Below are 52,908 nucleotides of genomic sequence, written 5' to 3'. Positions count from 1 at the left end.
TGGCATCAGCCAGCCATTGATATTAACTGCGAGCAGAGTAACATCAATCTTCTCCGTACCATCGGACGGAATAACTGTTGTCATTTTCACACCAAGCGGCTCGGCATTCTCTTTTCCTACGATTAAGCCAGCCTTTTCAAGCTGATTCTGATCGACCTGAGACCTAGTGAAGCGGTGATTAGAATCCTGTTCCAAGACAAAATGAGTTGCAGCCATATTCTTAACGGAAGCCGCGTTATCATAGGCAAGCCCCTGTGCAAGACCAGTGACAAACAGAACAAGAAATGAAACAAGCACCATAATTGTAGCGATTAACGTATACCGGGCCTTAGCAAACCTCATTTCTCGAATTGCTAAATACATTTTGCTTCCCTCCTTCGTAATATCTTAAGTATAGGAAGTTAAAATGAACGGCAAATGAACAGCATGTTACAAGTGCCATGGTTAGAATCCACAGAAGTCTGGGCATGTTATTGAGAGTGCGACTTTTGCGGCTCGCTGTATCGAGAACGAGATCTTGATTGTACAACCGCAAGTAAAGGTAGAAAAGGCGCAATATAGCTAATTGTTTATTAAGTTAAAATTCAATAAAATTTATTATGTGATGTAGCAATATGGCGGTTAGTCATCCAAGCAGAGGAAGGGGAAATCAATAGATTCGTTTGAGAGCGCTTAATTGCAAACTGACCTTATATTGACCTCACGTCATACGGGAAGAGATCCAAATTAGCAATTAAAGGAGGGGTTATATGCGTTACGCGATCAGCAGTAATGCTTACACTCGTTTCTCTTTGAACGAAGCCATTGAACGAATTCACAATTGCGGGTATTCTGCTTTGGAAATCCTTGCCGATCACCCTCATATTTCGCCTCTTGATATTACGCCTCAAGAGGTGAAACAAGTGACTCGCTTGTTGGAACAAAAGGGAATGTCCGTTAGTAATATGAATGCGAATACTGCGGTCAGCGTGTATCCAACGATTCATCATATCGGAGAGACCGTTTTTGAGCCTTCCTTATGTAATCGAATAGAGGAAGTACGTCTTCAAAGAATTCGATATACCGAAAGATGTATAGATTTGGCTGCGGAATGGGGAGCGTCCTGTATCAGTGTTACTTCCGGTAAGTGTCTTGCCGGAAATCCTCCGGATCAAGCCTATTTACTATTAGTAGAATCTCTAACTCAAATGCTGCCTTATGCGGAAAAAAGAAATATTCGAATAGGTATTGAATATGAACCAGGTCTGTTAATTGAAAATGCTAATGAGGTTCAGCGCGTCATTGCGGAGTTCAATCACCCCTTGCTGGGTATCAATTTGGATCTAGGACATACGGAAGTTCTCGGCGAGCCTTTGGCAGGAACCATCCAACGTTTTGGTGAGAAGATTGTTAATATCCATCTTGAAGATATCCGAGGACGCAAGCATTATCATCTCGTGCCTGGAGAAGGCGATATCAATTTTGAAGAAGTTTTGGAAGCGCTTAAATCGATTCATTACGATAATTTTGTTACTTTTGAAATTTATTCATATCCAGACGACCCTGATGGGGCTGCAAAACGTGCACTTGCATATATGTCAAATTATACCATTTCGTGTTAAGCCACAAAAACAAGGGAGAGATGAGTATGCGTATTATAGATCCACATGTACATATGTATTCAAGAACGGTAGACGATTACGAAAGAATGTCGTTAAGCGGTATTGAAATTGTCGTTGAACCTGCATTTTGGCTGGGAAGTGAACGGACATCGGTTCATACGTATTATGATTATTTTAGCCATATCCTTAATTTTGAACCTGTAAGAGCAAAGAAGTATGATATTGAGCATTATTCATGTATAGCTGCAAATCCGAAAGAAGCCAACAATTTGGAGCTTGCCCTTCAAGTGGTTGAGGGCATGGAGCCGTTTTTGTCGCACCCAAGATGTCTTGCAATTGGTGAAATAGGCTTTGACAAAATTACGGACGCGGAAGAAGAAGTGATGCGTAGACAACTTGAACTGGCTAAAAGAAAAGACATGCTTGTGATGGTTCATATTCCGCACGTCAATAAACGGGAGGGTACAAAAAGAACGATTCGAGTTTTGGATGAAATCGGTATTCGTCCTGAGAAGGTATTGCTGGATCACAATATTGAAGAAACGGTTGACCTTGCATTGGAATATGGCGCTTGGGCGGGTATGACCGTATACCCAGGGAAGATTACACCGGAAAGAGCGATTGCGATTATGCAGCAATATGGAACGGACCGGCTTATGATTAACAGTGCCTGTGACTGGGGACCGGCAGATCCAATAAGTGTTCCTCGTACGTGTAAAAAAATGAAAGAAGCCGGATTTGCCAAGGAAGAGATTCAAAAGGTCGTTTGGGACAATCCTTATCAGTTCTACAAAATGTCAGGAAAATTAAATATGTAGGTTTTATATGTACGAATAGGAAGAGGAGGAAGCTCAATGAAGCTAGGTTTCAGCGCAAATGCGTATAAAAGATTCGATTTACTGACGACCATGGATACGTTACAAGAAATTGGTTTTGATGGAATAGAAATTTTGTGTGATATCCCGCACGCCTATCCACCCGATTTAACCCCGGCCAGAAGACAAGAAATCAAAGCGCGAGCAGAAAATAATGGGCTGAAGATCTGTAATTTGAATGCCTTCATGTTATATGCTCTCGGGGATTGCTGGCGCCCCTCGTATATTGAAAAGGAGGCAAGCGAAAGACGGAAACGGATCAACCACACGTTAAGCTGTATTGATCTGGCTGCAGAGTGGGGGGTTCCTCACCTTTCGATTGAACCGGGAGGACCGCTGGATGGGGCAAAGGAAGATTGGGCGTTGGATGTTTTTGAGGAAGCGATCCACGAACTTGCCGAACACGCGGAGAAAAAAGGCGTAACCGTCATGATTGAACCTGAGCCGGAACTATTAATCGAGACTTCCGGGCAATTTCTTAAGTTTATGGAACGTATATCGTCACCCCGGATTGGCCTCAATTTCGATATCGGTCATTTCTACTGTGCAGGGGAAGATCCTGTGCAATTGGTCAGTCAATTAGCGGCATATACAAAACATTATCATTTGGAAGATATATCGAATTCAAGAATTCATCATCATTTAGTCCCAGGTGAAGGGGCCATTGATTTTAGAGCGGTCCTGAATGAAATTGCAAAGACGAATTATGATGGGTTTATTACGATTGAGCTGTATCCTTATGAAGAAGATCCGGTGCCGGCCACGAAAAAAGCGTTTGAGTATATTTCTCCCATCCTTCAAGAGCTGACTAGAACCAAAACTGCGATTAACGGTTCAAGATGAAAGCCTATCTACAAATTTTAAGGGTTCCAAATTTAGTCACCTCCGCAGGTGATGTGTTAGCTGGGGCGTTTATTGTTTCCAGCGTTGGTCAGGGTCTTTCGGGTATGGTTTGGCTGCTGCTCGTTTCTTCGATCCTGCTTTATGCGGGAGGTGTTGTTTTAAATGATGTGATGGACGCCTCCCTGGATCAAATCGAGCGGCCTGAACGGCCCATACCGTCAGGGAAAATTAGCAGAAGCCATGCACTTATGCTGGCATGTTTTCTATTGGCAGGTGGTTTAGCTCTAGCTGCTGTCTTCAGTCTATTTTCTTTTTATGTTGCTCTGGCCTTGGTGTCTTCTATTGTGCTTTACGATACTTGGGCAAAAAAATACGGGATCCCAGGCACACTGGTGATGGCTTTATGCCGAGGTCTTAACTTATGGCTGGGACTATCCTTTTTGCAGGAGCATTTCTGGGATTTTGCGTTTCTTGCGCTGCTTCCCTTCTTGCATATTATCGGAGTGACGGCGCTAAGCCGGGGAGAAAATTACGGATACACAAGGACAACCATTTTGTTAATTGCCTTGATTCCATTTGGTATCTTAGTATGGCTAATCGGTTTTGGGATGATTAAGGACTCTTTATCGCTGATAGTGCTATTTTTTATTGCCTTATATGGTTTTGTAGAGGGATTTGCCTTGTATCCGGCTATACGTGAACCTAAACCTGCTTTCATTAAGCGGGGAGTGAAATATGGAATTTTGTCTTTATTGCTGTTAAACGCAGCAATCGTTTCCATGATAGACGGCGGTCTTCACGCATTAATCGTAGCTTTGTTTATTGTCGTATCTTCTTGGATGGCACGAACCATCGCCATGACTTAGTGAAGCACAAAAGAAGAAAGTGGGGAAAATATGCAAAAACAAGCGAAGCATGTTGTTGTTTTGGATGTGGTGGGCTTAACGCCAGCTCACTTGGAGAACAAAGAATTAACGCCAAATTTAAATCGTATCGCTGCTAGGGGCAGTGTATCTAAGATAAAGCCTGTTTTTCCTGCAGTCACAGGAGCGATGCAAGCCACAATTACGACAGGTGAGGAACCGAGTCGTCACGGTATTGTGGGGAACGGCCGTTTTGATCGTAAACAAAGAGAAGTTTTGATGTGGGAACAGACGATTGCTCCGCTCGAAGGAGAACGGATGTGGGAAACCTTGAAACGACTTGATCCTGAATCGAAATCGGCTGTTTTATTTATGCAGCATATTAAATATGATAGCGCAGATTTTATTGTTACACCGTCTCCTATGCACTTGGAACAGGGGATGGAGGAGTGGTACTTTTCGAATCCTCCTGGGTTGTATGAGCAAATCGCAGAGAAGCAAGGTCCTTTCAAGCTTCATTCTTTCTGGGGACCCCTTGCAGGAGTAGCATCGAGTGAATGGATCGCGAAGGCCGCACTCAACATTATTGAAGATCATCATCCAACCTTAACCTTCGCTTATTTGCCAAATCTCGATTACCAAGCTCAGAGATTTGGCCCTGAAAGTGAACAACAACAGCAAGCGATAAAGGAGATTGATCAGATCGTTGGACAGTTTGTGGATTCGCTGGAGCAAATGGAAAAAATGGATGATACCGCTGTGGTCATTCTTTCCGAATACGCGCTTCACCCTGTGGAGTCACCGATTTATTTAAATCGCATTTTCCGCGAGCAAGGTTGGTTAAAGGTGATTGAACTGAATGGCAAAGAGTATCTTGACACCTATCATAGTCAGGCTTTTGCTGTTGTGGATCATCAAATCGCTCATATTTATATCAATGATCCTGTCATTATGGATGATGTGAAACGCGTTCTGTTGGAGGTTGATGGGGTTGGGCAAGTCCTTGGCGAAGCCGGCAAAAAACAGTGGAGCTTAAATCATCCGAATGCAGGCGAACTTGTTGCAATTGCCGAGCGAAACGCATGGTTTGCCTACTATTGGTGGAATGACCCGAATGCAGCCCCTCCGTATGCTACAACCGTGGATATTCATCGTAAACCTGGGTACGATGCGGTAGAGCTGTTTATGGATTTTAAGACGCGGTCCATTCCTTTAACGCCGGAGCTCATCAAAGGTTCTCATGGTGTTTGTCCGACGACCGAGGATGATTTGGTAAGTCTCATTGCTATTGGTCCATCGCATGAATTCATCAATCAAGCTGCCGTATGGCGCGCAAGGGATATTCCGACAATCATTTTCAATATGTTGGGCTACGATTCTTAGAAAGGGGAAATGAAAATGAATGAACGGAGATGCTACCCTTTCCGCTTGGGGTTTTCCCCAACCCCTTGGAACCAGGGGGATTCCCAGCTTTCGGACGGGCCGTTCCGTGCTGCTGATTTCATGCAAAGAATGTCCTCCCTAGGTTTTGTTGGTATCGAGCATGGTGGGCAATTTTCCATAGCTCCAAATCAATTCAAACAAATGTTGAATGATTATGGTCTTCAACTTGCATCACAAAGGAAAACCGTCATTTTTTCAAAGCCTGAATTACGTGAGAGCGAGCTTGAATCGTTACGGAAACATGTGGAATGGTTAAAAGAAATGAATGCTAAACACGTTATCATCTGTGAAGTCGGAGGGTCTATGCACTGGGACCCGGCTCGTCCACAGCCCAATAAAGATGTCATTCGATTAACGGAGGATCAATGGAGCTTTTTCATAGAAACCTTGCATTTGGCGGGTGAGATCTGTCAATCGTACGACATGTTATTAGTTTATCAGCATCATGTCGGTACGATTGTGGAAAAGGCCAAAGAAATTGGAAAAATGATGGAAGATACAGATCCGCAACTTATACATTTGCTGTTAGACGCCGGACATGCGTACTACAGCGGCGGGGACCCGTTAGCTCTATTGAACCACTACTATGATCGAATTCCATATATCCATCTCACGGATATTAGACAGTCCGTCTTAAATCATGTAAGGGGAAAATCTTTAGATTATTTAACTTCCGTTAATGAAGGCGTGTTTACGGTTCCTGGAGATGGTTGGATTCAATTCAGGCCTATTTTCAAGAAATTGTTGGATCGTCAATTTAATGGATGGGTGATCGTCGGAGGCGAACCCAATCTTTCAGCAGAGGATCCCTTCTCTCATGTAAGTAAATCCAAGCAGTATGTTGACGAGACCCTTTCTAGTTTTGAAGCATCTTATCAACGAATGGAGGGTTAACCATTTACAAAAAACAGATTCAATTCGGTACGCATCAGTATGGCTTCATTTCAGGCGAAGGTATACTGGGCCAGGTCGCGGAATGGTTAAATCCCCTTGAACTTGAAGTCGACACCTATATGATTATTAGCGATAGCGGCGTTCCCCATCCTATTATTGCCCAAACGGTGGCTGCATTTGAAAAAGCAGGAACGACTTATTTATTGACTTTTCCTCCGGGGGAGAAAAATAAAAATCTGATTACCGTTGAGAGTTTATGCAGAAAGGCACTCGCTCTCGGGGCGGATCGGCGTACTGCCATCGTAGCTCTTGGAGGCGGGGTTTCAGGTAATGTTGCAGGGATGGTCGCTGGGATGCTGTGCCGTGGGTTACCCCTCATTCATATACCAACGACGTTAATTGCCGCATCCGATTCTGTCTTATCGTTAAAGCAAGGTGTGAACCTGGATCAAGGGAAAAATATTCTCGGTTTTTTTTACACGCCAAGAGTCGTATGTGTCGAACTGTCCTTTCTTCATAGCTTGCCGGCAAGAGAAATCCGTTCCGGTCTTTGTGAATTGGTGAAAAACTTATTGGCGATCCTTCCTGAACAAATGGATACGTATCGAAAATTGCTTAGACCATCGAATCAGTATCGGATGGAAGAACTTCAACAGTTTATTGAGTTTTGTATTGAGGCTAAGATGACGGTCATGCAAGATGATCCTTATGAAAAAAATCACGCTGTCGTGTTAGAGTATGGGCATACGATTGGGCATGCCGTGGAATTGCTTGGAAATGGGGATTATTCACATGGAGAGTCCATTGCCTTCGGTATGCTGTGCATGTCAACGGTATCCAAGTGGTTGGGGCTCCTGACAGAAAAAGAAGTGGACCTGCATTACGAGCTATTGGAGCTAGTCGGTGCTAACGTCATTCCCCCATCTTTGTGGATTCCAAACATTGAGAGATACATGCTGCGTGATAACAAAAAGGGATACAGACGCTATGTTCCCGGCAAAACAGGCCTTGTTCTTCTAAACGGGCTGGGGAGGATTAATCAAGAAGCGGGCTCTTTTATCACCTATGTGGATGATGCCCTTGTTCGTGAATCGATTCGTTATCATACGGAATCCAAGATTCATATAAAAGGATAGTCCTTCGAGCTGATCTCACAACAAAGTGTGGAAGGGGGGTTGTATATATACAACAAGAATATGTACTTTAATCTCAACTTAGTTAATTGTTCGTGTGATCGGTTTCAATTAGGATAAACCTATAGACGAAATAGCTTAGGAAGCTGCATGAAAGCGCTTAACACAATAAACGTGAGTCCGCCTTGATGATATGCAAGCGCTTGAAGGTTCTTGAAACAGAAGATACGTCACCTTCTTGAAGGGGGGGATATCGGAAAGTGCATGCGGTTATATGACAAATGGGAAGCGGGGTGAAAGCGTCGACAATGTGTACGAAAACCGGGCAGTGGGCAAGCCTATCGAATTGGATGTTAATTTTAACCTATTAAGGAAAAAGAAAGGGATGAAGAAATGAGTCGACGGCGCTCAGTGATGTATGGATTTTTAGCTCTTATCATGTTTTTATCTACCATTTTATTACCACTTAGTTCTGTTATAAGTTCTGGGGTAGCATCTGCACATGAAGGAGAAGAGCATGGGCACAAAATTTTGGCTATTTCTAAAACAACAGGCTTCCGTCATGCATCGATTGATCAAGGAGCTAAAATAGCACTTCCTGAAATGGCAAAAAAATATGGTTTTCAAATTGATTTTACGGAAAATGCGGCAGATATTAACGCTGCTAATCTTGCTAAGTATGATGTTGTCTTTTTTGTCAGCACCACAGGTAACTTTAGCGATTGGGGTTTGACGGATCAACAGAAGCAAGATTTCATGAATTTCATCAAATCTGGTAAAGGCTATGTAGGCGCACATTCGGCTACAGATACTGGGTATGATTGGCAAGAGTATGGCGACTTAACAGGCGCATACTTCAGTCATCATCCATGGACGCAAACAGTCAAATTCAATGTAGAAGATTCCAATAATCCAGCAACTGCCCACCTGGGTCCATCCTGGACAGCGCTTGAGGAAGTGTACTATTTCAAAGAAAATCCACGGGATAAAGGGAAACATATTCTTTTAAGCTTAGATATGAACAGCAATGGCGTAACGGGAGGACCGTTCGAGGACCATCCGAATGCTTGGTGCAGCCCGGTTCAAAACGGAAGAATGTTCTATACGGCATTAGGTCATCATCCGGAAACTTGGTTCAAAGAAGATTTCCAACAGCATCTTCTCGGCGGTTTGAAATATGCATGGGGAGAGGCTAACGATACGGATTGCGATCAGTCTTCTCCAAAAGGCGGCCTGCAGAAGGTTTCTCTGGTCAAAGGAACTATCGCAAGTCCGGTTGGAATCGATATTTCCAAAAGTGGCGAAATTTTCGTAATCAGCCTTTTCGGTAAAGTATATACCGTTTCTCAAGAAGGAGATACGAAGGAAATCTTGAACATCCCTACCAATTTGGAGGGTGAACACGGGTTATTGGGTTTGGCCCTTGATCCTGATTTTGAATCCAATCACTACATTTATCTGTATTATACAAATCCAGTGAAAACAGCACAGGGTCAACTGATTAACAATGTTTCTCGTTTTACATACGAGAACGGGGCAATTAGTGGAAATACAGAAAAGAACTTGTTAAAAGTAACATCCGATGTGACCTGCTGCCATCAAGCCGGCTACCTTAAATTCGGGCCGGATGGCAAGATGTATTTGACGATAGGGGACAACAACACACCTACACAAGGGCCACAAACCCGTTCCTTGCAGACATCTCAGAACTTGGATGATATGCGTGGAAAAATTCTTCGTTTCAACAAAGACGGTTCCGCGCCGAACGATAATCCCTTCTTTACAGGTCAAAGCGGTGCAAGAGATTACGTCTATGCTTGGGGCTTCCGTAACCCGTACCGTATTTCTTTTGACACCACAAAAGGAAATGGTAAAACCATCATCTACGAAGGAGATGTTGGTCCCGACGGTACCTTTGCTGGCGGAAGTAACGGCGACTACGATGAATTTAATGCGATAACAGCGCCTGGTCAAAACTTTGGTTGGCCTTATGGGATTGGTGATAAGGTTTATAACAAAAAAGACTATGTTGGTGCCAATAATTTAAATGAAATCAATGATGCTTTATATGCAGAGAAATTTGCCACAACGAAAAAACCGATTGCGTTCTACCCGTATACCAATGATCCAATTTGGGGTCAAGGCGGAAGAACGGCGCTGGCTGGTCCCGTTTATGACTACACAGGACCAAACGCAATCCCTGGATTAAAAGGAAAGTTTCTAGCTTATGATTTTACCCGCAATTGGGTTAAAGCGGTTACAACAGATGACAACGGGGAAATTGTCAAAGTAGAAGATTTCTTATCCGGAATGCTTGCTCCGATTGATATGAAATTGGGTCCGGACGGTGCCTTGTATATTGCCGAGTTCGGAAAATCATGGGAATCTGATGAAGACGATGGTATCACCAAGGTATTCTACGGCCAATTGCACAGAAACCCTGTTATCAAAGCGAAAGCAAGCGCTGTATCAGGTAAGACACCATTAACAGTTAATTTTGATACAACTGGAACTTCGGATCTGGACGGCGATACGATTGCTTTTGCATGGAATTTCGGAGATGGAACCACATCTCATGATGCAAATCCGTCTCACACGTACTCGGTAAACGGAAGCTATGATGTAACATTGACGGTTACCAATGGAAGCGGGAAATTCTCCGTGTGGAACACGAAGATTACCGCGGGTAACACCGCTCCTGTGGTGAAAATCACTTCTCCTGCTAACGGAAGCTTCTTCACGAATGGCGAGACGATCACAGCAACAGCTTTCGCCACGGATGAAGAGGACGGACCGATTGCATGCGATAAGATCCAGTGGTCTGTCAACCTGCTTCATGACGCTCACTACCATCCGTTCCCAGGAACTACCGGATGTAGTCCAACACTTACATTATTTGATGATGGACATGGACCGGAAGCTAAGATTGCTTGGAATATCGCTGCGACAGTGACCGATAATGGCGCGCCAGGAACAACGCCATTAAGCAGTTCAGATTCCATTACCTTTAAGAATAAGCGTCTTCATGCTGAGGACTTTGATGCTACAGGCGGTGCCAGTCCAACTGCTCCTGCGGATCAAGGCGTGAAAACGGAAAACACATCTGATATGTACGGCGGTAAAAACGTCGGTTTCACAGAACGCAATGACTGGTTTATGTTCAAACATATTGATATTAACAATATTAAAAAAATGTATTTCCGAATGGCGTCCGACTCGAACAGCCTGAATATGGAAGTGCGCCTAGACAGCCCAACCGGCGAGAAGATTGCGACGGCAGCGGCTCCGACAACGAAAGGTTGGCAGAACTGGACGACTATCAGCAGCGATGTCGTTCAACCGGCCCATAATTTAGATGCCGCCCAAGCGGACTTCCATGATCTATACTTTTTCTTCCCTGCAGGTGGCAATAATATCAACTGGATCCAGTTTGCATACGCGGGAGATGCAGCACCAACTGAGAAGGATGTCTGTAATGCCAACTGCAGCGGCGGCCCAGGAACTTCGCTGCCGGATGTCAGCGGTTCTTACAGCCGAACCGGATGGGCAGCAACTGCGAGCCATTCAGAAGCAGCAAGCCCACCCTCTAACGGTATAGACGGCAAGCAAACAACCCGCTGGTCAACGGGCGCCGATGCGGCTCCTGATATGTGGTACCAGATCGATATGGGTAAAGTACAAAAAGTCGACCGCATCGTTGTTGACCACGGATCGCACTGGGATGCCTCTGAAGTCAGCAAGCACCCTGACTATTTCCGAGGCTATGATCTTCAAGTATCGACTGACGGAAAAACGTGGACTACAGTTGCAAGCAAAGACACAAGCTGGAATAAGCTGGTTGTCGATGAATCGTTCTCATCGATAGATGCACGATACATTAAAATGGTGAATAAAGGAAGCGTTAAAGGCTTCTGGCTTTCAATTCATGAAATGTATGTATTCCCGCCAACCGGTGGCACCAAATATGATACGACAGGTGCATTAGATCGTACTAACTGGACGGCAAAGGCTAGCCATGGCGAAAATTATACATCTAACGGAACGCCGCCGGACGATCCGAAGAGCTGCTTGAAGTGCGCCTTTGATGGAGATTTGTTCTCCCGCTGGACGACAAGCACGGTGTTGAAAGCTGGCATGTGGTATCAGATAGATCTTGGAGCTCCGACGGATGTATCCCGCATACTTGTGGACTTCGGTTCATTGTGGACCACTGCGCAGCAAGCCAAGCACCCGGATTATTTCCGCGGATATAACATCCAAGTATCTTTGGACGGCACTAACTGGACTACAGTGGCTTCAGCGGATACCAACATCGAATATGTGGTCGATAAAACGTTCGACACCGTAAAAGCGCGTTATGTAAGAATTGAAAATACGAAGGATGATACGACGAATTCGTGGTGGGCTTCCATTCATGAGCTGTATGTATTCCCGGGGAAAAGCATCGATGCGACACTGAAATCAATCACATGGAATGGTCAGCCGCTCAGTGGATTCAACCCTGAAATTCATTCGTATCAAGTTGTCCTGCCTGCCGGCACGACTGCAGTTCCTGAGGTTGGCGCAGCAGCAAACCACGAAAAGGCAACCTTTAAAGTCCAGGCGGCCCCAGCTATTCCGGGAATAACGACGATATTGGTAACAGCTGAGAACGGAAGCACCCAATCATATGAGGTCAACTTCATTCTTTCGGGAGCTCCGGCTTCACAACTGACAGGACCTGCCGATGTTCATTCAGGACAGTCCTTCGATCTTACTTACAGCTTGGGCAATTTGACGCAAAAAGTGTATGCGCAGGATCTTACTCTCACTTATGATTCCAACCTGCTGGAATTTGTTTCTGCCGATGGCGTCAGAGATGACATCATCGTCGTAGATAAAGGAGTGAAACAGAACCAGATTCGATTCATCATTGCCAATCTGATCGGAGACAAGGCGACCGGTGATGTGCTGAAGCTGCATTTCAGAGCTAAAGTTACAAGCCAGGTAACGAGCTCGGCTGTTACGCTTACGAATGTAGTTCTGGCTAATGGCGAGGGCGAAGAGATTCACGTGGAAGGCTCATCTTACAGTGTTCAAATTCACGGCGTGGATAAAGCGTCTTTAAGAAGCTTGATTGCTGAAGCTCAAAGCAAGCATGACGCAGCTGTAGAAGGAACAAACAGCGGTCAATATCCTGTCGGCTCCAAAGCAGTGCTCCAAGCGGCTATCGATCAAGCCAAGGCGGTTGCCGATAACGCTGAAGCTGCGCAAGAGCAGGTGGAGCAAGCTGTTACGGAACTAGCAGCAGCGCTGCAAGTATTCACGGCTTCGGTGAACATTTCTAAACCTGGTGATTTGACCGGTGACGGAAGATACTCAATCGGGGATTTGGCCATTATGGCTGCTGCGTATGGTAAAACGTCAGCAGATTCGGATTGGAATCTGTACAAATATGCAGATTTGAACAACGACGGTATAGTGGATATCCTGGATCTTGCGGCTTTGGCCCGCTTGATTTTAGAGTAAGCGAAGCTTTGTAGGAAGCAAGGGTGAGGGCAGCGATGCCCTCACGATGAAAAAAAGCATACGGATACCGGACGGGCTTGTTCCGGTATCTTCATGCTTTATTTGTTAATTTAATTCTGAGGAAATTTCTGATCTCTCTTCATCATGGAAGAGGGATGGGAGTTTTCTATGAGGAGAAAAGCGGATGGTGAAGAATAGGAAAAGGATCGCTGCTGCCGGCCTGCTATTCGTTGTATTCACGCTGGTCTTACTGTATGCCGCAATTCAGTCTATATGGGCGCATGAGAATCATGTTAAAAAAATTAGTTTATATGCAACGGATGGGTACGTCACCATGCCGGACGGAAACCAAATGTATATTTGGGGTTATTCGTCACAGAACAAAAAAGGAACAGCGGTCTATCCTGCGCCAACCATGGAAGTGGAGGAGGGGGATCAGGTTGAAATTACGCTTACGAATCTTGGGCCGTCGAAGTCGGGAATTCTGCCTGTGTCCCACACGATTCATTTCCATGGATTGGATACAGACCAAAAAAATGACGGGGTTCCGCATACCGCTCCCCCGGTATTCGTAGGAGAAAGCTTTACTTATCAGTTTAATGCCAAACATGCCGGCACTTATTTTTATCATTGTCATGTTGACACGGTAGAACATTTGCAAATGGGCATGACGGGAGCATTTATCGTTAAGGCGCATGGAGGCGTCAAGCAGGCATGGACGGGAGGACCGTCCTATGATAAAGAAGCGGTGTTTCATTTGAATGAAATCGATAGATCCTGGCATGATGCGGTTGAACAACGGAAAACGTATGACAGGACGGTGTTTGAACCGGATTTTTGGACAATGAACGGCGAATTCAAATCCCGAAACGCAAGTTCCTCGATCGTAGCACAGGCGGGGGAAACTTATCTGATCAGACTCATCAATTCCGGTTATGAAAAGCATACATTCCATATGAACGGGCGCACTTTTAAAGTCATTGCATCGGATGGCCGGCCATTAAGGCAAGCTGTAGACAAGCAATCCATTACGATGGCATCGGCAGAACGATACGATATCCTGGTTAAGTTTGACCAGGCCGGGACTTATGCGGTTGAGGTTGACGGACAGGCAAAATGAACGGGATACAAATGTTAGGTGGAGGTGAGAGGCATGATTCGCTCCGGAACAATCAAATGGTATTTTTTTATGCTTGCAGCATTCTTCATGCTAATGCTTGCCTTATCTACCCATGCGCATGCAGCCGAAGTTAAAAAAATTCAGCTGTATGCTACAGACGGTTCATTAACATTAGCAGATGGGAAAGAGATCTACATTTGGGGCTTCAGTCTGGTTAACAAGCCGGGGACAGCGGTATTTCCAGGGCCGAAGGTAGAGGCGGAAGAAGGGGACACGTTAGAAGTCACGGTAACGAATATTGGCCCGCAGCAAACAGAAACGGATTTCCGGGTATATCCGATTCGTTTTCACGGCATCGATACGGATAACGGAGTGGGCCAGGCGCTTGCCGTCGGTCAGAGCGATACTCGGCAGATTAAGGCTATTCAGGCTGGTTCCCATTACTATTATTCCGGGGATGCCAATCAATACGGGGTGCAGATGGGAATGAGCGGACCGTTCATTGTTAAAGCTAAAGGCTCTTCCAAGCAGGCATGGACAGGCGGGCCGAATTTCGACAAGGAGTATGTGTTTCATCTGGGTGAACTGGACCCTGTCTGGCACAAGGCGTCAGAAGACGGAACCGTTTATGACCGCAGCAAGTTCCACCCCCGCTATTGGACGATCAATGGCAAATCATTTCCTGATGTAGAGGAAGATCCAGCCTCTATGATTCATGGTATGGTGGGTGAAAAGATTCTGGTTCGTTTAATTAACCCGGGTAACGATGAACATCCGATGCATCTTCACGGCCATCATTTCCAGGTCATTGCAGAGAACGGAATTCCGCTCGCCGTGCCGGTAGATAAGGATACGGTAGGTCTTGAACCGGGAGAAACAAAGGATATTCTCATTGTGTTTGATCAGAGCGGCCATTTCCCGTTCCATAGCCACAAAATTTTGGATAATACCAACGATGGTGTTTACCCGGGCGGTTTGCATACGATGACGCATATAGAGCAAGGAGGGTCTAACGGGGGATCGATCTCTCTTGAGATCGGAAGCAATCATGCGATGGTGAATGACGGCCATGTAATGCTTGATGTCGCACCGTTCCAGTTGAAAGGAGATACTTATGTCCCTTTGAATTTTATCGCTGATCAGTTTGCAGGAACTTTGCAGGCCCATATGGGGGATCGCAGTTTTACCTATAAGACGGAACATACCAAGATGGAGTTATGGCCGCTTCAAAAGCAAGCCATCATGAATGGACAGCAAGTTCAGCTTCAGTCTCCTGTGCTGCAGGTAAAAGGGACAGCGATGGTTCCATTAAGTTATGTCTCATCTTTTTTATGCGCGAAGGTCCGTGCGGGCAGTTCCCCTAATTCTACTTTCATTGAGTTTCAGACCGGTCAAGAATGTCAAAGTCCCGATCTTGATCATAACCCACCTACGGTTTCGGCAGATCCGCCGGGAGGAACCTATCCGTCTGCACGGACTGTCAAGTTAGTTATCCGGGACGAGGACCCGAACGCGAGGATTTACTATACCAGGGATGGTACAATCCCTTCGGAACATTCAACACTGTATACCGGTCCGATCACCATTGCCCAAACCACTACGTTAAAATTTATCGGAATCGATACAAGCGGAAATGCCAGCGAGGTCACAACGGAGAGTTATCTCATTCAGCCTGCACCGGAAGTATTCGTGGATGTTCTTGATGATAAATTTACTCCTGCTCAAATCAAGGTAAAAAGAGGCACCACGGTAACTTGGGTGCTGAAAGGTACGATGATGCATACCGTTACTTCCTACGATGGGCTTATTAACGGTACGATCGATACAAACGGAAGAACGAGATTCAGCTATACGTTCAACGAGGCGGGGACGTTTAATTACTTTTGCATGGTGCATCCCTTTATGACGGGATCCGTGATCGTCGAATAATGCGAGAAAGGAGGAAGGAATATTGAAAGAATGGAAAAGTATGTGCTGCCTCCTGCTATGCATACTCATGATCGGGATCATGAGTCCGGTTTCCGCAAGCGAAGAAACGGTTTCTTTTACGGATGCGAACCTGGAGGCCGCCGTCCGGGATGCTTTGAACAAACCCGCAGGGGCTATTACTGCGGAGGAAATAAAGGGATTGACGCAGCTTCAAGCATCCGGTCGAGGAATTATAGATGTCAGCGGAATCGAATATGCTGTGAATCTGAAATCTCTCAACTTATCGAATAATGCCATTCAGGATATCTCCAGGCTCAGGTCTCTGTCAAAGTTGGAGACATTGATTATTAACGGAAACCAAATCGCAGCTGTAGATGCGCTCGGAAGCTTAACCTTATTGAAGTCGCTGTGGCTTATGAACAACCAAATCTCCGACGTTAGTGCAATTGGCTCGCTAAAGCAGCTGGAGCATTTATATTTGGCTAACAACCAAATCAGCAGCCTGATGGGGTTGGGAACGCTGCTTCAACTTCAGGAATTGAACCTTGCTTTGAATAGAATCAAAGATATTTCCCCCATCAAGACCCTGAGCATGCTGCAGTCGCTTAATCTGGAGGGTAACCAGATTTCCGACATTTCCGGACTGGATCGGTTAGGGCAGCTGCAGTGGCTGTCACTTGCCTATAATCCGGTAAGCAATCTGACGCCTCTTGGCGGGCTGACCCAACTGAACTATATCAACCAGCGGGGATATCCAGTTTCCGATTCGTCCAAACAAATCCTGCATCAGTTGGAGAACAGAGGCGGGATTGCTGAGTATGCGTTAGTGATTCCTGCCGGAGCTTATGTATATGATGTGAACCAGGATGGAATCACAGATGCGAACGACATCAACGATATGATTAATTATTATTTGAACGTCAACAATATGAAAACAAAGCATCCGGAACTGAAAATTGCGGGCAATGTGATCGATCCTGCTCTTTTAAACAAAACATCGTATATCTATGATATTAACCGGGATGGGGTGGCCGATACGAACGATATCAACGATGCAATTAATTTTTATTTGAATTTGAAAGATATGAAAAACAAGCATCCCGAATTTATAGTGGTGGCAAATTGAATGTATAAGGAGGAACATTTCAAATGATCCTATTCAGGAAAGTAGCGCTATGGTCGCTTGTTCTCCTCATGCTGTTCTCCGGTGTAGCTTCAGCGGCTTCCAAAACGATCTCTGACGCCAACGGAAAATTAATCATGGAGGCAACCAACGAAGGGAATCAGGTTAAGCTGTCTTTTTCGTACCAGGACCTAGCGGAGGACTTTACCGGATTTAATCTTGAAATCAGGGTCCCGGACGAGCTGGATGAATTCAGCGGAAAATTCAATTCGGATAACTTCGCCATCAAATTCAGTGCGGCAGACAATTTTGATACTACGGTTGATTTATACAAACTTGTTATCTTAAGTCCGGCCTTAACATCCTCTCCTCAGGGGAAGAACGGAAAGATCGGCAATATTACGTTTAATTATAAACCGGGTCGGGGACTTGCTGATCTTGCTTTCCTGTTTCCGGTCGTACGGGTATACGGCGGCGGCGAACAAATTATTCTACGGAAAAATGAACCGTTCTTGGTAGCCGGTCCAGACACAACAAAGCCTGTTGTTGCAGTGCAGCCAGCAGGGGGTACCTACAACGCCCCCCAGACGGTGACTTTAACGATTACGGACAATGATGCATCGGCTAAAATCCATTACACATTGGATGGCTCGGAGCCGAAGTCAGCATCGCCCGTATATACAGCACCTTTGACGATAACCGGGAGTACGGTACTGAAATTTATTGGAATTGACAGTGCTGGCAACCAAAGCGATGTAGTCACGGAGCGTTATACAATTGATACAACACGCCCGGAAGTATCCGGAGTGGAGATCAAGGATGACCAGACCTTGACGGTTGCTTTCAGCAAGCCTGTGGCAGATCATACCGCAGATTTATCCCGCAATTATTTTACCGTGGCGAAACAAAGCAATACCCAGGCGGTGGTGCAAATCGCTTCGATTGCATTAAACGCGGAGAAAACGGCAGCGGAGCTCAAGCTGGCGTCAGCGCTGGAAAAGAATGTGGACTATTCCTTAACCGTGAAAGGCGTCATGGATGCAATTGGCAATGAAATGACGGTGCCATACCAAACATCGTTGAAAATTGAGGACAAAGAGCCGCCTGCGCCGGTAACCGGCCTGACTGTTGCGGGAGTTACGACAAACACCATTACAATAAGCTGGAAGGCGAACAAGGAGAGCGATCTTGACGGGTATGGCATCTATCTTAACGGCGTCTTCCAAACCAAGGTAAACGCAACGAGCTACACGGCATTCGCTCTTGCTCCCGATACGAGCTATGAATTGGGCGTAGAAGCGGTCGATGTTTACGGTAACAAGGCTTCGGTCGTCACGGTCACAGGGAAAACGGAACGTGCCGACATGACCGGACCGGAAGTGACGGCGGTAAAAGTAAAGGATGATCAAACCTTAACGGTTTCTTTCAATGAGGCTGTCGCAGATGAAACGGCGAACTTGTCGGGCAACCATTTTAGCTTATTGAAACAAGGTAATTCTCAGGCGGTGGTGCAAGTGTCTGCGGTCACATTGAATGCGGATAAGACAGCTGCGGAAATCAGACTGGCGGCTCCGTTGGAAAAGAATGTGGACTATACTTTGACCATCAAAGGGGTCAAGGACCGATTCGGCAATGCGATGGCAGTTCCTTACACGTCTTCAATTAAAATTATCGGCACGCTTCCTGCCGGAGAGGCTGTTCTGAGCACGAACCTGACCGGAAGATTCCTGGAAGTCGGAGACGAAGTGAAGGTTACGATTTCCGCTAGCGGCGCCGAGAATCTTTATGCGGCTAAATTGCTGCTCACTTACGATGCAGCCAAGTTCGAGTATGTTAGCAGTACGCTCAACAGCCAATTTGGCAAAGAAGGAGAAACAGCTTTTCTGTTCCTCAAGGAAGAAGAAGGCAAGCTTTCCATGGCTCTGACCGCTTTTGGGGATTCCCAAGGCCGCAGCGGCAATGTCGCGCTAGCGGATATTACTTTCAAAGTGAAGGCTAATGGTAGTGCAACGCTGATCAAAGGAAGCGAATTCTCAAATGTCAACGGACAAGAGGTTGAATTGAACGAGGAGAAAACGGTCTCGGTCACACTCTCCAACGCTGACGTAAACGGTGACAGCAGAATTAGTGTCGCTGATATTGGTTTGGTAGTTCAGGCATTTGGCAAGACAACCTTTGACCCTAGACTCGATTTCAACCACGACGGGAAAATCGACATCGAAGATATTGCGTATGTAGCTAGAAAATTGCTTGAATCTTAATCTAGACGATCTTATGCATCTGCCTTCCAGATAGAATCATCGGATACCAGTCCATGCTATGGGCTGGTATCCCCATTCATAAAAGAATAGTCCTTCGAGCAGCTGGATCAACCGAAACCACAAGAATGTGTACTTTTAACTCAACTTAGTTAATTGTTCGTGTGATCGGTATCAATTAGGATAAACCTATAGACGAAATAGCTTAAGAAACTTCATGAAAGCGCTTAACGGTTGCCTATAAATTATTGAAATAGCGGGAGGCTTTTATCGAAATGGCAAGAAAAACATTTTGGTTCATGACGGGCACTTTAGCGCTGCTGGTTGCAGTTGTCGGTATAGGACAATGGAACGGTATAGAAACGACATTGGCCGATTCAGCCGATTCACAAGTAAACGGCCCTAATGAAATTACAGGAAGCAGCAGTGAAGCGATCGCTGAATTAAAGCGCATTATCCATTCTGACGATCATAACTTTGTGTACTTGTATAAATCGAATTGCGGGCTCTGCACCAAGCTAGAGCCCCTCATTTCAACTGCTGCCGAGAAAAAGGGCGTTAAGCTGTATCGTTTTAATCTGACGAAATATGGCGGCGCAAAGGACTTGAAAAATGAAAAGGGATTGCCGCTTGTCCATTTCTACAAGGAACTTCCTGCCGTAGCGTATTACAATAAAGGCTGGCTAATTGCATGGATTGAAGGCGATGAGAGCGAAAAGAAATACGAGGAATTCTATGAACATTTCCAGTTTGGAGATGACGATGGACATGAACATGGGGACGGACATGAACATAAGGATATGAAATGAGAATCAACAATTCGATCTCATTTCTGTGATGAAATTTGGAAAAAATTGCCGTCCCACCCTTTGTTTGATACAATATGTAACATGAAGAGGTGGGGGGAACCCCGAAGTTTCGAGTGCTGTATGTCGCGTTAATGGATTGGATCATGAGCTTGTGGTGCTGTGGGAATTCAAAAAATTACAAAAGGAGTGGGGAAATCCAAATCAGATGGGGACCATTTTTTTAGATACACCTCGCTTCCTATCAGCCGTACAAGTTCGTTCCGAGCACTTGGCAGAGTTCTCTTTTTCTTCCAACCCACACACAGAAATCTTTTTACTTCAAGAAGGGCGTGGCGAGTTTTATAATGGCGACCAAATGCAATCGATTCTTGAAGGGGATTTACTTGTCATTCATCCGGACATGGAATATGGTATGCGACCAACTACGGGTACATCCTTTCGGGGGATATTAATTTCGATTGCTGGGGTATTTATTTCAGGATTGCCGCAAGGTCGGCTGCTTGATCAGGATACGCTGCCGTTATTAAGAATGGAGACAGAGTTCGACAACTTCAATCGATTTTTCTCGGATATCTATAAGGAAGCTTGTACACCTGCGATAGGGTCTTCGGAGATTATCGCTTCTTTGCTTCAAACCTTTCTCATTATGCTATTTCGATTTACGGATCACAGACCGCGTTCAACAACGATTTCTATCCCACAAATTGTAAAGGCTTACATTGAAGAGAATTATGTCAGGGATCTCTCCTTAAATGACTTAGCAAGCGTTGTTTATGTAAGCCCGTATCATTTGGCTCATTTATTTAAAGTGGAAATCGGGATTTCACCTATCCAATATTTGATTAAATGCAGAATTGATAAAGCGAAAAGATTGCTAACGGGGACGTCTCTTTCCGTACAGGATATCGCCTTGCAGGTCGGGTACCCGAATTCCAACTATTTTAACCTCCTGTTTAAGAAAACAACGGGCGAATCGCCTGGAAAGTTTAGAAAGCAATCCTAGCCCAACCTTCGGCGGCTTAGTCCCCGATCATTGGGCTAGGGTGGTGAGATAAAGATGAATATAGAGGGTGTGGATGGATGCTCCTGGATATGCAAAATATTAACAAGTCATTTTTTGGGGTTAAAGTACTGGATGGCGTTAATTTTCATCTGGGGCATGGAGAAGTGCATGCGTTGATTGGCGGTAACGGAGCCGGTAAATCGACACTGGTGAAAATGATTTCTGGCTTTCATCAACCCGATGAAGGCGAAATTAGCATCGAGGGTAAACGGGTTCATATTAACTCGTCCATTGAGGCGCAGCAATTAGGTGTGTCGATAATTTATCAGGATCCAGCGCTCGTACAAGATATGAGTATTGCTGAGAACATATTCCTGGGTGTGGAGCCGAGGGTTTTTGGACTTTTTGCGAACCATCGCAAGATGAAAAGGGATGCAAGGGACATTATGAAGTCGTTAGGTTACATGCATCACCCTGGCACTCTGGTCCGCCATCTATCGCTTAGCGAGCAGCATGCTGTTGCGATCGCAAAAGCAATTTCAAAGCGTGCGCGCATTTTAATTATGGATGAACCTACGGCAAGCTTAACGGATATGGAAAGAGAACGTTTATTTCTACTGATCCGTTCTTTTAAGGAAGAAGGCATTGGCATTATCTATATTACACACCGCTTGGAGGAACTGCACAACATCTGTGATCGGATTACCATTCTCCGTGATGGTAAACACGTGATTACGCGCGATTTGAAAGGATTAGGCGAGAATGATGTTATTCGGTTTATGCTGGGCAGAGAGCTGAAATATTTATTCCCACAGGTCACGCATGAGAAAGGAAAAGAGCTTCTCAGTGTGAAGGGACTTACCCGCAAGCCCTGGTTTACTAATATACAATTTCAGCTGTATGAGGGAGAAATTCTTGGATTTGCCGGTTTGGTCGGTTCGGGAAGAACAGAGCTCGCGAAGACGATTTTCGGGGAGCTAAAAAGGGATTCCGGCGAGGTGATCTGGAAGGGAAAGGAGGTTCGTTTTCGCGGCCCTCGCGAAGCGATCCAGCATCGTTTTGGTTTCGTGAATCGGGATCGATTAGGTAAAGGATTGTTTCCGGATATGAATATTTCCCAAAACTTGACCATATCAGGTCTGGATCATTTACATAAATGGCAGTTTCTTCTGTTTAAAGAGGAGCAAGACAAAGCTCTGGATGCGATCCTTCAATTGAGCATCAACATCCAAGGGCCGGACCAGAAGGTAAAGTACCTTAGCGGCGGAAATCAGCAAAAGGTTACCCTAGGCAGATGGCTGGTTGCGGATTGTGACTTATACTTCCTGGATGAACCTACCCAAAGTATTGACGTAGGCGCTAAAACCGAAATGTATGCCTCTATCCATGATCTTGTGGAAGCAGGCAAAGGAATGATCATCATTTCCTCGGATCTATCAGAGCTGCTGGGCATATGTACTCGTATTTTAGTCATGCATGAAGGCCATATTGTGGATGAAATGACGCGTATGGAAGCAACGGAGGAAAGAATTACCCAATCAGCATCAGGAATGACAGGTACACCTAGATCGGAGGCACAAGAAATTGAATAAAAGATACGGCTTGCCTTTGAGAGTTAATCAACCGGGACTGGCCTGGAGGTTCGTACAGAAGAATCATGTCTTTCTCATTATCGTCGTTTTTTTTGTTATCGCTTCTGTGACGAGTGATTACTTCCTTTCCTGGGAAAATCTGATGAACCTGTTTCGTCAAGCATCGGTTGTCGGCATGATTGCGCTCGGCGTCCATTTCGTTATTTTACTAGGTATGGTCGACTTTTCAGTAGGTTCGGTTCTAGTCTTCTCGGGATCCATCATTATGGTTTTACAAGGTATTGATGGATTTGGCATTTGGTTATCCAGTATTGCAGGTGTTATAGCGGGAATGCTTCTTGGTCTCTTGAACGGGGTGATTGTCGTCTATGGGAAGGTCCCCTCTTTTATTACGACCTTAGGGATGATGTTTGCCGTTCGATCCATTTCACTTTGGTACGCTTCCGGCGGTGCCCTGCAAGGCAAGTATAGCCAGTATACATCTCTAGGACATGGCTATACATTAGGCATTCCAAATATTTTATTCCCGCTTATTCTTGCCGCGATTTTGGCCCATATCGTGTTAACACGCACCCTACTGGGCAGGTACATCTATGCGGTTGGCAACAATCGGATTGCAGCCTTTTTATCCGGTACACCTATGCACTGGGTGACGATCATCGCCTTTGGCATTAGCGGATTGGCGGCAGGAGTCGGAGCTATTCTGGAGACCTCAAGGCTGAACTCCATTTCTACGTCATCCTCAGCAACTACCTATGAGCTGGATGTGATTGCAGCCATTGTGATTGGTGGTGCCAATTTATCGGGCGGAAAAGGGACAATCTGGGGCACCGCTTGCGGTGTGCTCATTCTAAGCATGATTAGCAACTACATGAATCTTGAAAATGTGTCGCCTTACTTACAAGGCATTCTTAAGGGCATCCTCATGCTGGCAGTCTTGTACAAGCAAAAGAAAATGGATTAGAAACGCCTGTGATTCCGCAGGAAAGTGAAGTTTTAACATCGTTTTATTCATTGTTGACAAGGTTCAAAACCTCTATCATCAAAGTATGGATGGTGAGAAGAGGAGGAGAAACATGGGATGCTGGTAATGAAAAATATTAGTAAAACTTTCAATGGCATGAGCGCGCTTGATAACGTGAATTTGGTGTTAAAACGGGGCGAAGTTCTCGCATTAGTGGGAGAGAATGGCGCAGGCAAATCTACCCTGATGAAAATACTCGCGGGCATTCATGAACCGGATGAAGGAGAAATTCTGCTAGATGGAAAACAGGTGAAAATTCATTCACCTACGAGTTCTCAGAAGCTGGGAATCGGTATTATTCATCAGGAATTGAATTTAATCTCTCACATGACGGTTGCAGAGAATGTGTTTTTGGGGAGAGAGCCTCGCAAGTTGGGCGTATTCACGGATAAGGAAAGCATGGTAGCTGAAACGCGGCAGCTCCTGGAAAGCTTTCATTTGGACCTGGACCCCAACGCAAAGATTCATTCATTAAGTATAGGTCAACAACAAATTGTTGAAATTGTGAAAGCGTTATCGCTTGACGCAAGCATCCTCATTATGGATGAACCCACAGCCGTACTTGAGGAAAGAGAAAGTGCCCGGCTATTTGAACTGATCCGCAAGTTTAAAGCAAGAGGCACCTCCATTATCTATATCTCGCATCGCTTGAACGAGTTGCGCCTGTTCTGTGACACCGTAACCGTTATGCGCGATGGACAGAATGTAGCGGCATTACCGATGTCAGAGCTAACCGAACGTTCAATAGCCAATCTAATGGTAGGCCGTGAATTGAATGAATTGTTCCCATCCAAAGCATCTAAATTCGGTGAAGAAGTATTGAAGGTAGAGAATTTGTCGCTTAAGCCTTATTTCAACAATGTGAATTTCAGCGTACGCAAAGGTGAAGTTGTAGGCTTCTCGGGGCTGGTTGGCGCAGGTAGAACGGAATTGGCCCGTACTTTATTCGGCGATTGGAAGCCGGACACAGGCAGGATTTATTGGAAAGGAAAACAGGTTCATTTGCGTAATCCCGTAGACGCGGTTGCGTTGGGGTTTGGCTTCGCAACAGAGGATAGAAAACAATCCGGGTTATTTCTAGATATGAGTATTACGCAAAATATTACAATCGCAGTTCCGAGAAAAGTGAGCAAATGGCAGGTGATTAACCGAAAAACCGAGGATCAAACCGTAGACCGGAAGGTGAAGGAATTAAATATTAAGGCAAATAAAGTAACCCAGCCTGTGAAGAGCCTGAGTGGCGGTAATCAGCAAAAAGTAGTTATCGCCAAGTGGTTGGCAACGGACTGTGAACTCTTCATCCTGGATGAGCCGACACGAGGCATTGATGTAGGAGCCAAGAGCGAAATCTATCATCTAATCTCGCGATTTGCGGCGGAAGGAAAAGCAGTCATTGTCATCTCATCGGAATTACCGGAGCTTCTTGGATTATGTAACCGTATTCTAGTCATGCATCGCGGGACTATTCATGGAGAATTAGATCATACAGAAGCCAATGAACAAAAAATAATGGCATTAGCAGCCGGAATAGCGGAGGGAATGTAGTGGCAAAAGTAGTTGATTTGAGTGCACCCCCCACCCCTAAAAACAGATTTGGGGTAAAAGTAATTTGGGAACAATACAGTGTCATTTTTGCTTTTATTGTCCTTGTTGTGTTGGCCTCTGTTTTAAGTGAGCATTTCCTCAGTGTAGCTAACATTACCAATGTATTAAGACAAATTTCAATCGTAGGCATTATATCTGTAGGCATGACGTTTGTCATTATTTTAGGAGGCATTGATTTATCCGTCGGTTCCATCCTGGCGCTATCCGGTATGGTGATTATGGCTGCACAGGTCACTTACCATTTGCCGATTGGTATCTCGATTTTGCTGGGCTTGGCGATGGGAATTATACTCGGCCTCATTAACGGATTTATGATTACCTATGGCAAAATCACAGCATTTATCGCCACGCTCGCCATGATGACCATTGCGAGGTCACTCGCACTTTATTATGCGGATGCTGGTGCGATATCAGGAATGAATTCAAACTATGCGAAAATTGGTAACGGATATTTACTCGGAATTCCTTATCCTGTGTTGATCTTTGCGTTTATTGTGCTCATATCCTTTGTCGTATTAGAAAAGACAGTCTTCGGCAGACATATTTATGCCGTAGGCGGTAACAGACAGTCCGCACGTTTATCGGCGATTTCGGTCATACGGGTGACGATCATTTCTTACATGATTTGTGGATTCACCGCGGCTATTGGTTCGATCATAGAAACCTCACGCTTAAATTCAATTTCGACTTCAAGCTCGGGGAACATGTATGAGTTGGATGCGATAGCTGCTGTAATCATAGGTGGGGCTAGCCTATCCGGAGGGCGGGGCCGCATCATTGGTACATTATTTGGTGTTCTGATCTTAGGGGTTTTGAGTAATGTCATGAATTTGCTTAATATTTCACCCTATCTGCAGGGGGTGGTCAAAGGGCTGATTATTATAGCGGCCGTTATGCTACAAAAGAAAGAATAGCAAGCCATTTAAAATTTATTCTCAGGAGGTCTACTATGTTAAAGAAAAAATGGTTTCATACCGTAGTTGTCATGATTACCTTAACAGGTGTATTAGCGGGTTGTACGACATCGGATAAAGTGGCATCTACAACAACGGAGCCTGCGGAAAAAGCGACTGAAACGCAGAGTGTGACTGCCGCTGGCGGCGAATATACGTTAGGAATTTCGGTGCCTTCGGCGGACCACGGATGGATGGGCGCTCTCGTAGCGAATGCGAAGGCGGAAGCACAGAAGCACAAAAACGTGAAGCTTATTATGTATACAGCGAGTGATCCTGCTAAGCAGACCTCGGATATTGAGGATTTGATCACGAAAAAAGTCAATGCCATTGTGATGCTGCCAATTGAGTCCGCTGCCTTAACACCAGCTGCTGATAAAATTGCAAAAGCTAACATTCCTTTGATTGTTATTGATCGCGCTGTAAATACAGAAAACTATCGTACGTATATCGGTGGAGATAACTACGGGATTGGTTTCGGGGATGCCAAGTATTTGGTAGCAGAGATGACGAAGCGTAATGGAAAACCAGAAGGAAAAGTGGTTGAAATTTCCGGAGTTCCATCTACGGTTACCGATCTCAGGTCGAAGGGTTTCCGCGATTACCTCAAAGATTACCCTGGTATTCAGATCGTTGCTACGCAGCCAGGTGATTTTACAAGAGAAAAAGCCTTGAAAGCAATGGAAAATATTTTACAGGCAAATGCAAAAATTGATGGCGTTTACTCGCAAGACGATGATATGACGATTGGTATCGTTCAAGCTATTCGTGATGCGAAGCGTGATAAGGAAATGTTTATTGTAAGCTCAGGCGGTGAGAAAGAAATTTATCAAATGATGAAGGAAAAACAAAAGCCTGATGTGATTGTATCCTTAACTTATTCACCGACGATGAGCGGTTCAGCTGTTAATCTGGCTGTTAAGCTGTTAGAGGGCAAAGGTGTCGATGGCTTCTGGGAGAAAAGTATTCCTCATCACATCATTCTGGATGCCGCTCCAGTTACACCGGCAAATGTTGACCAATATTATAAAGCAGATGCAAACTACTAAAATTTGCAGGAGAGTGTTTCTATGAAATTGGGCGTGTTTGCAGTACTGTATGGCGAGAAAACGCTCGAGTCAGCTCTTGATCTTGTTCAAAAGGCTGGATTGCAAACGGTAGAAATCGGTACAGGAGGATATGTGGGCAAAGCCCACATATCGCCTTCCGAGGTTTTACGCGATGCAGGCAAGATCGCTGACTTGAAACGAATGGTGGAGCAGCGCGGTCTATCGATTAGCGCTTTAAGCTGCCATGGAAATCCGCTTCATCCGAATGCAGCCATCGCGGCTGAGCATCATGAAGATTTTCAGAATACTGTGCGTCTAGCGGAAGCTTTGGGTGTTGAAACGGTCATTACTTTCTCAGGATGTCCAGGTGATTCAGACACGTCCCAAAGTCCATCGTGGGTCACTTGTCCATGGCCGCCTGACTTTTTACAAGTACTGGACTGGCAGTGGTCGCAGAAAACAATTCCTTATTGGCGTGAGCAATCCGCCTTCTGCAGGCAGCATGGTGTTCGCGTAGCGATTGAGGCGCATCCAGGCTTCGTCGTATACAACACTGAGACGGCTTTGCGGCTTCGTCAAGAAACCGGAGATAATATCGGCGTTAACTTTGATCCTTCCCATTTATTTTGGCAGGGGATGGACCCTGAAGAGTGCATTAAGAAGCTTGGAAAATCGATCTACCATGTGCATGCCAAAGACACGAGGATCGATGCGCGCAATACTTCGTTAAATGGCGTCCTTGATGTAAAGCCTTACAGCAATGAGCTTGAACGTTCATGGATTTTCCGTACGATTGGCTATGGGAACGATATGAACGTGTGGAAAGGAATCATCAGCACGTTGCGCAAGGTAGGCTATGACGGAGCGATTAGCATTGAGCACGAGGATAGCTTAATGTCGACCGATGAAGGCTTCAAGAAGGCTGCGGATTTCCTGAAAGGGATCATCATTGGTGAACAGGCAGGTGAAATGTGGTGGGCTTAAAACCAGTGATCAATGTGGGGATGGTTGGCTACAAATTTATGGGCAAGGCTCACAGCCATGCTTATAAGGATGTAGGCATGTTCTTTGAACTTGATGCAGATGTTTCTATGCAAGCTATCTGCGGTCGCGATAAAGACGGCGTACAGGCTGCTGCTGAGAAATTCGGATGGTCTAGCTATGAAACCGATTGGCAGCGCTTAATCAACAGGGATGATATTGATTTAATTGATGTGAATGCTCCAAGCAATGCGCATAAAGAGATTGTACTCGGGGCTGTTAAGGCCGGTAAGCATGTGTTCTGCGAGAAGCCGCTAGCCTTGACGCTTGCTGATGCTAGAGAGATGCTGCAAGCAGCAGAGCAGTCGGGTGTCAAGCATGCGATTTGCTTCAATTATCGTTTCCTGCCTGCCGTACAGTTGGCCAAACAAATCCTTACGGATGGCCAAATTGGGGATATTCATCATTACAGAGCAACCTATTTGCAGGATTGGTTGGCAGATCCCGACTTTCCGTTAGCATGGCGCCTCAATAAAGAGGTAGCCGGTTCCGGTTCACATGGGGATTTAAATGCCCATTGTATTGATTTAGCTCGTTTCCTGATCGGCGATTTTGAACGCGTAGTCGGTCACAGCAAAACGTTCGTACATAAGCGCCCAATCCCCGCATCAAGCCAGGGTCTTACAGCCGTAGCATCGGATGAGACGGGGGATGTCACTGTGGATGATGCGACGTCATTCTTGGCTGAATTTAAGAATGGCGCGATGGGGACATTCGAAGCAACTCGTTTTGCATATGGTCGAAAAAATTACCAAACCTTTGAAATATACGGCAGTAAAGGCGCCTTGCGATTTAATTTGGAACGACTCAATGAATTGGAAGTTTACTTTAAAGACGATCCGCCGCACCTTCAAGGATACCGTACGATTCTTGTAACAGAAGGCGTACATCCCTATACCGCCAATTGGTGGCCGCCAGGTCACACGATCGGGTATGAGCATGCATTCATTCATTTGGTGTATGAATACATTCAAAGCATCGTGAATGGTTCTGATTTTGCACCTAATTTCTATGATGGTGTGCAGTGTCAGCAAGTGCTGGAAGCCGTGGATCAATCCATTGAGAAAGGCGCATGGGTACGCGTTGAGGAAGTGTAAAACGGGAAAATCCCTGTTGAGGTCTAGCGGGATTGACACCCTACCGCAGATAAAAAATGAATATCTAGTTCGAGAAATTCTAAGAAAAACGAAGAACTGCTCTTTCGCAAAAAATGCGAACAGAGCAGTTCTTTTATCATTGTTCTACGGAAACTAAATCGGCAGCACAGTTCGATGATATTTTTTTGTTGTGCCAAGTTGGTTTGTAGGATACTTGAATTAGTTGAACTATTTGGCTAATCATATTAAAGTTAATAAATTATAATTATTTTGATATTGGGGGAATGAAACCATGCAAATACGTGAAATTGAAGAACAAGACAATCAAACAATAGAGCGAATTATTAAAAGCTCATTGGAATCATTTAACCTAAACATTCCGGGAACAGCATATTTTGACCCTCAACTGAGCAGTCTGGCCCAATATTACAAGGAACAACCAAATTCAAAGTATTGGGTTGCCGTGAACGAACAAAATGAAGTGGTAGGCGGTGTGGGGATTGCACCATTTGGGCAGGAACCGGGAATTTGCGAGTTGCAAAAGCTTTACATTGCACCCGAAGCTCAAGGTATGGGTCTGTCGAAAGATCTTATGAAAGTAGCACTCGACTTCGCCATGGAACACTATACACACTGTTACTTAGAAACATTGAAGAAACTTCAAGCAGCAAATCTCCTTTACATCAAATTAGGTTTTCAACAACTTGAAAGACCACTAGCTGGTTCAGAGCATAATGCTACGGACGCTTGGTTTATAAAAGATTTATCGTTTTAACGAGGAACGAAGCTGCCGGCACGATCGGCAGCTTCATTACGTCCATCACCTTAAAATATAACCGCCATCCGGATAGAGTGTGCTTCCAGTCGTATACCCATTGGTCATTAAATAGACCGTAGTATGAGCGGCTTCGTAAGCGTGGCCGACCCGACCCAGAAGATTCAATCGGGTATACGCTTCATAGGCTTTATCTCTGACGGCTTGCTCAGCACCTTCCCAGTTAAAGGAAGTATGAATCGTACCCGGAGAGATCACATTTACTCGAACGGGGGCAAGCTCGACAGCTAGTGCTTTTCCAAGGCTTTCTATAGCCCCGTTGCAGGCAGCATAAGAGGCTCCGTCCGCCAACGGCCGTTGGCTAAATGCTCCAGACATCAAGACTATCGAGCCATTCGGGTTCATATAGGGTACTCCATATTTCACAGCATGGTATTGCGGCCAAAACTTGGCATCGAAGCAGCTTCGTGCCACATCCAAGTCAGAGGTAATCGGCCCTCTTACATAGGAAGCGCCTGGAGTAAATAAATGATCAAAGCTGCCAATCCGATCAAAAAAAGTCTTTAATTCCTCTACGTTTCGGTTATCTAATGTAAAGATTTCAATGCCATCATTCCCAAGCCATTGACGGGCTTTTTCCAACTTATCCAATGAACGACCGGCAATAACAACCTGCCCGCCCTGTTCAATCGTTTGCTTGGCAACGGCTAGACCTATACCGGAACTGCCGCCGATGATGACGACTCGTTGATTTTGTAATGTGTTATGGGGCAATGTTTTCACCTCTATACAGTAATGAGAATCGCTTACGATTACTATTATTAGACAAGCTCATCTTGCTGCCAAGTACGCACTTTTTTCGTACTTGGTACGAAATTTCATACGAATAGAAGCTTAGGATCGGGAGAAGTCATCGTGCAAAAGTTGTCCACAGCAGGTATCATAGGGAGGAGGGGGCGTATAACCATGGATTTAAAAGAACCTAGGCTCAAAGGAGTACTTGCAACACTTCAAATGATGGGCGGCAAATGGAAGCCGCTTATATTATTTATATTGTTAGTGGACGGAACCAAACGATTCGGGGAGCTTCGACGTCTTATTCCGGATGTATCGCAAGGTACATTGACAAAGCAGCTGCGCGAGCTTGAAGAGGATAAGTTGATTGAGCGTAGTATCTATCAAGAAATTCCTCCGAAAGTTGAGTACAGCTTAACGGAGCACGGCAGAACGCTATCCTCGGTATTGGACAGTATGTGTGGTTGGGGACGCAAACATTTGGAGCTGGTAGAAAGCCGCAAAGATTAAAAAGAAGGCTTCGTCCAATCAGATAAACCCTTGAATGAATAAGATATTAGAGAGACGTGACTTTTTCGCAATATCTTATTTATGAAGGGGAGTATGTATGATTCGTAAATATACGACGGGACCTCTAAATAACCTAACGGAGAAAGACAAGACTGTTTCCAAAGATATTGTTGTGAACTCGCTAAACCAGCATCAACATAAGAATGCCAAAGTAAGAATCAAAGTGTATGCATTAAACGGAAAGAAGAAATTGATTCATAATGTTGCGTTTATTGTGAAACCGAATGCATCCACATACAATAGCTTATTTGTGGGAAATGCGAAGCAGTATGAAGTCCAATTTATTACCAATGAAATGAAGGTTCAATTTGCATCGTTTGGGATTAGTCCGAAAGATCGTTATGTTGCCGCACATCGAGTAATTAACAGTGAATTAACTAGAATCGTATGAGTTTACTGAAAGCCGGTTCTTGATTATACAACAACGCCTAAGTCGGGGATTCCGATCTTAGGCGTTGTTTTTTATGACGCCCGTTGATTACTTAAAGGGCAAATTAATTTCAACTGTTGTTCCTCTGCCGACTTCACTTTCAATGTGAATGGTTCCGTGATGCTCCTTGATTATTTTGTAGCAAACCATTAAACCTAGACCTGTTCCTTTCTCCTTCAAGCTGAAAAAGGGTTCGCCAAGGTGGGCAATTCTGTCTTGCGGTATACCGTATCCTTGATCTTTGACTCGAACCGCAACGGAATCCTTGTTATATTTGATCATGATATCAATTTGTCCGCCGTGCGGCATCGCTTCAATGGCATTTTTCACAACATTGATAAACACTTGTTTAAGCTGATTTTCGTCGCATTCAATGAACCGATCCTCAGATTCCGACGCTATCAAAATCTGTACATTGTGCATGGTCGCAAGGGGATAGAGAAAAGAAGCGACCTGCTGAACGACATCTCCTAATTTCCTCCTTTCAAATTTTACGATTTGCGGCTTTGCCACGGTCAAAAATTGGTTGGCAATCCATTCCATTTGTTCAATTTCGGTTAACATGACATCCAAGTACCAACCGTCTTTATCGGTTGTTTGGGACTTCAGTAAAGTGAGGAATCCTTTGAGTGTCGTAAGCGGATTGCGAATTTCGTGGGCAATCCCTGCCGCTAGCTGACCGACAACGGCAAGTTTCTCCGTTTTACGCAGCAATTCTTCTGTTTGTTTTAGTCCCGTAATATCTCTTGAAATTAGCACATACGCAACGGTATTGCCTTTGCTGTCAAAGAGCGGGGAGGCGTAATTGCTGACATTGATCAGGCTGCCATCCTTGCGCTGTCTAACGGTTTCATAAGGGATGACTTGACGGGAACTGAACATATTGTTGCGAATTTCATCTAGTTCCCACATCAGGTGGTCAGGAATCGTTGGGTTCATTTTACCGAGCAGTTCCTGTTCCGTCCAGCCATATATTCTTTCAAAAGATCTGTTGGCTTTTACAATATGAAGATTGGCGTTAACAACGAGAACCGCGTCTTCGGTATTGCCGAAGTAGAACTCAAGCTGTTCTTTCGTAGACTTCAAGTCTTCAGAGATTTGTTGATGATGCGGAGCGATATCCCGGACTGCTTCATAAACGCCGACGATTTCGTTTTCCACAATGATAGGAAAGCTCTTTACCGAGACAAGAAGACTATGCCCCTGCTTATGTCGGAATGCCGTATCATATTCCTGCTGCTTTCCCCTTACCGAATTGGCAAAAGCCCGTAATTTTTGTTCGATGTAGTCAGGAAATGTGAAGTCTTCGACCATGATGTTTCTCAGTTCACTCGCATCATAGCCAAGCATTCTTTCCGCAGCCGGATTGGCGTCGAGGAGAATTCCTTGTAAATCATAAGTAAAGATGGCGTCCGGATGATGTTCGAATAGCGACTTGTAAAATTGATCTTGTTTTGAAACTCTTTTCTGACTTTCAACTGCATCGTTTTTACTGAGTGGTGATGAGGATGCAGGGAACTGGCGGAAATCCGGTAAATAGTTGAAAACGGCAATGTCCGGCGGAAGGACATTTACAATCGAGCCAATGGCCACTCCACCGTAAAAGTAAGGCGAGAGTTCAAATAACCACAACTTATTGTCATCCTTCAATTCCCAGTTTGTCTTTGAAGGAAAAGATTCTTTAATAAAAGATGTATGATCGAAACAATGATCAGGCGAGATCCAGCCTTTTTTGTATAGCAGTTGAGAAGCTTTGATGACTCGTCCCCCGCGGTCTAAAACCGCTAGCGGCAGGGTCGTTCTTTTGGTTTGCTCAACAAAATATTGAGACAACCGGAAACGTTCGAATTTCAATTGGCTATAAAGCATATTTTCGATATCTTGGGCCACCATAACAACGGCATCCAGCGATTCCGGTTCAAATACCGTCCAGAAGCTAGTTAAATCGATAACACCGAGTACTTTCCCTGTAGCGGGATCGTGAATGGGGGCAGCTGAACATGTCCAACCATGAATTTCTTGGCAAAAATGCTCGCTGGCAAACACTTGAATCGGGACTCCGGTGGCGAGGGCTGTTCCAATTGCATTCGTCCCTGCGCTGCCTTCGCTCCAATCTGAACCGGGCGAGAAGTTAATGTCTTCCGCTTTCAACATTAAAGACATATCGCCGTCAAAGTAAATCATTTCACCAGCCGCATTGGAATAAGTCACGAGGTAGCCGGTATTTGCGGCAAGCTGCTTCAGTTTCTTTAAAAACGGTTCGACCATTTGGAATAGCGGATCAGACGTCACGTACTCTTGAATTTGATCAATTCCTAAGTTATTAGAGGCTTTACTAAGGAGAGGATGGACCCCTTGCTCCATGCAACGCTGCCAAGATTGGTGCATAGAAGTTCTGACATTAAGCTGTGAGAAGCTTCCGGACATAAACTTTTCCCATTCGTGTTCGATCGTTGCTTTTTCACTTTTGAGAGAACGGCTAAGACGAAATGTCTCGAATCTATGATTTGCCATAATTACATCCAATGCCTCCTGCCATAACCTCAATGATTGTTACGGAATTGATAAGTATGGGGTTTTCATTAGGTATTATATTATAATAAGAAATGGATTCCCATAATTTATAGGAAATTTTACATTCTCCTATGATCGGGAGTGAAAGGAGTGATATTTATGGATAGTTGTTGTCAAACACCCACAAATCCTAAAACGATATACACTTGCCCTTCTTGTTTGCGGAATGGCAAAGCTGTCCCGTCAATTACTCTAAAAGCAATGCTTAAACCTTCTGCATTAGAGAACTTTCGACCTGAAATATCATACGCTTTTTGCTCCACTCCATCGTGTGATGTTGTGTATTTTTATGACTTGCAAATATTTAACAAAGATACGCTCAAAGTCCCGGTTTTCCAAAAGGATAATTCAACAGAAGTACCTGTTTGCTACTGTTTTAACTGGACAAGAGAGCGTATAAAGTCAGTGCAAGATAAAAAACAACCTATTGACCACATTCGAGAACAAGTTCAAGCAGATCGTTGTGGTTGTGAAGTAAACAATCCGCAAGGCGCTTGTTGTTTAGGCAATGTCACCGTATTTGTTAGGAGCCTCGAAACGTTACAATAGTAGTGCAATAAAACAGCGGCAGTTTAGGACTTGATTTTTTTCGGTCCAAGCTGTCGCTGTTTCCATTTCTATAAGGCGAAGAAGCCAAAAAATTATAATAAACGGATAAGTAATTCTATTTTTCTATCATAATGTAAGTGCTATCATTTTGATCAAGGCAGCGGAAACCTCGTAAATCCTATGAGAGCTGCTACCAGAGTTGAGACAGCAATGATTATTTACATAATGTACAACAGATGGGAAGTTTCCGCCTGGTTTTGTTAGCGCATTCAAAATTAAAGGAGGATGAACGTGTGGGAAAAAAGATCGTTTCTCTGTTGTTGACGATTTCCATGTTGGCAGGATTGTTGCTTGGAATGCCGACGACCGGGGCAGCTGCCGAAGACAGCAGCCTGATGCTCTGGTATAGGTTTAATGAAGGCACGGGTACCACAGTTGCCGATTCGTCGGGCAATAACCGCAGCGGTAAACTGAACGGCACCTACAGCTGGACGAAGGGACCGGATGGCTCCGGCGCCATAAGTTTGGATGGCAGCAGCGGATTTGTACAGATGCCGAATGCCATTCTTGCCGGTCTAAGCAGTGTTACTGTCGCAACCAACGTATTCGTGGATCAGGCGAACAGCAACCCTTCGTGGGTGTTCACCTTCGGTTCTTCGACCAACCCGAACGGTGATGCGAATGCCCATTACCTGGGGCTTCTGCTTGAAGCCGGCGGCTATCGGGCCATGCTGGCAACAGCCCGCTGGACGAATGAGCAAAGTACAAAGGTATCATCCGATTTTGTCAAAGGGGTATGGAAGCATGTAGCCTACACGCAAACCGGAACTACCGGAACCTTGTATGTGGATGGGGTTCAGGTAGCCCGGAATACGGGTGTAACCTTTACTCCGGCTCAGATGGAGTCTACCATCGCCAACTACATCGGCAAACCGGCATATACGGCCGACAGATTTTTCAAAGGGAAAGTATCCGATTTCCGGTTATACAGCCGCGCTTTAAGCGCTTCGGAGGTTAAGGATTTGGCGAACAGCAGTGACTTGGGTTCCGTTGCCCAGGATATGGCCGCACTCACTTTGGGCGATACGAGTGAGGTGATCAGCAATCTGAACTTGCCATCGGGAGGTGCATTTGGAAGCACCATAACATGGAGTACGAGCGACGCAAGTGTCATTACGAACACAGGCGTGATTACTAGCGGCGCTGCGGACAAAACGGCCACACTGACGGCAACAATCGCCAAAGGAGCGGCATCGGCTACAAAAACCTTTACAGTAACCGTGAAAAGCAGTGATGTGGCCACAACCAGGTTCCTCCAAGAGGAGGCGGCCAAGCTTGCTGTCCGTGATGCGGATGCGATTCGTGGGAATATTACGCTGCCCCTGACAAGCGATAAGGGAGCGGCGATTACATGGACAAGCGACAAGCCGGATGTCATCAATGCGAATGAAAGCGTAAATGAAAATTATGACAATACGCCGCCGGGCGTCCTAACAAGACAAGCCGTCGATACGCAGGTAACATTAACGGCAACTCTCTCCTATAGCGGGAAAAGCTACGAGAAGAAAATACCCGTTACAGTTAAAGCCAAGCCTAAGGCACTTACTCCGGCGGATATGAAGGAGTATTTATTCTCCTACTTTACAGGCGAAAGCTCGACCGGTGAACAGACTTATTTTGCCACAAGTAAAGATGGCTTGCACTGGAAGGACCTGAACGATTTAAATCCTGTCTTGACCTCGGACATAGGGGAGAAGGGCGTTCGCGATCATTTTATTTTGCGTTCGGCTGAAGGGGACAAGTATTACATCCTTGCGACCGATTTAAGAATTGCCAGCGGGAAAGGCTGGACTACGGCCATGCATAGCGGAAGTACGTCGCTGGTGATCTGGGAATCGACGGATTTGGTCAACTGGTCCGCTCCAAGATTGGTGGATGTAGCCGGTGCCATTCCGGGAGCGGGATGTGCGTGGGCACCTGAAGCTACCTATGACGAAAAGACGGGCGAATATGTCGTCTATTGGGCCACGATTTCACAACAGCCCGACTCAACGTGGAAAGCGATCGTCTATTATGCAAAGACAAGAGATTTCTACACTTTTACAACGCCGCAAAAATTTATTGAACGTCCTTCGCATGATATCATTGATACAACCATTATCAAAGCCGATAACAGCAAATACAAATACTACCGCGCTTCGGGAGACGGCCAGATTACGATTGAAGGAAGCAACCAATTGCTTCATAGTGATTGGGATGTAATAGGCACGCTTCAGTCTGTAGGAAAGACCGGAAGCGATGTAGAAGGCCCTGAAATTTATAAGTTCAATGACAGGGATGAGTTTGCCATCATAGCTGACCAATTTGCAACAGGAAAAGGATATCTTCCGGTATTAACGAATGATCTATCCGATCCTTCAACGTATCACATTCCGGATGCCTCGCAGTATTGGTTTGGCGTGAATAAGAAGAGACACGGCGGACTGCTGAGCATCACCCAGGAAGAATACGACAGAATTATGGCCAAATGGGGTGACGTGCCTGTCACGCCTAACGAACAGCCGCAGCAGAATCCCATTCTCGAATATAATTTTGACGAAAACAGTACCGGCGGCACCATCAAAGATGTTTCCGGAAACAACTACACGGGTGCTTTGAACGGAAATGCAAAGGTTGTGTTCGATCAGGAAAAGAACTCGCAAGTGCTGTATCTGGACGGATCCAGCGGGACGTTCGCGGCTTTTCCGCAAGGCTTCTTCGACGGCCGGGATGCGGTGACGATTTCCATGGACGTTAAGCCGGTGACCGTATCGGGCAGTTTCTTTACCTTCACAATCGGAAAGAACACGACGAAGTACATGTTTTTGAAAACCATGGACACCCAAATTCGAAACGCGATTACGATGGGCTCCTATTCCTATGAGGAGGAGGCTAAAGCCACAACGGCATCGATCGCTAATAAGTGGATGAACATTAAGCTCGTGATGACGCCTACGACGATGACCATGTATAAAGATGGTGTTCTGTTTGCGCAAAACAACAATCTTAACGTGCCGATATCGTATTTGGGCAAAGATGTACTGGCATATTTGGGGAAATCGTTCTATTCGGCAGATGCTTACTTTAAGGGCAATTTCGATAACATAAAAGTGTACAACCGCGCATTGACGGCGTCGGAAATCGCCGGTGAAGGGGGAGGAGCGGTAACCGGAGTGTCGCTGAATAAATCAGCTTCCGTACTGGAGGTAGGGAAGAACGATACACTGGTTGCCACAATCGTCCCAAGCTATGCAAGCAACAAGGCAGTCACCTTTGCTTCAAACAGCGCGGCAGTGACCTTATCCAATCCTGTCTACGATGCACAAACCGGAACCACAAGCGTAACGATCACCGGAGCGTCTGAAGGAAGCGCGGTGATTACGGCAACGACAGCGGATGGCGGAAAAACCGCCGTATGCGTGGTTACCGTAACCACACCTAAAGTTGAAGGCTTGAAACTATGGTATAAGTTTGATGAGGTCAGTGGAAGCATCGCGGCGGATTCTTCAGGCAACGGGTATAACGGTGCTTACGTGAACACTCCAGCATGGGGTACGGGCATGAGCGGAGGCTCCTTCAAAATGAGCGGCGGAGCCTCCACATCGACAACAGCTCCCTATGTGAAAATACCTAACGGAGTATTAAACGGTACCAATAATATGACGATAGCTTCCTACGTGAAATGGAACAGCTCCGCGACCGTAAATCAATGGTTGTATGCGCTTGGAATAAATTCCAACAAATATATATTTACATCTCCATACAACGGATCCGGTCTGCTGTATTCGGCCATCACCAATTACAAAGGGACTTCTTCAAATTATGGATATACCACTGAGGAAAAGCTCACGGCATCCGCGGGATTAACAGGAAATACGTGGAAGCATGTTGCGCTTGTCATCGACTCGGATAACCATACGGGAACCATGTATGTAGACGGAATTCCTGTAGCAACCAATACGAATGTTACCATTAAGCCATCCGATTTATATGATGCAAGCAAGGATTATTCCGGATATATCGGCAAGTCGTTCTATTCCGCCGATCCGTATTTTGCAGGAGAAATTGACGACTTCCGCATCTACGACAGGGCGCTTAGCGCCGATCAAGTGGCGGATCTGGCAGGTCCGCTGCTGCCTACGACCAGCATCATCAAGGCCACTGCGTCCGGGCTCAAATACGATGCCATTATCGATAGCGCAACCTCGAAGGTAACGCTGGCCTTAAAACCCGGAGGCAAAATCCAAAGCATCGCACCGGAATTTACCTTGTCGAGCGGAGCGACAATCAGTCCGGCATCAGGCTCGGTGCAGGATCTCACCAATCCCATTACGTATACGGTGACAGGCAAGGACGGGAAAACCCAGAAATGGACGGTTGCGGCTGTCATTGCCAACAATCCGGTTCTTCCAGGCCTATATGCAGACCCTGAAGTGGCTGTATTTGGCAACAAATTTTATATTTATCCTACTACGGATGGATATTCGGGCTGGGCGGGCACTTCCTTTAAGGCTTTCTCTTCCGATAATCTTATCGATTGGAAGGATGAGGGGATCGTCTTCGATCTGCAGACCGACGAGAACTGGGACGGCGCCGGCAAGTATGCATGGGCTCCGGCCATTGCCGAAAAGAACGGCATCTATTATTTCTACTATTGTGCAAACAAGAGCATAGGTGTTGCAACGTCGACCTCGCCGGCAGGTCCCTTCAAGGATGCTCTTGGCAAAGCATTGATCAAAGCCGGTGACTACAGCGGACAAATGATTGATCCTGCGGTGTTCAAGGATGACGACGGGCAATATTACATTTATTTCGGGCAAGCGCCGGGGTATGTAGCGAAATTGAATGACGACATGATTTCCCTGAATGGCAAGGCTCAGACCCTCTCGATCAGCGGGGACTCTTTCCACGAAGGCGAATTTATGATCAAGCGCAATGGCATCTACTACTTGATGTGGTCCAAAAATGATACCGGCAGCGAAAATTACCAAGTCGTTTATGCTACCGGATCTTCACCAACAGGTCCTTTCACAGGCAAAGGAATTATTCTTCAAAAGGATCTGTCTCTTGGCATCAGAGGAACGGGACACAGCTCCGTCATTAAGATACCGGATAAGGACGAATACTACATTGTCTATCACAGAATGGCCATTCCGGACGGAAAAGACGGCTACCATCGGGAAGTCTGCATAGACAAGCTGGAGTTCAACGCCGATGGCACGATCAAGCCCGTAGTGCCTACCCTGGGGGGCATATCAACGCCGGTTTATTTACCGGGCCATGGGACCGTTCCTACGGCAACACTAAGCGGCGCTGCGACGGCATACCCTGGGCAATCCATAGATCTGACCTACCGTTTAAGCGGGGTGGCGGACAGCATATATGCCCATGACATCACGCTTGCTTATGATCCGGATCAATTGGAATTTGAATCCGTACAGCCGCTTCGAGAAGGGCTGGAGGTCGTCAGAATGTCGAGTCAGGCTCAAGGAAAGTTCCGGTTTCTGGTAGCCGATGTGAGCGGTGGACTAATGGACGCTAATGCCGATTTATTCAAATTCGTTTTTAAAGTCAAAAGTCAGACCCTCCCCGGAAGCGTGAGCGTCAGCCCAACCGACTTACTCATTGCTAACGGTGCGGGTGTCGAACAGCCTGTAACCGGAACATCTTACAGCGTGAGCATTGTTGCGCCTGGGGTGCCGGGCGATGTAAACAGCGACGGTAAAGTATCGGTTGGCGACCTGGGTATCATTGCCGCCGCGTATGGCAAAACTTCGGCCGACCCTGACTGGGCGAAGTACCGGAGTGCAGACATCAACCATGACGGCAAGGTGGATATTGAGGACCTCGCAGCCGTGGCAAGACTGATTTTAGGTTAGAAATCATAGAGAGTGCCCCGCATGACGAATGAGGATTCGGTCGTGCGGGGCACTTTATTTTGCGGAGTGTCGGTTACCGGCAGTCCTTATTTAGCTAAAAGCCTTCATTCAATCAACTCACGTATTGCTCTAGCAAATCGGGCTATCCCCAGTCCAATATCCTCCGGCTTCGTTCTGGCGAATGTAAACCGCACGTAACCCGGGTCAGAACCATACACACTCCCGGGTACAAAAATAATTCCTTTCTTAATGGATTCTTCCAACAATTTAGCGTCAGGAATATTCGGGATCAATTTGCACCAGAAATGCAATCCCCCTTCTGGCGCGGCGTACTCAATCAGACCTGAAAGCTCCTTCTCCAGGGATTCGATGAGTAAATCCCGTTTAAATTGAAGTTGGATACGCAATCGCTCCAAATGGGGATCCAAATAAGATGATTGTAAAAATTGTCCCGCTACTAGCTGTGGAATGATGCTTAATCCAAAATCCATCTGTTGCCTAGCATCGGCTAGTCGCTCCACAATGGAACGAGGCGCTACCATCCATCCTATCCGTAAGCCGGAGGCTGCGATCTTGGAGAATGAGCCGATATATAGAATTGAACCCATCGTATCCATGGATTTGAGCGGTAAAGGAGGAACGCCCTCATAAGAAGTTAAGCTATAGGGATCATCTTCCACAACCGGAAGTCCTAATTCACTAATGATATCAAGAAGACGTTTGCGCCTTTCAATACTTAGTACCGTTCCCGTCGGGTTCTGGTAGTTCGGATTCAAGAACACCATCTTAATTCGATGTTTTTTATATAAAGTACGAATATCTTCTGGCTGTATGCCATGATTGTCGACCGGTAGGCGGAACAAACGAAGACCAGCTGATTGAAACATAGGCAGCGAATAGCAATAGGAAGGATCTTCAATAGCAACGGCATCTCCAGGTGACAGCAGACATTGCGTGATCAAATATAACGATTGCTGGGATCCCGATGTAATAAGAATGGAGGATTCCGTTGTCCGAATGCTTCGATAATTGTTCAGAAATTCTACTAAAGCTTCTCTTAATAGAGTCGAACCTTGAGGGTTATCGTAACCCATATAGGACGTATATGCGTTTCTACTCATTAATGTAGCTATTTCATCTGTGGGTGCTAAATCAGCAGATAATTCAGGGCTCGCAAAATCAATCAGTGATGGATTTTGAGCTAACGCTTCGCGAATCCTTCGCAAAAAGGGCAGGTTAGGAAGAAAGTTTCCTCCTTCGGCAAAACGACTCCAGTTTGGAGTATGCTTCGGAGTGGCTCCCCATTTGGATGTGCTTACCCGAGTTCCGCTACCCGTACGGCTTTCGATAATCCCAAGGGATCGGAGTTCGGCGAATGCAGAAATGACGGTGCTGCGGTTCACATCAAATTGTTCAGCAAGTTTCCGCTCAGAGGGCAGCAAACTGCCTGGAGGAAACTCCCCATATGAAATTCTTTGCTCGAGATGATCGGCAATTTGTTCGTAAAGAGCTTTTTTATTATTGCGTTCAGGTTTCCACATCTTAAATTCCCCTTGAATAATCAATCAAACGACACAAATTTTAAATTTATAATACCACTTATCTAAGAAAAATAATCGATATTTTCGCCTTTATCATTTAGCATTCTGTGAACATGCAGGGTTAGTGGATGGCATAAAAAACTGCTGGATTGGTTGGTTACATTCGCTCACTTCAATTTTATGATATTAATGAGTATTACGGTTGATGTCATAGACTGTGGAAGGAAAGGAGATGGACCCGTTGGCAGCTTCGATATCTTTTATTTTGCTTTGTTGTGCACTTGTAGCAAGTCCTTTGGTTATCGCCATAGAGGGGGCTTCTCTCATTCGTAAAGATGAGCTTGATATGAGTAAATAGTAGAGGAGAATTATAATGAATAATTCACATAGAAACAATTATGAACAAAAATTGGATGGACTTCTCCCATTAACAATTATTTTCTTTCTTTTCGTTTTTTCAGGCTTTTTTTATTTTTTAATTAACGAAGTTTTATTGAAGTAAAGCTATTATAGCGAAGGAAGTTCTTGAACAACATCACTTTAGTCGTCAACGCAAATAAAAACACCTTCAAGAGGAGGTGTTTTTATCTGTTTTAAGCTACGAGTTATCTTGATTTGGGCTCAGTGAGTCGGCCTACAAGCAACCCGTACATCAATAGAGCGAACAAGGTAATAATAAAAAGGATCCATAACACTTTTCCATAAGATACTACATCCATCAAAGACGCGGTATAGGTGATGCCTATCGAAACGGCCACATTCAACACCAAGTTGTAGAATCCAATGGCTGTTCCTGTTTTTTCTACAGGAATAGAGCTTATACAGGAATCGAGCATAGGTGCGTACATGAAGGCGAATGCCCCCGAGAACAGCAGCATGGAGAGAACATATACAACAATTGAGCTTCCAATAAGTCCGGGCAAAGCCAGGCTGCATGCGATAATAACCATAGCAACGGAAACCGCTTGCTTATTGGTCAATACTTTTGCAATTTTTCCTGATAGCGCTCCAACTAGTACGGCCGTTAGATAACCTGGAATCAGCAGTAGTGAGATCGTGTCGAGCTGAAGACCATACATCTTCTGAAGCAGGAATGGGAAAATAAAGATGTAGCCCAGTTGAACGGAATAAATCACAAAGGCGATGGCAAGAATGGCTGCAAACCGTTTATTTTGAAAAAAGGAAATCCCAATGAACGACTTCGTACTCTTACTGATGTAGCCCAGGAATAGTCCCGCCGCAACTATGAAGATGACAATAAAGATCCAATTGAAATTCGTTAAATACAGCATGACTGAGGTAGCAATGGCCGAAATCAGAAGCAGACCGATGATATCAACATGGCTCTTTCGGGATTGTTCCTTCGGCAAATATTTAAGAATGAAGGGAAGGAGGATTAAGGACAGCAGCGGGATTAAAAATAACATTGCCCAATTTAAGTAAGTGGATACGTACCCTCCCGTAACGGAGCCAATAACAAGGGAGAGCGAATAGCTGCTTGTGCTGAATCCCAAAAACTTTTTTTGCTCCTCTTTGGGCAGATGCTTCGTTACATAGATTACATATAAAGTTTCAGCCGAGGCCAAGCCTGCTGTCTGGATCATACGCGCAATAATAACGAGCAGGAAAGAGTGCTGAAAAATAAACCCTATAATAGAACCTATACAGATTAAAATAATACCTGCACTCAGCAGCTTTCTAATACTGAAAGAGTCGGCCAGAGAGGCATAGATCACTGCACCGATGCCAATCACAAGCCCCGCTAATGAGGCCTGCCAGCTAACCGCGGCTGCCGATATTCCCAGATCATCGGCAATAGCTACCGAAACCAACTTGAATGAGTTATCGATAATTAAGGCGAAAATGAAAAAGAGCAAAATCACAGGCACAGCCTTTTTGGCCTGAAAGGATGGGGCAATTTGCGGTGTTTGTTCAGTTAGTGTAGCCATTAGCCATATTCCTTTCGTAAAACTAAATGGTTAAGCAAGTTCCAAGGCAATTTCCATCATTTTAGTGAAAGCTGTCTGTCTCTCTTCAGGGGACGTGGATTCATGTCTAAAAATATGATCACTGATCGTCAAGATGCACAGTGCGTTAACGCCCGCATGAGCTGCGTTCATATAGAGACCTGCGGATTCCATCTCGGCGCAAAGAATGCCCATTTCACTCCATCTCTTTAGCGCCGTTGGATCTGCATTATAGAAGATGTCACTGGAGAGAACATTGCCTACATGAACCTTCTGCCCTTGCGCATCCGCTATTTTCTTGGCTTTTTCCAACAGCTCGAACGATGCCGTAATCGAATAGTGACCTGGGAGATTGTACTGATGTCCATAATTGGAATCGGTTGCAGAACCCATTGCAAAAACAATATCATACAGGTTCAAATGATCTTGAATCGCTCCTGCGGAACCGATCCGAATGAGATTTTTTACACCGAATACATGAATCAGCTCCCATGAATACAAACTCATGCTAGGAGTTCCCATTCCAGTTCCCATCACTGATATTTTTCTGCCTTTGAAAGTTCCCGTGTAGCCCAGCATACCGCGGACTTCATTGAACTGGACAACATTATCCAAATAGGTCTCTGCGATAAACTTCGCTCTTAAAGGATCGCCTGGCAATAGAATCGTCTCTGCAATCTCTGCTCCTCCGGGTTTAATATGCGGCGTTTCTTTATTGGATGTATTCAATGTACATCTCACCCTTCTTTACGAATTTGTATAGTTGTATAACAACTTGTCTAATTGGTACATAGATAAAATACCATAGATCGTATTCCATTATCAACTTTTTTTTGCGAGATATTTCTCATATTCTTTCCCTCTAGGCGGGCCACCAATGCAAAAAGGCAGTGGACTCTCCTTTATGGAGAACCCGCTGCCCTGCAATATAATACGTACTAGCTACATCTATTTCGAAGCGTTGATCATAATCTGGCTAAATTCTTTAGGAATATAGTATTTATTGTATACAATAGGGTGCTGTTCATTTATATATAGACTTTCCAGCAGCAAGTCACACCCTTTGCCGCTATCAAGTTCAAATATTTGAGATGAGGTATTTAGCACCGTGGAATGTTTGATCTCTACCGTTGCAGAGTTAGCCAACTCATATACCTTATTCTCAAGCATGTCCAGCAGTTGCGCTTCATTTTGGAGGTCCAGGTTCAGTTCTGTTACGGCTTCAATTGCCATAAAGGTAAATCCGAAGGCCACTACCTGATCTCTGCTCTTGTACCAACGTTCAATGGCTACCACCGCGGTGGCTTTCCTGTTCAGGACCTCTTTGGTGTAGTCACTCTCCAAGTCCAGTCTGAACTTTATTTCTACATGGTCAATGTCCTCCGTATGGCACTTATAAATCGGATTTCCGATTTTCTCCAACCCCACCTTTTTCTCTGTGATTCGAGATCGGGTAACAAAGTTCCCTTTACCATGAATACTCTTCACCAGCCCGTCATCCTGTAGTAGAGCTAGCGCTTGTCTTAACGTCATTCTGCTTACATCGAACATTTTGGCTAGTTCAGGTTCCGTAGGTAATTGGCTATTGGAGGGGAACACACCATTCATGATTTTTTTGAAAAGTTCATCGTATACAGTAAGGTAAAGCGGTTTTTTTGATTTGGCCAGCTGTTCCGTCTTTATTTCCATCAGTTCACACCTATATTCTCCTAATTCATCAGTTAAAGTACATTATATCATGTGATGGTGTGTTTGGAAGCTCATACATGATAACTCACTTATTTGGTAATTAATATCCTTAGGTACTGGTTGCATTCCAGATTGTAGTGCATCTAGACGATTCTAATTTTTCTATATATAATAAAGGGAATTTCTGGTATGCGTAACTGGCGAAACGTAGAGGACTACGGGGGAGCGCATACTTCATACAGCCGATCGCCTGGGCAGAGCGTTTGATCCGATGGGTCGAATGCTCTTTTTATTTCTAAGGAGATGATGTCGATGGAAAGAGTGAGGCAGGTTGGCGTTGTGCTGTACGATAAGGTAGATACTTTGGATTTTGCCGGTCCTCATGATGTGTTTGGGGTGGCTGGATACTTGGGTAAGAATTTTCGGGTCTTTACGGTAGCCGAAAAGAAAACCCCTTTGACAACCGTTAGCGGCATCACGATTACTCCCCAATACAGCTTTGATACTTGTCCAACGATAGACATACTCATCGTCCCCGGAGGTTTGGGCTCTCGTACAGAAATAACCAACTCGCGACTGATCGCTTGGATTCGCGAGACAGCGGGCAACGCCGAGATTGTGCTTTCGGTATGTACCGGAGCCCTGCTGCTGGCGAAAGCCGGTTTGCTGGAGGGGCTTCGGGTGACAACGAATCGGATGGCGTACGACCTTTTACGAGGCATGGTTTCACCAGGTACAACAATTGTGGAGGATGTTCGGTATGTCGATAACGGTAAAATGGTCATGTCAGGTGGTGTCACTACAGGGTTTGACGCGGCGCTGCATGTCGTTGCAAGGTTGTGCGGCGAATCATTGGCGATGGAAACGGCTTCGCGGTTGGAGTACCGCTGGCATGATAAGCTGGACATTCGAAGAGCGGAACTGGAGGATACTGAAGCGGTACGTGGACTTTTGGTAGGTGCGGCACAGTGGATCCAGCGGACGCAGGGCTTGGTCCAGTGGCGTGAGGAGAGGTTTACGCATGCGTATGTGTCCGATGTGATCGATCGGTATGAGTTATTTGTGGCGAATATGAATGGTGTGCCCGTCGGCTGTTTATCCGTTCAGTGGGGGTATGAAGAGATTTGGGGAGATCAGTTCCACGAAAATGCTGGCTACGTACATCGGCTGGCTGTTTCCCGGGATTGTCAAAGCATGGGAATCGGCACGCGGCTGCTCAATTGGGCTGAGAGCTATGTCAAAGACCAAGGAAAAACTTGGCTGCGTCTAGATTGTATGGCTGATAACGCGGCGCTTAATGGGTATTATGCCCGTCAAGGATTTGCGTTCTGTGGACGCTATGAAGGTCAAGGCTGGAGCGCGCACTTGTACGAACGGCGTGTTGCAGGGAATTCAGATGCTAAATAACTCTAATCATGGTAAAAACAAACAGGGAGCAGACTGCCGCGGCAGCTGCTCCCTGTTTTCATTCAAGTGGCGAACAGAATGGTCCCAATATATGGTAGTATTGTTTGTGAGGGATTAGAAACGTCTTGTCTACGAGGTGGCCCGTTTTAGAACTGAGCTTTATGATTCAAGAACCAACCAAAATTGAGAAAGTTATCAAATGGTGGCCCTATTATGATAACTGCTGATAGAATATATAAAACTATGGGTTGAAATTTTAGGAAAGGAACATAGCCTTTTATGAGCGAATTTACGCAAGGTACTTTGCTGAAGAGCGGGCATATTTCGGACATTTTACGTCTTCGCCGCCAGTTGGATATGGACTGTATCATTCAAATGCTGAATAGTAAATGGGGAGTCTGCTTCTACCGCGAGGATATTTCATTTCCATATGTTGAAGAATTTCATTTGGAATGCTCTAGGTCCTTTCCACTGCTTGCTTTCTATAATTTTGAGGATCATGGTTGGGGGTTCACAGTCTATCTAGACGGCTACACTCACCATAAGCTTGATATCTCTTACGAAAAAATTGATAGGAACTTGCAAAAGTTCCAACCTCAATTATTTGATTCGTTCGGTTTCACTGCAGAAGAGCTGCTGGAAATCAAGAATTCAGTCGTCCGAGCGGACGTTGAACGCTTCAAGCATGCAATGGGTTTCCCTGAAATGTCATGGCTTTCATATGATTATGCAGTGGGAGACATTGAGGAGGAGGCGGATGAAGATAATAGACTAGAGGCGCTTCAGGGACCGACAGTCTGTTCATCTAAATCTCATCCGGACAAGCGTTGTCGAAGCTCAAATGACACTCCTGAGTACGGGGTGAATGATGCGAGTGACTTGACACCGTTTCAATTCAACGGACTTTCAGGTTTTTTTAATTCGCTAGGGAAGGTCGTCATTCCGCCTACTTATCAACAAGTCAAATATTTCAGTGAGGGGCGCGCCGCTTTCAAGCGTGACAACAGATGGGGGTTTATCGACGAGGAAGGCGCTGAGGTAATCAAACCGTCCTTCGACCGAATCGGCATATTTTCAGAAGGCGTCGCACTAGTCAGCAAGGAACAAAACAGTCTACTTATTGATCAAAGCGGTCAATTTCTGCGTAGATATGAGCATTTATTTGAAGAGAAACCATTTCTCAACTGCTTCGTTGAAGGTCATGCCGTCGTCAAAGTTAATGGTCATTACGGGCTGCTTGACCGGAACGGAGAGTTTGCGCTAGATCCGGCTTTTTCAGCAATCGGACAGGTTTGCAACGGCTTTGCAGTCGTACACCCGAAGGACATGCCTTCATATTTTTGGAGGACAGACGGTACTCGGATGGATGCGCCGAGGGGTTACTCAATAGCCGGCAGCTTCTCTGAGGGACTTGCTCCAGTGCAGTTAGATGGTGACTTGCATCATTTCTCCTTCATTAACCTAAATGGTGAGATCGTCCTAGAGAATATTCCAAGTACGTTGTTTTCTAAAGGCTTCAACAGCGGGCTCATGCCGATCCTCGGCCCCAAAAAAAAGTATGGGTACATGAATACCATTGGCGAGGTCGTCATTGAACCGAAATTTGATACAGCTCTTCCATTTGTCGGAGATGCAGCTCTCGTCGTGAACCGTGGTAAAACTACCTTTATTCGGCCAGACGGCACCCCCTACTTCAAATCAAAGGAACTTCATAACCTGTCACAGTGGAGTTTTCGTCTTTACAGCCCTCTTGTCGCACTAGATATTTTTAATACCGATTACATCAGTAGATACACAGGCGAACTTGTCTTTTCGAGCAATTCATACCATCAATAACTCAGGATAGATCGGCAGCTTTCGCAGCAAATTGACAGCATAAGCAATCTGATAATGATTCTAGCTATCTTTAGATTCAAAAACAAACAAATCTGGCGCTGATGCGAGGAAATAGGAGGTAATATGAACGACTTCTTACGATTTTTAGAAAGGCATCTGGGCACAATCCAATATGGTTGGAGTAAGGATGGAGATGGTAATAAACTTCCATTTCAAATTGTTAAATACAGTAATGGTCATCCGTTCTCAGGAACTACGACATATTCAACTTTAGGTTTGAGTAATGACACGTTAATATCACCTGTTTCAGGAAAACAAATTCGACAAGAATTAGTTTTTGTTTCGGATTCAACTTTTGGAGATAAAAATATTCCTGGAATCATCCAACAAGTTGGTTTAAAGGCGTTGCACAATAAAATGGCGTACTTAAGAGGGGATGTAATTGGTCCATATGGTTCTTTATTTGATAATTCAAGATTAGAAGCATTGAATGTTACAGTCCCTGTTTATTTTCCAGAAGCATTTCATACATTTTTTGATAATGAAAACACTCCAATTGTTATGTCATGGTTAGTTCCAATTACATTAGAGGAAGCAAATTTCGTAAGGTTAATTGGATGGGATAAGTTTGAAGATAAGCTTGAGGAGATAAACCCTGATTTGATTGATTTCAATCGCAAGGGCTTACTCTGATTCATTCATATAGAAGAGAAGTTCGATGCAAAGGAAAAGCACTCAGTGGTATCTTGTTTAGTTTGTGGACAACCTGTATTATTCATTAGATATTACGGTGAACCGTATAGGAATATTTCAAATAAATCAAATATCTGATGGAGTGGTTTATATGAGTTACGATGTTCATATTACTAAGGCAGATCACTGGATATCTAGCGAGCAAAACCCGATAACACAAGATGATATAAAAAAAATCGCTGATCTCTTAAATACCTATAAGGGGATACCATTTTTGTTTAAAGAGGGCAGAATTACTTTATGCCGTGCTGATGAAATGGTAATTGGCGTAATGATTACTATCGCCAATAGAATAGGTGCTCGAGTTCAAGGCGATGAAGGAGAATACTACGATAATACTAATGAGTCTTATCCGGAACCGCCAGAGCACTTACTTATGGCTCCAGTAGTAAAAAATATCTATGATTCTGAAATAAATAGCCCCGATGAGCAACTAAAATTTATTGGAGCTCTTGGGGTTGGAGATGAGATCCAACATGATAAATTTGGAAAAGGTGAAATTCTTGAAATTATTACCGAAGGGGAGAATACAGAATTCACAGTAAAATTCAAGGAGGAAATAATAGGAACTAAAAGAGTTCTACCTTTTTTTGCGCCAATCAGACCTTGTAAACAGGATTAACTTGTTGAGCTAACGCAGAACGTTAGTTCGCAGGAGCAGAATGCCGCAGCAGCTGCTCCCTGTTATCATTCAAGTAACGGACAGTTTTGTTGAAAAAGTTGTAAATTTAACATTTTAAAGTAAAAGCATTTCTTTGTAATGAGAAATGCTTTTTATTTTTATAAAAAACGATAATAATTTATTGCAAAACGATAAATTATGTTATAAAGTAAAAACTGACATTAAATAAGTGAGGTGCAGTTTATGAAACGAGGAAAAACACTCTTTTTGAAGATAGCTGTTATTCTTATTGGAATCCCTATTCTCGCTTTGTGCATATTTTTAGTGCCTAAGATAGGGAATTTTGCTGGAGAATTGTATCCAGAAACGGCTTATATGAAATCTCTCGTTTTAATCGATATGTACGCAGCAGCGATTCCTTTTTACTTTGCTCTGTATCAAGCTTTTAAACTTTTAAGCTATATTGATAAGAACCGAGCGTTCTCGGAATTATCGGTAAAAGCTTTAAAGAATATAAAATACTGTGCCATCACAATCAGTACCTTGTACCTGCTAGGCATGCCACTCTACTATCTCATGGGGAAGAGAGTTGACCCTCCAAGTTTCATACCAATGGGATTGGCCATTATTTTCGCCTCTATGGTGATCGCCGTTTTTGCTGCTGTTCTCCAAAGACTTTTACAAGAAGCTATTAATATAAAATCAGAAAATGATTTAACGGTCTGAGGTGGAGCATATGGCAATTATTATTAATATTGATGTGATGTTAGCAAAACGAAAAATGAGCGTAACGGAGCTTTCGGAGAGGGTTGGAATTACTATGGCGAATCTTTCTATTCTGAAAAATGGGAAAGCAAAAGCGGTGCGGTTTTCAACATTAGAAGCGATATGTAAGACTTTGGATTGTCAGCCAGGTGATATTTTGGAGTACAAAAGCGACGAAGACACTCAATAAAAACAGACAACAAATTTATTTAATTAACGGGTCTCTATAGTTGAAGAGCTTTCTTTGCGGCGGCGCTTGTGAAATATTTCGAAGAGGCTGAGCTTTTATGGAAAACCTATGTGCCAAAGCAAGGTCAATCAGAGACGGTACAGGGCGAATTAATAAGAGCGATAGAGAAATTAAGGGATGAGGCTCAAAGAAACGGAAATGACAATTGGGATAAGTGCTTTGTTATGTTTTGTGATTACTTGGAAATAACTCTGTGTGATTCGGGAGTGGAGCTTACCTCGCGGGAGCTCCTTTTTTTGTTCATTCAAGTATCGGCCAGGATAGCTTAACTATAAGCATTTTCTACATCCAGTATCTTGTGGCAAATGGTAAACTAAGTGTATTATCACTTCATAATTTGAAACAGGAAGTGAAACGGGTGGAGAGGCTTTTAATTGTTATCCAAAAAAGAGGTGTCTATAACTTATGGGAATGAATCGGAAGGGTAGAAGGAAGTTAATTCATAGTGGAAGAACTTTTTATTGGTATGTTGAAAAAGAAATAAATGATTATGGACAAAAAGATCTTATTGTCGTATCAGAGGATAAAAGATTTAACATTTCATATGAAGTTGGCCAGTTTGATAAACCTCAAACGCCTCTTGTTGTGATTAAGGGAATGGAGTTTAAAGGACTTGAAGGATATAATCGGCAGGGTTGGACAAGGGTAAAAGTACCCGCCTGGGAGGATAGCATTATCACACCTGGTTTAGTAAAAACAATACT

Annotated in this window: 40 protein-coding genes, 1 pseudogene and 1 riboswitch; of the genes and pseudogenes, 34 read left to right on the top strand and 7 right to left on the bottom strand. The window is 44.8% G+C overall.

Features of this window, described 5'->3' with window-relative positions; all coding sequences use genetic code 11:
- Positions 1-363, bottom strand: a pseudogene (locus GC097_RS08680) (ABC transporter permease); the annotation flags it as partial.
- A gap of 386 nt (positions 364-749) precedes the next feature.
- On the opposite strand from GC097_RS08680, the gene GC097_RS08675 reads away from it, so the two are divergent.
- The 23 genes from GC097_RS08675 (at position 750) to GC097_RS08570 (ending at position 30,538) form a co-directional block, all read left to right on the top strand.
- Positions 750-1,601 carry a sugar phosphate isomerase/epimerase family protein gene (locus GC097_RS08675; RefSeq protein WP_171682939.1) on the top strand — a complete coding sequence of 284 codons (852 nt, stop codon included), beginning with the start codon at positions 750-752 and terminating at the stop codon, positions 1,599-1,601.
- Positions 1,602-1,627: 26 nt separating this feature from the next.
- A complete protein-coding gene (locus GC097_RS08670; protein WP_171682938.1) occupies positions 1,628-2,419 on the top strand; it encodes a TatD family hydrolase in 792 nt (263 codons plus the stop codon).
- A 36-nt stretch (positions 2,420-2,455) separates the two neighbouring features.
- The gene (locus GC097_RS08665; RefSeq protein WP_171682937.1) at positions 2,456-3,319 is read left to right on the top strand and encodes a sugar phosphate isomerase/epimerase family protein; all 864 of its coding nucleotides are present in this window, start codon (positions 2,456-2,458) and stop codon (positions 3,317-3,319) included.
- Positions 3,316-4,185, top strand: a complete 870-nt coding sequence (gene eboC / locus GC097_RS08660) for a UbiA-like protein EboC (protein WP_171682936.1) — start codon at positions 3,316-3,318, stop codon at positions 4,183-4,185. Before GC097_RS08665 ends, eboC begins: the two co-directional genes overlap by 4 nt.
- Positions 4,186-4,215: 30 nt before the next feature.
- Complete coding sequence (locus tag GC097_RS08655; protein ID WP_171682935.1) at positions 4,216-5,565, top strand: alkaline phosphatase family protein; 1,350 nt, start codon at positions 4,216-4,218, stop codon at positions 5,563-5,565.
- Positions 5,566-5,574: 9 nt separating this feature from the next.
- The gene (locus GC097_RS08650; RefSeq protein ID WP_171682934.1) at positions 5,575-6,519 is read left to right on the top strand and encodes a TIM barrel protein; all 945 of its coding nucleotides are present in this window, start codon (positions 5,575-5,577) and stop codon (positions 6,517-6,519) included.
- 119 nt (positions 6,520-6,638) lie between these two features.
- Positions 6,639-7,655 (top strand): 2-deoxy-scyllo-inosose synthase, encoded by a 1,017-nt coding sequence (locus tag GC097_RS08645; RefSeq protein WP_171682933.1) that lies wholly within the window; start codon positions 6,639-6,641, stop codon positions 7,653-7,655.
- 271 nt (positions 7,656-7,926) lie between these two features.
- Positions 7,927-8,049 (top strand): hypothetical protein, encoded by a 123-nt coding sequence (locus tag GC097_RS34675; RefSeq protein ID WP_281364262.1) that lies wholly within the window; start codon positions 7,927-7,929, stop codon positions 8,047-8,049.
- The gene (locus tag GC097_RS08640; RefSeq protein WP_312875635.1) at positions 8,046-13,160 is read left to right on the top strand and encodes a ThuA domain-containing protein; all 5,115 of its coding nucleotides are present in this window, start codon (positions 8,046-8,048) and stop codon (positions 13,158-13,160) included. Before GC097_RS34675 ends, GC097_RS08640 begins: the two co-directional genes overlap by 4 nt.
- Positions 13,161-13,344: 184 nt before the next feature.
- The gene (locus GC097_RS08635) at positions 13,345-14,280 is read left to right on the top strand and encodes a multicopper oxidase family protein (protein WP_171682931.1); all 936 of its coding nucleotides are present in this window, start codon (positions 13,345-13,347) and stop codon (positions 14,278-14,280) included.
- 33 nt (positions 14,281-14,313) lie between these two features.
- Positions 14,314-16,209 carry a chitobiase/beta-hexosaminidase C-terminal domain-containing protein gene (locus GC097_RS08630; RefSeq protein WP_171682930.1) on the top strand — a complete coding sequence of 632 codons (1,896 nt, stop codon included), beginning with the start codon at positions 14,314-14,316 and terminating at the stop codon, positions 16,207-16,209.
- Positions 16,210-16,231: 22 nt separating this feature from the next.
- Complete coding sequence (locus GC097_RS08625) at positions 16,232-17,335, top strand: leucine-rich repeat domain-containing protein (RefSeq protein WP_171682929.1); 1,104 nt, start codon at positions 16,232-16,234, stop codon at positions 17,333-17,335.
- Positions 17,336-17,358: 23 nt separating this feature from the next.
- Positions 17,359-19,593 (top strand): chitobiase/beta-hexosaminidase C-terminal domain-containing protein, encoded by a 2,235-nt coding sequence (locus GC097_RS08620; RefSeq protein WP_171682928.1) that lies wholly within the window; start codon positions 17,359-17,361, stop codon positions 19,591-19,593.
- A 272-nt stretch (positions 19,594-19,865) separates the two neighbouring features.
- Positions 19,866-20,399, top strand: coding sequence for a thioredoxin domain-containing protein (locus GC097_RS08615; RefSeq protein ID WP_171682927.1), 534 nt, complete (start codon positions 19,866-19,868; stop codon positions 20,397-20,399).
- Between the two features lie 205 nt (positions 20,400-20,604).
- Positions 20,605-21,402, top strand: a complete 798-nt coding sequence (locus tag GC097_RS08610; protein ID WP_171682926.1) for a helix-turn-helix transcriptional regulator — start codon at positions 20,605-20,607, stop codon at positions 21,400-21,402.
- An 89-nt stretch (positions 21,403-21,491) separates the two neighbouring features.
- Positions 21,492-22,994, top strand: a complete 1,503-nt coding sequence (locus GC097_RS08605) for a sugar ABC transporter ATP-binding protein (protein WP_171682925.1) — start codon at positions 21,492-21,494, stop codon at positions 22,992-22,994.
- On the top strand, positions 22,987-23,958 hold the full coding sequence (locus GC097_RS08600; protein WP_171682924.1) for an ABC transporter permease: 972 nt from the start codon (positions 22,987-22,989) through the stop codon (positions 23,956-23,958). Before GC097_RS08605 ends, GC097_RS08600 begins: the two co-directional genes overlap by 8 nt.
- A 117-nt stretch (positions 23,959-24,075) precedes the next feature.
- Positions 24,076-25,563 (top strand): sugar ABC transporter ATP-binding protein, encoded by a 1,488-nt coding sequence (locus tag GC097_RS08595; RefSeq protein WP_216625705.1) that lies wholly within the window; start codon positions 24,076-24,078, stop codon positions 25,561-25,563.
- On the top strand, positions 25,563-26,537 hold the full coding sequence (locus GC097_RS08590) for an ABC transporter permease (protein WP_312875634.1): 975 nt from the start codon (positions 25,563-25,565) through the stop codon (positions 26,535-26,537). Before GC097_RS08595 ends, GC097_RS08590 begins: the two co-directional genes overlap by 1 nt.
- Positions 26,538-26,572: 35 nt before the next feature.
- Positions 26,573-27,625, top strand: a complete 1,053-nt coding sequence (locus tag GC097_RS08585) for a substrate-binding domain-containing protein (protein WP_171682923.1) — start codon at positions 26,573-26,575, stop codon at positions 27,623-27,625.
- A gap of 21 nt (positions 27,626-27,646) precedes the next feature.
- Positions 27,647-28,609 carry a sugar phosphate isomerase/epimerase family protein gene (locus tag GC097_RS08580; RefSeq protein ID WP_171682922.1) on the top strand — a complete coding sequence of 321 codons (963 nt, stop codon included), beginning with the start codon at positions 27,647-27,649 and terminating at the stop codon, positions 28,607-28,609.
- 20 nt (positions 28,610-28,629) lie between these two features.
- Positions 28,630-29,763 (top strand): Gfo/Idh/MocA family protein, encoded by a 1,134-nt coding sequence (locus GC097_RS08575; protein ID WP_171682942.1) that lies wholly within the window; start codon positions 28,630-28,632, stop codon positions 29,761-29,763.
- 292 nt (positions 29,764-30,055) lie between these two features.
- Complete coding sequence (locus GC097_RS08570; RefSeq protein ID WP_171682921.1) at positions 30,056-30,538, top strand: GNAT family N-acetyltransferase; 483 nt, start codon at positions 30,056-30,058, stop codon at positions 30,536-30,538.
- A gap of 45 nt (positions 30,539-30,583) precedes the next feature.
- Here the strand turns inward: GC097_RS08570 and GC097_RS08565 are convergent, their stop codons facing one another.
- Positions 30,584-31,312, bottom strand: coding sequence for an SDR family oxidoreductase (locus GC097_RS08565; protein ID WP_171682941.1), 729 nt, complete (start codon positions 31,310-31,312; stop codon positions 30,584-30,586).
- Positions 31,313-31,504: 192 nt separating this feature from the next.
- Here GC097_RS08565 and GC097_RS08560 point away from each other — a divergent pair, with 192 nt between their 5' ends.
- Entirely contained in the window at positions 31,505-31,843 is a 339-nt protein-coding gene (locus GC097_RS08560) for a winged helix-turn-helix transcriptional regulator (protein WP_171682920.1), read from the top strand.
- 97 nt (positions 31,844-31,940) lie between these two features.
- Entirely contained in the window at positions 31,941-32,294 is a 354-nt protein-coding gene (locus GC097_RS08555) for a hypothetical protein (protein ID WP_171682919.1), read from the top strand.
- An 87-nt stretch (positions 32,295-32,381) separates the two neighbouring features.
- Here GC097_RS08555 and GC097_RS08550 read toward each other — a convergent pair whose 3' ends face one another.
- Complete coding sequence (locus GC097_RS08550; protein WP_171682918.1) at positions 32,382-34,847, bottom strand: PAS domain S-box protein; 2,466 nt, start codon at positions 34,845-34,847, stop codon at positions 32,382-32,384.
- A gap of 159 nt (positions 34,848-35,006) precedes the next feature.
- On the opposite strand from GC097_RS08550, the gene GC097_RS08545 reads away from it, so the two are divergent.
- Both GC097_RS08545 and GC097_RS08540 read left to right on the top strand, forming a co-directional pair.
- Entirely contained in the window at positions 35,007-35,456 is a 450-nt protein-coding gene (locus GC097_RS08545) for a putative iron-sulfur cluster-binding metallochaperone (protein ID WP_171682940.1), read from the top strand.
- A 293-nt stretch (positions 35,457-35,749) separates the two neighbouring features.
- Positions 35,750-41,374, top strand: a complete 5,625-nt coding sequence (locus GC097_RS08540) for a family 43 glycosylhydrolase (protein WP_171682917.1) — start codon at positions 35,750-35,752, stop codon at positions 41,372-41,374.
- 104 nt (positions 41,375-41,478) lie between these two features.
- Here GC097_RS08540 and pdxR read toward each other — a convergent pair whose 3' ends face one another.
- From pdxR to GC097_RS08520, 4 genes are all read right to left on the bottom strand, one after another.
- Positions 41,479-42,915, bottom strand: a complete 1,437-nt coding sequence (pdxR, locus tag GC097_RS08535; RefSeq protein ID WP_171682916.1) for a MocR-like pyridoxine biosynthesis transcription factor PdxR — start codon at positions 42,913-42,915, stop codon at positions 41,479-41,481.
- A 605-nt stretch (positions 42,916-43,520) separates the two neighbouring features.
- Positions 43,521-44,864 carry an MFS transporter gene (locus GC097_RS08530; RefSeq protein WP_171682915.1) on the bottom strand — a complete coding sequence of 448 codons (1,344 nt, stop codon included), beginning with the start codon at positions 44,862-44,864 and terminating at the stop codon, positions 43,521-43,523.
- A gap of 30 nt (positions 44,865-44,894) precedes the next feature.
- Complete coding sequence (gene deoD, locus GC097_RS08525; protein ID WP_171682914.1) at positions 44,895-45,611, bottom strand: purine-nucleoside phosphorylase; 717 nt, start codon at positions 45,609-45,611, stop codon at positions 44,895-44,897.
- A gap of 219 nt (positions 45,612-45,830) precedes the next feature.
- Positions 45,831-46,571, bottom strand: a complete 741-nt coding sequence (locus tag GC097_RS08520; RefSeq protein ID WP_171682913.1) for a GntR family transcriptional regulator — start codon at positions 46,569-46,571, stop codon at positions 45,831-45,833.
- Positions 46,572-46,754: 183 nt separating this feature from the next.
- Positions 46,755-46,834: riboswitch (ZMP/ZTP riboswitch) on the top strand.
- Positions 46,835-46,883: 49 nt separating this feature from the next.
- Between GC097_RS08520 and GC097_RS08515 the strand changes: the two genes are divergently transcribed.
- From GC097_RS08515 to GC097_RS08485, 7 genes are all read left to right on the top strand, one after another.
- The gene (locus GC097_RS08515; protein WP_171682912.1) at positions 46,884-47,978 is read left to right on the top strand and encodes a GNAT family N-acetyltransferase; all 1,095 of its coding nucleotides are present in this window, start codon (positions 46,884-46,886) and stop codon (positions 47,976-47,978) included.
- Between the two features lie 279 nt (positions 47,979-48,257).
- Positions 48,258-49,814, top strand: coding sequence for a WG repeat-containing protein (locus GC097_RS08510; RefSeq protein ID WP_171682911.1), 1,557 nt, complete (start codon positions 48,258-48,260; stop codon positions 49,812-49,814).
- A 123-nt stretch (positions 49,815-49,937) separates the two neighbouring features.
- On the top strand, positions 49,938-50,507 hold the full coding sequence (locus GC097_RS08505) for a suppressor of fused domain protein (RefSeq protein ID WP_171682910.1): 570 nt from the start codon (positions 49,938-49,940) through the stop codon (positions 50,505-50,507).
- Between the two features lie 64 nt (positions 50,508-50,571).
- Positions 50,572-51,189 carry a hypothetical protein gene (locus tag GC097_RS08500; RefSeq protein ID WP_171682909.1) on the top strand — a complete coding sequence of 206 codons (618 nt, stop codon included), beginning with the start codon at positions 50,572-50,574 and terminating at the stop codon, positions 51,187-51,189.
- Positions 51,190-51,432: 243 nt separating this feature from the next.
- The gene (locus tag GC097_RS08495) at positions 51,433-51,915 is read left to right on the top strand and encodes a DUF2975 domain-containing protein (protein ID WP_171682908.1); all 483 of its coding nucleotides are present in this window, start codon (positions 51,433-51,435) and stop codon (positions 51,913-51,915) included.
- A 10-nt stretch (positions 51,916-51,925) separates the two neighbouring features.
- Complete coding sequence (locus GC097_RS08490; RefSeq protein ID WP_004434885.1) at positions 51,926-52,144, top strand: helix-turn-helix domain-containing protein; 219 nt, start codon at positions 51,926-51,928, stop codon at positions 52,142-52,144.
- Between the two features lie 465 nt (positions 52,145-52,609).
- Positions 52,610-52,908, top strand: a 299-nt coding sequence (locus GC097_RS08485; RefSeq protein WP_171682907.1) for a hypothetical protein, incomplete at its 3' end; no start/stop codon positions are given.

The organism is Paenibacillus planticolens, assembly GCF_013141725.1.
GTDB lineage: Bacteria > Bacillota > Bacilli > Paenibacillales > NBRC-103111 > Paenibacillus_E > Paenibacillus_E planticolens.
This window is presented reverse-complemented; position numbering and strand designations above follow the sequence as displayed.

Excerpts from the sequence above, each read along its gene's own strand:
- GC097_RS08675 (WP_171682939.1), top strand. The coding sequence starts at position 750 with ATGCGTTACGCGATCAGCAGTAATGCTTACACTCGTTTCTCTTTGAAC.
- GC097_RS08670 (WP_171682938.1), top strand. The coding sequence starts at position 1,628 with ATGCGTATTATAGATCCACATGTACATATGTATTCAAGAACGGTAGAC.
- GC097_RS08665 (WP_171682937.1), top strand. The coding sequence starts at position 2,456 with ATGAAGCTAGGTTTCAGCGCAAATGCGTATAAAAGATTCGATTTACTG.
- eboC (WP_171682936.1), top strand. The coding sequence starts at position 3,316 with ATGAAAGCCTATCTACAAATTTTAAGGGTTCCAAATTTAGTCACCTCC.
- GC097_RS08655 (WP_171682935.1), top strand. The coding sequence starts at position 4,216 with ATGCAAAAACAAGCGAAGCATGTTGTTGTTTTGGATGTGGTGGGCTTA.
- GC097_RS08650 (WP_171682934.1), top strand. The coding sequence starts at position 5,575 with ATGAAAATGAATGAACGGAGATGCTACCCTTTCCGCTTGGGGTTTTCC.
- GC097_RS08645 (WP_171682933.1), top strand. The coding sequence starts at position 6,639 with ATGATTATTAGCGATAGCGGCGTTCCCCATCCTATTATTGCCCAAACG.
- GC097_RS34675 (WP_281364262.1), top strand. The coding sequence starts at position 7,927 with ATGACAAATGGGAAGCGGGGTGAAAGCGTCGACAATGTGTACGAAAAC.
- GC097_RS08640 (WP_312875635.1), top strand. The coding sequence starts at position 8,046 with ATGAGTCGACGGCGCTCAGTGATGTATGGATTTTTAGCTCTTATCATG.
- GC097_RS08635 (WP_171682931.1), top strand. The coding sequence starts at position 13,345 with ATGGTGAAGAATAGGAAAAGGATCGCTGCTGCCGGCCTGCTATTCGTT.
- GC097_RS08630 (WP_171682930.1), top strand. The coding sequence starts at position 14,314 with ATGATTCGCTCCGGAACAATCAAATGGTATTTTTTTATGCTTGCAGCA.
- GC097_RS08620 (WP_171682928.1), top strand. The coding sequence starts at position 17,359 with ATGATCCTATTCAGGAAAGTAGCGCTATGGTCGCTTGTTCTCCTCATG.
- GC097_RS08615 (WP_171682927.1), top strand. The coding sequence starts at position 19,866 with ATGGCAAGAAAAACATTTTGGTTCATGACGGGCACTTTAGCGCTGCTG.
- GC097_RS08610 (WP_171682926.1), top strand. The coding sequence starts at position 20,605 with ATGGGGACCATTTTTTTAGATACACCTCGCTTCCTATCAGCCGTACAA.
- GC097_RS08605 (WP_171682925.1), top strand. The coding sequence starts at position 21,492 with ATGCAAAATATTAACAAGTCATTTTTTGGGGTTAAAGTACTGGATGGC.
- GC097_RS08595 (WP_216625705.1), top strand. The coding sequence starts at position 24,076 with ATGCTGGTAATGAAAAATATTAGTAAAACTTTCAATGGCATGAGCGCG.
- GC097_RS08585 (WP_171682923.1), top strand. The coding sequence starts at position 26,573 with ATGTTAAAGAAAAAATGGTTTCATACCGTAGTTGTCATGATTACCTTA.
- GC097_RS08580 (WP_171682922.1), top strand. The coding sequence starts at position 27,647 with ATGAAATTGGGCGTGTTTGCAGTACTGTATGGCGAGAAAACGCTCGAG.
- GC097_RS08575 (WP_171682942.1), top strand. The coding sequence starts at position 28,630 with ATGGTTGGCTACAAATTTATGGGCAAGGCTCACAGCCATGCTTATAAG.
- GC097_RS08570 (WP_171682921.1), top strand. The coding sequence starts at position 30,056 with ATGCAAATACGTGAAATTGAAGAACAAGACAATCAAACAATAGAGCGA.
- GC097_RS08560 (WP_171682920.1), top strand. The coding sequence starts at position 31,505 with ATGGATTTAAAAGAACCTAGGCTCAAAGGAGTACTTGCAACACTTCAA.
- GC097_RS08555 (WP_171682919.1), top strand. The coding sequence starts at position 31,941 with ATGATTCGTAAATATACGACGGGACCTCTAAATAACCTAACGGAGAAA.
- GC097_RS08550 (WP_171682918.1), bottom strand. The coding sequence starts at position 34,847 with ATGGCAAATCATAGATTCGAGACATTTCGTCTTAGCCGTTCTCTCAAA.
- GC097_RS08545 (WP_171682940.1), top strand. The coding sequence starts at position 35,007 with ATGGATAGTTGTTGTCAAACACCCACAAATCCTAAAACGATATACACT.
- pdxR (WP_171682916.1), bottom strand. The coding sequence starts at position 42,915 with ATGTGGAAACCTGAACGCAATAATAAAAAAGCTCTTTACGAACAAATT.
- GC097_RS08530 (WP_171682915.1), bottom strand. The coding sequence starts at position 44,864 with ATGGCTACACTAACTGAACAAACACCGCAAATTGCCCCATCCTTTCAG.
- GC097_RS08520 (WP_171682913.1), bottom strand. The coding sequence starts at position 46,571 with ATGGAAATAAAGACGGAACAGCTGGCCAAATCAAAAAAACCGCTTTAC.
- GC097_RS08515 (WP_171682912.1), top strand. The coding sequence starts at position 46,884 with ATGGAAAGAGTGAGGCAGGTTGGCGTTGTGCTGTACGATAAGGTAGAT.
- GC097_RS08510 (WP_171682911.1), top strand. The coding sequence starts at position 48,258 with ATGAGCGAATTTACGCAAGGTACTTTGCTGAAGAGCGGGCATATTTCG.
- GC097_RS08505 (WP_171682910.1), top strand. The coding sequence starts at position 49,938 with ATGAACGACTTCTTACGATTTTTAGAAAGGCATCTGGGCACAATCCAA.
- GC097_RS08495 (WP_171682908.1), top strand. The coding sequence starts at position 51,433 with ATGAAACGAGGAAAAACACTCTTTTTGAAGATAGCTGTTATTCTTATT.
- GC097_RS08490 (WP_004434885.1), top strand. The coding sequence starts at position 51,926 with ATGGCAATTATTATTAATATTGATGTGATGTTAGCAAAACGAAAAATG.